The organism is Halorhabdus sp. SVX81 (assembly GCF_029207715.1).
Taxonomy (GTDB): Archaea; Halobacteriota; Halobacteria; order Halobacteriales; family Haloarculaceae; genus Halorhabdus.
The window spans coordinates 57,672-114,317 of the sequence record NZ_CP104322.1; the positions used below are offsets into that span (position 1 = coordinate 57,672).

The 56,646-nt window shown below is 64.2% G+C and carries 54 protein-coding genes and 1 pseudogene (2 of these 55 running past the window's edge); 25 read left to right on the forward strand and 30 right to left on the reverse strand.

Annotation, left to right across the window (positions count from 1 at the left end; all coding sequences use genetic code 11):
* On the forward strand, nt 1–548 hold the 3' portion of the coding sequence (locus SVXhr_RS00230; protein WP_275738394.1) for a hypothetical protein. The gene continues 169 nt to the left of window position 1, outside the view; the window shows 548 of its 717 coding nt (coding positions 170–717); its start codon lies off the left edge, out of view; the stop codon is at nt 546–548.
* Between the two features lie 108 nt (nt 549–656).
* Here the strand turns inward: SVXhr_RS00230 and SVXhr_RS00235 are convergent, their stop codons facing one another.
* Nucleotides 657–1,580, reverse strand: a complete 924-nt coding sequence (locus SVXhr_RS00235) for a sulfite exporter TauE/SafE family protein (protein WP_275738395.1) — start codon at nt 1,578–1,580, stop codon at nt 657–659.
* A gap of 248 nt (nt 1,581–1,828) precedes the next feature.
* Here SVXhr_RS00235 and SVXhr_RS00240 point away from each other — a divergent pair, with 248 nt between their 5' ends.
* Nucleotides 1,829–2,032 (forward strand): hypothetical protein, encoded by a 204-nt coding sequence (locus tag SVXhr_RS00240; protein ID WP_049941240.1) that lies wholly within the window; start codon nt 1,829–1,831, stop codon nt 2,030–2,032.
* Here SVXhr_RS00240 and nadC read toward each other — a convergent pair.
* The 4 genes from nadC to SVXhr_RS00260 all read right to left on the reverse strand — a co-directional run bounded on the left by nadC (nt 2,029) and on the right by SVXhr_RS00260 (nt 6,789).
* Nucleotides 2,029–2,856 carry a carboxylating nicotinate-nucleotide diphosphorylase gene (gene nadC / locus SVXhr_RS00245; RefSeq protein WP_275738397.1) on the reverse strand — a complete coding sequence of 276 codons (828 nt, stop codon included), beginning with the start codon at nt 2,854–2,856 and terminating at the stop codon, nt 2,029–2,031. The genes SVXhr_RS00240 and nadC overlap by 4 nt on opposite strands.
* On the reverse strand, nt 2,853–4,379 hold the full coding sequence (locus SVXhr_RS00250; protein WP_275738399.1) for an FAD-dependent oxidoreductase: 1,527 nt from the start codon (nt 4,377–4,379) through the stop codon (nt 2,853–2,855). The genes nadC and SVXhr_RS00250 overlap by 4 nt, the downstream gene beginning before the upstream one ends.
* Before the next feature lie 2 nt (nt 4,380–4,381).
* Entirely contained in the window at nt 4,382–5,500 is a 1,119-nt protein-coding gene (nadA, locus tag SVXhr_RS00255; protein ID WP_275738401.1) for a quinolinate synthase NadA, read from the reverse strand.
* A 155-nt stretch (nt 5,501–5,655) separates the two neighbouring features.
* A complete protein-coding gene (locus tag SVXhr_RS00260) occupies nt 5,656–6,789 on the reverse strand; it encodes an inorganic phosphate transporter (RefSeq protein ID WP_275740967.1) in 1,134 nt (377 codons plus the stop codon).
* Nucleotides 6,790–7,047: 258 nt separating this feature from the next.
* Between SVXhr_RS00260 and SVXhr_RS00265 the strand changes: the two genes are divergently transcribed.
* Both SVXhr_RS00265 and SVXhr_RS00270 read left to right on the forward strand, forming a co-directional pair.
* Nucleotides 7,048–8,487 (forward strand): APC family permease, encoded by a 1,440-nt coding sequence (locus SVXhr_RS00265; RefSeq protein WP_275738403.1) that lies wholly within the window; start codon nt 7,048–7,050, stop codon nt 8,485–8,487.
* A 1-nt stretch (nt 8,488) separates the two neighbouring features.
* On the forward strand, nt 8,489–9,208 hold the full coding sequence (locus tag SVXhr_RS00270; protein ID WP_275738405.1) for a universal stress protein: 720 nt from the start codon (nt 8,489–8,491) through the stop codon (nt 9,206–9,208).
* A 288-nt stretch (nt 9,209–9,496) separates the two neighbouring features.
* On the opposite strand, the gene SVXhr_RS00275 is transcribed toward SVXhr_RS00270, so the two are convergent.
* The 6 genes from SVXhr_RS00275 to SVXhr_RS00300 all read right to left on the reverse strand — a co-directional run bounded on the left by SVXhr_RS00275 (nt 9,497) and on the right by SVXhr_RS00300 (nt 16,904).
* Nucleotides 9,497–9,694: a hypothetical protein gene (locus SVXhr_RS00275; protein WP_275738407.1), complete on the reverse strand. Its 198-nt coding sequence runs from the start codon at nt 9,692–9,694 to the stop codon at nt 9,497–9,499.
* 236 nt (nt 9,695–9,930) lie between these two features.
* Complete coding sequence (locus SVXhr_RS00280; RefSeq protein ID WP_275738409.1) at nt 9,931–12,555, reverse strand: PAS domain S-box protein; 2,625 nt, start codon at nt 12,553–12,555, stop codon at nt 9,931–9,933.
* Nucleotides 12,556–12,697: 142 nt separating this feature from the next.
* Nucleotides 12,698–13,849, reverse strand: a complete 1,152-nt coding sequence (locus SVXhr_RS00285) for a GAF domain-containing sensor histidine kinase (protein WP_275738411.1) — start codon at nt 13,847–13,849, stop codon at nt 12,698–12,700.
* A 95-nt stretch (nt 13,850–13,944) separates the two neighbouring features.
* Nucleotides 13,945–15,372 carry a glycosyltransferase family 2 protein gene (locus SVXhr_RS00290; protein WP_275738413.1) on the reverse strand — a complete coding sequence of 476 codons (1,428 nt, stop codon included), beginning with the start codon at nt 15,370–15,372 and terminating at the stop codon, nt 13,945–13,947.
* Between the two features lies 1 nt (nt 15,373).
* Complete coding sequence (locus SVXhr_RS00295) at nt 15,374–16,498, reverse strand: HEAT repeat domain-containing protein (protein WP_275738415.1); 1,125 nt, start codon at nt 16,496–16,498, stop codon at nt 15,374–15,376.
* A gap of 31 nt (nt 16,499–16,529) precedes the next feature.
* Nucleotides 16,530–16,904 (reverse strand): response regulator transcription factor, encoded by a 375-nt coding sequence (locus SVXhr_RS00300; protein WP_015789316.1) that lies wholly within the window; start codon nt 16,902–16,904, stop codon nt 16,530–16,532.
* Between the two features lie 100 nt (nt 16,905–17,004).
* On the opposite strand from SVXhr_RS00300, the gene SVXhr_RS00305 reads away from it, so the two are divergent.
* The 3 genes from SVXhr_RS00305 to SVXhr_RS00315 all read left to right on the forward strand — a co-directional run bounded on the left by SVXhr_RS00305 (nt 17,005) and on the right by SVXhr_RS00315 (nt 24,035).
* Nucleotides 17,005–19,167, forward strand: coding sequence for a hypothetical protein (locus SVXhr_RS00305; protein WP_275738417.1), 2,163 nt, complete (start codon nt 17,005–17,007; stop codon nt 19,165–19,167).
* A gap of 194 nt (nt 19,168–19,361) precedes the next feature.
* Nucleotides 19,362–21,527: a hypothetical protein gene (locus tag SVXhr_RS00310; protein ID WP_275738419.1), complete on the forward strand. Its 2,166-nt coding sequence runs from the start codon at nt 19,362–19,364 to the stop codon at nt 21,525–21,527.
* A 360-nt stretch (nt 21,528–21,887) separates the two neighbouring features.
* Entirely contained in the window at nt 21,888–24,035 is a 2,148-nt protein-coding gene (locus tag SVXhr_RS00315) for a hypothetical protein (RefSeq protein ID WP_275738421.1), read from the forward strand.
* A gap of 1 nt (nt 24,036) precedes the next feature.
* Here the strand turns inward: SVXhr_RS00315 and SVXhr_RS00320 are convergent, their stop codons facing one another.
* Both SVXhr_RS00320 and SVXhr_RS00325 read right to left on the reverse strand, forming a co-directional pair.
* The gene (locus tag SVXhr_RS00320; protein WP_275738424.1) at nt 24,037–24,663 is read right to left on the reverse strand and encodes a class I SAM-dependent methyltransferase; all 627 of its coding nucleotides are present in this window, start codon (nt 24,661–24,663) and stop codon (nt 24,037–24,039) included.
* A gap of 120 nt (nt 24,664–24,783) precedes the next feature.
* A complete protein-coding gene (locus tag SVXhr_RS00325) occupies nt 24,784–27,336 on the reverse strand; it encodes a glycoside hydrolase family 2 protein (RefSeq protein ID WP_275738426.1) in 2,553 nt (850 codons plus the stop codon).
* A 138-nt stretch (nt 27,337–27,474) separates the two neighbouring features.
* On the opposite strand from SVXhr_RS00325, the gene SVXhr_RS00330 reads away from it, so the two are divergent.
* Complete coding sequence (locus SVXhr_RS00330; protein WP_275738427.1) at nt 27,475–27,684, forward strand: hypothetical protein; 210 nt, start codon at nt 27,475–27,477, stop codon at nt 27,682–27,684.
* Between the two features lie 29 nt (nt 27,685–27,713).
* On the opposite strand, the gene SVXhr_RS00335 is transcribed toward SVXhr_RS00330, so the two are convergent.
* From SVXhr_RS00335 to SVXhr_RS00350, 4 genes are all read right to left on the reverse strand, one after another.
* Nucleotides 27,714–28,778, reverse strand: a complete 1,065-nt coding sequence (locus tag SVXhr_RS00335) for a hypothetical protein (protein ID WP_275738429.1) — start codon at nt 28,776–28,778, stop codon at nt 27,714–27,716.
* A 96-nt stretch (nt 28,779–28,874) separates the two neighbouring features.
* Nucleotides 28,875–30,155 (reverse strand): twin-arginine translocation signal domain-containing protein, encoded by a 1,281-nt coding sequence (locus tag SVXhr_RS00340; protein WP_275738431.1) that lies wholly within the window; start codon nt 30,153–30,155, stop codon nt 28,875–28,877.
* Nucleotides 30,156–30,251: 96 nt separating this feature from the next.
* A complete protein-coding gene (locus SVXhr_RS00345; protein ID WP_275738433.1) occupies nt 30,252–31,325 on the reverse strand; it encodes a hypothetical protein in 1,074 nt (357 codons plus the stop codon).
* Nucleotides 31,326–31,376: 51 nt separating this feature from the next.
* Nucleotides 31,377–31,748 (reverse strand): hypothetical protein, encoded by a 372-nt coding sequence (locus tag SVXhr_RS00350; protein ID WP_275738435.1) that lies wholly within the window; start codon nt 31,746–31,748, stop codon nt 31,377–31,379.
* A 405-nt stretch (nt 31,749–32,153) separates the two neighbouring features.
* On the opposite strand from SVXhr_RS00350, the gene SVXhr_RS00355 reads away from it, so the two are divergent.
* Both SVXhr_RS00355 and SVXhr_RS00360 read left to right on the forward strand, forming a co-directional pair.
* Nucleotides 32,154–32,765 (forward strand): YigZ family protein, encoded by a 612-nt coding sequence (locus SVXhr_RS00355; RefSeq protein WP_275738437.1) that lies wholly within the window; start codon nt 32,154–32,156, stop codon nt 32,763–32,765.
* A 224-nt stretch (nt 32,766–32,989) separates the two neighbouring features.
* Nucleotides 32,990–33,157, forward strand: a complete 168-nt coding sequence (locus tag SVXhr_RS00360) for a hypothetical protein (protein WP_275738439.1) — start codon at nt 32,990–32,992, stop codon at nt 33,155–33,157.
* 126 nt (nt 33,158–33,283) lie between these two features.
* Here SVXhr_RS00360 and SVXhr_RS00365 read toward each other — a convergent pair whose 3' ends face one another.
* Entirely contained in the window at nt 33,284–33,913 is a 630-nt protein-coding gene (locus tag SVXhr_RS00365) for a PH domain-containing protein (RefSeq protein WP_275738441.1), read from the reverse strand.
* 189 nt (nt 33,914–34,102) lie between these two features.
* On the opposite strand from SVXhr_RS00365, the gene SVXhr_RS00370 reads away from it, so the two are divergent.
* The 4 genes from SVXhr_RS00370 (at nt 34,103) to SVXhr_RS00385 (ending at nt 36,387) form a co-directional block, all read left to right on the forward strand.
* Nucleotides 34,103–34,846, forward strand: coding sequence for a zinc ribbon domain-containing protein (locus tag SVXhr_RS00370; protein ID WP_275738443.1), 744 nt, complete (start codon nt 34,103–34,105; stop codon nt 34,844–34,846).
* Between the two features lie 77 nt (nt 34,847–34,923).
* Complete coding sequence (locus tag SVXhr_RS00375) at nt 34,924–35,478, forward strand: YigZ family protein (RefSeq protein WP_275740969.1); 555 nt, start codon at nt 34,924–34,926, stop codon at nt 35,476–35,478.
* Between the two features lie 103 nt (nt 35,479–35,581).
* Nucleotides 35,582–35,935, forward strand: coding sequence for a helix-turn-helix domain-containing protein (locus SVXhr_RS00380; RefSeq protein ID WP_275738445.1), 354 nt, complete (start codon nt 35,582–35,584; stop codon nt 35,933–35,935).
* The gene (locus SVXhr_RS00385; RefSeq protein WP_275738447.1) at nt 35,932–36,387 is read left to right on the forward strand and encodes a PIN domain-containing protein; all 456 of its coding nucleotides are present in this window, start codon (nt 35,932–35,934) and stop codon (nt 36,385–36,387) included. The genes SVXhr_RS00380 and SVXhr_RS00385 overlap by 4 nt, the downstream gene beginning before the upstream one ends.
* 128 nt (nt 36,388–36,515) lie before the next feature.
* Here SVXhr_RS00385 and upp read toward each other — a convergent pair whose 3' ends face one another.
* Nucleotides 36,516–37,190: a uracil phosphoribosyltransferase gene (gene upp, locus SVXhr_RS00390; RefSeq protein ID WP_275738449.1), complete on the reverse strand. Its 675-nt coding sequence runs from the start codon at nt 37,188–37,190 to the stop codon at nt 36,516–36,518.
* A 175-nt stretch (nt 37,191–37,365) separates the two neighbouring features.
* On the opposite strand from upp, the gene SVXhr_RS00395 reads away from it, so the two are divergent.
* Together SVXhr_RS00395 and SVXhr_RS00400 are read left to right on the forward strand one after the other, a co-directional pair.
* Nucleotides 37,366–38,055, forward strand: coding sequence for a DUF5828 family protein (locus tag SVXhr_RS00395; RefSeq protein WP_275738451.1), 690 nt, complete (start codon nt 37,366–37,368; stop codon nt 38,053–38,055).
* 78 nt (nt 38,056–38,133) lie between these two features.
* Nucleotides 38,134–39,318 (forward strand): inorganic phosphate transporter, encoded by a 1,185-nt coding sequence (locus tag SVXhr_RS00400; protein ID WP_275738453.1) that lies wholly within the window; start codon nt 38,134–38,136, stop codon nt 39,316–39,318.
* Between the two features lie 20 nt (nt 39,319–39,338).
* Here SVXhr_RS00400 and SVXhr_RS00405 read toward each other — a convergent pair whose 3' ends face one another.
* Nucleotides 39,339–40,745, reverse strand: a complete 1,407-nt coding sequence (locus SVXhr_RS00405) for a hemolysin family protein (protein WP_275738455.1) — start codon at nt 40,743–40,745, stop codon at nt 39,339–39,341.
* A gap of 183 nt (nt 40,746–40,928) precedes the next feature.
* Here SVXhr_RS00405 and SVXhr_RS00410 point away from each other — a divergent pair, with 183 nt between their 5' ends.
* On the forward strand, nt 40,929–41,525 hold the full coding sequence (locus tag SVXhr_RS00410) for an L-threonylcarbamoyladenylate synthase (protein WP_275738457.1): 597 nt from the start codon (nt 40,929–40,931) through the stop codon (nt 41,523–41,525).
* 16 nt (nt 41,526–41,541) lie between these two features.
* On the opposite strand, the gene SVXhr_RS00415 is transcribed toward SVXhr_RS00410, so the two are convergent.
* From SVXhr_RS00415 to SVXhr_RS00435, 5 genes are all read right to left on the reverse strand, one after another.
* On the reverse strand, nt 41,542–42,192 hold the full coding sequence (locus tag SVXhr_RS00415) for a hypothetical protein (protein WP_275738459.1): 651 nt from the start codon (nt 42,190–42,192) through the stop codon (nt 41,542–41,544).
* A 54-nt stretch (nt 42,193–42,246) separates the two neighbouring features.
* A complete protein-coding gene (locus tag SVXhr_RS00420; RefSeq protein WP_275738461.1) occupies nt 42,247–42,849 on the reverse strand; it encodes a hypothetical protein in 603 nt (200 codons plus the stop codon).
* 74 nt (nt 42,850–42,923) lie between these two features.
* On the reverse strand, nt 42,924–43,763 hold the full coding sequence (gene prs, locus SVXhr_RS00425) for a ribose-phosphate diphosphokinase (RefSeq protein ID WP_275738463.1): 840 nt from the start codon (nt 43,761–43,763) through the stop codon (nt 42,924–42,926).
* A 54-nt stretch (nt 43,764–43,817) separates the two neighbouring features.
* Nucleotides 43,818–44,624 (reverse strand): hypothetical protein, encoded by an 807-nt coding sequence (locus tag SVXhr_RS00430; protein WP_275738465.1) that lies wholly within the window; start codon nt 44,622–44,624, stop codon nt 43,818–43,820.
* Between the two features lie 75 nt (nt 44,625–44,699).
* Entirely contained in the window at nt 44,700–45,257 is a 558-nt protein-coding gene (locus SVXhr_RS00435; RefSeq protein WP_275738467.1) for a pyruvate kinase alpha/beta domain-containing protein, read from the reverse strand.
* Between the two features lie 745 nt (nt 45,258–46,002).
* On the opposite strand from SVXhr_RS00435, the gene SVXhr_RS00440 reads away from it, so the two are divergent.
* Together SVXhr_RS00440 and SVXhr_RS00445 are read left to right on the forward strand one after the other, a co-directional pair.
* A complete protein-coding gene (locus SVXhr_RS00440; RefSeq protein ID WP_275738469.1) occupies nt 46,003–46,146 on the forward strand; it encodes a rubrerythrin-like domain-containing protein in 144 nt (47 codons plus the stop codon).
* A gap of 492 nt (nt 46,147–46,638) precedes the next feature.
* Nucleotides 46,639–47,307 (forward strand): TrkA family potassium uptake protein, encoded by a 669-nt coding sequence (locus tag SVXhr_RS00445; protein ID WP_275738471.1) that lies wholly within the window; start codon nt 46,639–46,641, stop codon nt 47,305–47,307.
* Nucleotides 47,308–47,503: 196 nt separating this feature from the next.
* On the opposite strand, the gene lrp is transcribed toward SVXhr_RS00445, so the two are convergent.
* Complete coding sequence (gene lrp / locus SVXhr_RS00450; RefSeq protein ID WP_275738473.1) at nt 47,504–47,962, reverse strand: HTH-type transcriptional regulator Lrp; 459 nt, start codon at nt 47,960–47,962, stop codon at nt 47,504–47,506.
* Between the two features lie 126 nt (nt 47,963–48,088).
* Here lrp and glnA point away from each other — a divergent pair, with 126 nt between their 5' ends.
* Complete coding sequence (gene glnA / locus SVXhr_RS00455; RefSeq protein ID WP_275738475.1) at nt 48,089–49,459, forward strand: type I glutamate--ammonia ligase; 1,371 nt, start codon at nt 48,089–48,091, stop codon at nt 49,457–49,459.
* Between the two features lie 22 nt (nt 49,460–49,481).
* Here the strand turns inward: glnA and SVXhr_RS00460 are convergent, their stop codons facing one another.
* On the reverse strand, nt 49,482–50,330 hold the full coding sequence (locus SVXhr_RS00460) for a phosphatase PAP2 family protein (RefSeq protein ID WP_275738477.1): 849 nt from the start codon (nt 50,328–50,330) through the stop codon (nt 49,482–49,484).
* 2 nt (nt 50,331–50,332) lie between these two features.
* On the reverse strand, nt 50,333–51,670 hold the full coding sequence (locus tag SVXhr_RS00465) for a YhjD/YihY/BrkB family envelope integrity protein (protein WP_275738479.1): 1,338 nt from the start codon (nt 51,668–51,670) through the stop codon (nt 50,333–50,335).
* Nucleotides 51,671–51,799: 129 nt separating this feature from the next.
* On the opposite strand from SVXhr_RS00465, the gene SVXhr_RS00470 reads away from it, so the two are divergent.
* The 5 genes and pseudogenes from SVXhr_RS00470 to SVXhr_RS00490 all read left to right on the forward strand — a co-directional run bounded on the left by SVXhr_RS00470 (nt 51,800) and on the right by SVXhr_RS00490 (nt 54,938).
* Nucleotides 51,800–52,177, forward strand: a complete 378-nt coding sequence (locus SVXhr_RS00470; RefSeq protein ID WP_275738481.1) for a hypothetical protein — start codon at nt 51,800–51,802, stop codon at nt 52,175–52,177.
* A 184-nt stretch (nt 52,178–52,361) separates the two neighbouring features.
* Entirely contained in the window at nt 52,362–52,757 is a 396-nt protein-coding gene (locus tag SVXhr_RS00475) for a hypothetical protein (protein ID WP_275738483.1), read from the forward strand.
* Nucleotides 52,750–54,219: a molybdopterin-dependent oxidoreductase gene (locus SVXhr_RS00480; RefSeq protein ID WP_275738485.1), complete on the forward strand. Its 1,470-nt coding sequence runs from the start codon at nt 52,750–52,752 to the stop codon at nt 54,217–54,219. Before SVXhr_RS00475 ends, SVXhr_RS00480 begins: the two co-directional genes overlap by 8 nt.
* Nucleotides 54,220–54,291: 72 nt before the next feature.
* Nucleotides 54,292–54,552 (forward strand): annotated as a pseudogene (locus SVXhr_RS00485) (winged helix-turn-helix domain-containing protein); the annotation flags it as partial.
* 86 nt (nt 54,553–54,638) lie between these two features.
* Nucleotides 54,639–54,938, forward strand: a complete 300-nt coding sequence (locus SVXhr_RS00490; protein ID WP_015789279.1) for a hypothetical protein — start codon at nt 54,639–54,641, stop codon at nt 54,936–54,938.
* Between the two features lie 44 nt (nt 54,939–54,982).
* Here SVXhr_RS00490 and SVXhr_RS00495 read toward each other — a convergent pair whose 3' ends face one another.
* Both SVXhr_RS00495 and SVXhr_RS00500 read right to left on the reverse strand, forming a co-directional pair.
* Nucleotides 54,983–56,107: a tRNA (guanine(26)-N(2))-dimethyltransferase gene (locus tag SVXhr_RS00495; protein WP_275738489.1), complete on the reverse strand. Its 1,125-nt coding sequence runs from the start codon at nt 56,105–56,107 to the stop codon at nt 54,983–54,985.
* A 291-nt stretch (nt 56,108–56,398) separates the two neighbouring features.
* Nucleotides 56,399–56,646, reverse strand: the 3' portion of a protein-coding gene (locus SVXhr_RS00500; protein ID WP_275738491.1) for a hypothetical protein. 118 nt of this gene lie beyond the right edge of the window; 248 of the gene's 366 nt are visible here — the last part of the coding sequence; its start codon lies off the right edge, out of view; it ends in the stop codon at nt 56,399–56,401.

Genomic DNA, 56,646 nt, shown 5'->3' on the forward strand with positions numbered 1-56,646 from the left:
ATCATCGTCACGAGAGATACCAGACGACCCAGGCTATTGATTATCTTCTGGAGAATAGAGAAGGGTCGATAACGCTATTTGTGGCGGACACATCGTTCACCATCACTGTGAATGATGCGTTTTCTGACATACTGCCCGTGGAAGTTGGCGGCGTCAAACTAACTTGGGAGCGGGCGAACTTCCGTGATATTCTGTTGGAAGAAACTGACGAAAAATATAAAGTAGAAGGAGTAATCAATACAGTCCGGAGGTTCTACGAGCACGTTCAGCCGCCGTTTGCGTTCTCCCAACTTCCCTATGAGTGGGAATACGAGGTCAAAGTCACGCAGCAACACCTCGATACGCCGGAACTTCCCGACATCTACTGGCTGGTGTTTCTGTCGCCAGAACTCTGCGAGGACATTGGGCGGTCTAGAGTGCGCTCAGCGCCGGTTTGGAAAGTCGAAGACTTGGCTGATGGTGGACTTGGATTGGTAGCGACCAATAATCTCCGCTATTCCAGGGAGCACAAACAACGACTACGTGCATATCTCGGTATTTCACCGTAACACCGCCAGAAAGCGATACTGTCACGAATCAGCAACTGAAGAACGCCCTCAACAGATCGAGCAATCCCCCTCACGGCGAAAAGCGCCCTTCGTCCCGAGGAACCATGCCTAGAGAAATAGCGCCGGGATCGTCTGCCGGAAGATGTTCAGCGAGATCACAAACAGCAGCGCGATCACGAACCAGTTGAACCGCCGCTCGTCGATCTCCAGCCGCCGGAGGTAGGTTCCGACGAACAACCCGACGAGCGTCACGACGGCGATGACCGACCCCAGCCACAGTCTGTAGGGTGTCATCAGGTCCGTGAACAGGGCCATCTGGACGATCCGGACGGTGAAGATCGCCCCCAGCACCATCGAGAGCCCGCCGATGTAGCGCTCCGTGTCGCGCTCGAAGGTGTGGAAGTAGGCAGGCAGCAGCGGCCCGAGGTTCGCCACCGCCAGCAGGAACCCTTCCAGCGCGCCGGCGACGCTCATCGCCACGGGATGGTGGGCCTTCTCGACGGTCACGAAGCCCTGGCCGAGCTGGAAGAGCACGTACCCGAAGACGACGAGGCCGATCAGGAACGGCACGAGCGGGCCGGTCTCGACCGCGTCGAGGACGGCCACGCCGACGACTGCACCGATGATTGCCAGCACGAGCAGGACCCACTCCTCGCGGATGAAGGTCATGCCAGTGTCAGTCTCGCCGACCTGGAACATGTTGAGCATCCACGGCGGGATCGCCAGCACGACGACCGCGAGCGTCGGGTCGATCACCGACGCGAAGATGGGCGTCGCGATCAGCGCGTAGCCGAAGCCGATCATGCCCTTGATCGCGCCGGCGAGGATCGCGACGCCGACGAAGAGGGCCAGGATCTCCGCCGAAACGTCGGACTGCAGCCCGCTGGTCATCCCCTCGACGCCGGGGAAGAAGACGACCGACCCGGCGATGACCGACAGCGTCGCCAGTGCCATCGTCACCTCCCGGTACCGGAAGGCCCGGAGATGTTCGAGAAACGCTACCGGATCGACGTGCGACTCGTTCGTCCCCATCGGTCAGTACTTCGATTACTGCCGGCGGCCGGATGGGGCTTGAGACGACGGAAAGGCCGACACCAGAGACCGGTCACCCGGATTTGCGGGAATCCGGGGTGATTGCCCCTCTCCGGCCCGTATACAACTAATTGCTCGATCAACCCCGATCATAGAAACAGGAGAAATATGCCGAAAACGGCCGGGGGTGGACGGTCCTGCCAGCCGGATGCGGGGGCGTTTTGGTGGTGGCCGTCGAAGTCTCCGGTATGTCCGACGACGAGCCTGCTGTCCCGATCGTCTGTGACGAGTGTGAGACCACCGCCGAGATCCCGCTGTCGGATCTCGCCGACCAACTCGACGCACACAACGAACGGATGCACGACGGCGAGTCAGTCGCGGAGGTCGATCCCGACGTGGCCGACCAGCTCGCGGACCTGATCGCCGACGAACTCGGCCTGCTTGAGGGCTAGTCAGTCGTTGCCGTCCGAAACGACAGATCCAGTGCGTCGGCGGAGTGCGTCAGCGATCCCATCGAGATCACGTCGACACCAGTCTTCGCGTATGCGGGCACCGTCTCGATCGTGATGCCGCCGCTGGCCTCCGTGAGCACGTCGTCGTGGCCGTTCGTGGCGAGTAGCTCGACAGCCTGCTCGCAGTCACCGGGCGACATATTGTCCAGCAGGACGATGTCGGCCCCGGCGTCGGCGGCCCGCGGGGCGTCTTCCGGCATCTCGACTTCGACTTCCACCTGCGTCGCGAAGGAGGTCCGTTCCGCGACGTGTTCGACTGCGCCTTCCAGCCCCATCTCGGCGACGTGGTTGTCCTTGACCATCGCCATGTGCGAGAGGTCCAGCCGGTGAGTGTCACCGCCACCGGCGACGACCGCACGCTTCTCGACCCCCCGCAGGCCGGGCGTCGTCTTCCGGGTCCCGGCGATGGCCACGTCGTCGCTCACTTCTCGGGCAACGTCGACTGCCTTGCGGGTCTTGGTCGCGATCCCCGCGGCGTGGGCGGCGACGTTGACCGCCGGTCGCTCGCCGCGGAGGACATCCCGGGTCGGCCCGGCGACGGAAAGCAGCACGTCACCCGATTCTATCGGCGTTCCGTCGTCGACGGCCGATTCGACCGCACAGTCCAGATACGCGAAGACGGCGGTCGCGGCGTCGATTCCGGCCGCGATACCCCTTTCTTTCGCGACGAGTCGGCCCCCGGTATCGCCGGGCAGGTGGTTGGTCACGTCGTGGTGGCCGACGTCCTCGCGAAGCCACTGCTCGACCTGTCCGTCGGTGATCATGGCGTCTCGACGGTCGCCTCGTCGTCGGTTGTCGTCTCGTCGTCGGAGACGAGATTGTGCGTGCCGACGCTCTCGTCGTTTGCGGCGGCAGCGCGGGCGATCAGCAGCGCGACGACACTCGCGTTCCGGAGTTCGTACAGCGACCGGGACGTCCGCGTTCGGACGTAGGCGTCGACCTCGCCCTTGAGTCGCCGGAGGACTCCGAGCGCTCGCTCCAATTCGTCGGGATCGCGCTCGATGCCGACGTACTCGCCCATCACGCGCCGGAGTCGCGTGAACTTCTCGCGGGCGAAGGAGTCGGGGAGCGCCGGATCGCGGTCGTCCAGGTCGGGGACGTCCATCGGCGCAGGGTCGCGACCGGGCGCATCCTCACCGGCCCGGAGTCCCCAGACCAGCCCTTCGAGCAGGCTGGTGCTCGCCAGACGGTTGGCCCCGTGGACGCCAGTGTGGGCACACTCGCCGACGGCGTAGAGCCGGTCCAGCGAGGTCCGGCCCCACTCGTCGACAGAGACTCCACCACAGAGGAAGTGCTGGGCGGGCCTGACGGGGATCCCCGATTCCCAGTCGATCCCACGCTGCTCGCACTGCTCGACGAGGTCCGGGAACCGCTCTTCGAAGTCGATGTCCGAAACGTCGAGGAACACCTCGCCGCTGACTTCGCGTTCGTTTTTCACCGCCCGCGCGACGACGTCCCGCGGCGCGAGTTCGGCCTCGTCGTCGTAGGCGGGCATGAACCGTTCGCCGTAGGCGTTCCGGAGGGTTGCGCCCTCGCCGCGGACGGCCTCGCTGATGAGCAGCGTCCCGCTGTCGTCGACGTGGGCCGTCGGGTGGAACTGGACGAACTCCATGTCGTCGATGTCTGCGCCGGCCAGTGCTGCCATCGCGATCCCGTCGCCGGTCGATCCCGCGGGATTGGTCGAGTCGGGATAGAGGTCGCCGACGCCGCCGGTCGCCAGCACGGTCGCGCCGGCGAAGGTGGGCCACACCTCGCCGCCGGATTCGAGGTACGCACCGCGGACCTCGCCCTCGTGGGTGATGAGGTCCAGCGCGGCGGTGTCGTCGAGTACCTGGATGTCCGGGTGGTCGTCGACGAACGAGAGGAACCGTTCGAGGACGTACGAACCGGTCGAGGCGTCGACGTGGAGGATGCGGTCCTCCTCGTGGGCCGCCTCTTTCCCGAAATCGAAGTCCTCACCGTCACTGTCGGCCACGTCGAATGGGACCGACAGCGTCTCGACGAGGACATCCCGGACGGCCTCGTTGGCGTTCTCGACCAGGACGTCCGCTGCCTCAGGATCGGCGGTGCCGGCGGATGCGTCGACGATGTCCTGTTTGAACTGCGCGGGGTCGTCCCGCGAGATGGCGATGCCGCCCTGGGCCCACCACGTCGAGGCGTCCTCGGGCCGGCGGGCCTTCGTCGCGAGCGTCACTTCGGCGTCTTCCCGAACTGCTGCTAGTGCGGCCGCACAGCCCGCGATGCCACCGCCGACTATAAGGGTCTCCGTGGATTCTGCTTCCGTCATGGTTAGAGTTCGAGCATCCGGTCGAGTGCGGTTGCCGCGCGATCCGCCGTCGCCGGGTCCACGTTGATGACGTTCTGCTCGCGACCCTCCACGAGTTCTTCGAGCACCCACAGCAGGTAGTTGGGGTCGATCTGGCGCATCGCGTTGCAGTCCATGCACGCGTCGCCACACAACGGGACGACCTCGACATCGGGATGCCACCGATCGAGGTGGTTGGCGAGGTGGATCTCGGTCCCGATTGCCCAGGTCTCACCGGGATCCGCGTTCTCGACTGCCTGTGTGATGTCGGCCGTCGAGCCGACGCAATCCGCGGCTTCGACGACGTCGCGGCGACACTCGGGGTGGACGATCACGTTCGCGTCTGGATGGTCCTCTCGAACCTCCTCGACGTGGTCGGCCCGGAAGCGCTCGTGGACCTGGCAGTACCCCTCCCAGAGGATGACGTCGTTGTCCCGGATCGCCTCGGGGTCGGTGTCGTCGGCCCAGGGGTCCCAGACGAGCGTGTCGTCTTCCATTCCGAGGTCGTGGGCGGTGTTGGTCCCGAGGTGTTTGTCGGGCAGGAACAGCACCTTGTCACCGCGCTCGAAGGCCCACTCGAAGGCGTCGGCGGCGTTCGAGGAGGTGCAGACCAGCCCGCCGTGTTCGGCACAGAAGGCCTTGAGGTCCGCATACGAGTTCATATAGCAGATCGGGATCACGTCGTCGTCGGTCGCCGCCGTGAGCTTTGCCCACGCCGAATCGACCTGGAGCGCCTCCGCCATCCCGGCCATCGGACACGAAGCCTCCATGCTCGGGAGGATGACCTGCTGGTCGTCGTCGGTGATGATATCGGCCGACTCGGCCATGAACGTCACGCCGCCGAAGATGACGTACTCGGCGTCGGAGTTGGCGGCCTCCTTGCTTAGCTGGTAAGAGTCGCCGATGAAGTCGGCGTGTTCGACGATCTCCCGCCGCTGGTAGTTGTGGCCCAGAATGACGACGTCGTCGCCGAGTTCCGCCAGCGCCGTGTCGATCCGTTGCTCCCGCTTCCCGGCGTCGAGATCCCGATAGGCCGGGGGCAACTGTGACAGATTGTCGTATTTGAACAGGCTGAGATCCGTGTCCAGATCAGCCGTTTGCATGTCGGGCACAGTGGGTCACCGTGTATTTCGTCCCTTCAGTACCGCATATTGAAAAACATTTGTATTCAAAAGTCGGATAGGATCGAGATATTATGCAGTAATTGCCGGAACAGGGACGAACGATGTATCGGACGGCCCGACGGGCTGTCGCTGGGTCACTCCATGCCAAGCGTTGTCGAGAACACCCAATAGAGGCCGTAGCCGACGCCGACCGAACTCGCGAGCGTGAGCAGCCAGAAGGTCACGGTGACGCCGATCTTCCGTCGGGAGACGCCCGCCGAGCCCGCAGCAAGCCCGCCGCCGATCACCCCCGAGATGACGATATTGTTGAACGAGATGGGGATACCGAGTGCGATCGCCACCTGGGCGATGATGAATCCAGGGACCAGAGCGGCGATCGACCGGCGCGCGCCGAGCTGGGCGTACTCTCTGGAGGTGGCTTGCAGGAGCCGCGGGGCACCCATCCACGCACCGGCCAGGATCCCGACCGCGCCGATTCCCAGCAGAACGAGCGTCGGCAGTTCAAGCCTGGTGACGAACAGCGTCTCCAGCGGCCCGGTCGCGAGACCGACCTGGCTGCCGCCGGAGGAAAAGGCGACCACGCTACCGAGCGCCACGAGGAACGTGCGAATCCCTTGCTCGGCCGAGGCCTGTGTCCGCCGTCGGATCGCCAGGAACCCGAGCGCAGCCAAGGCAACGGTGACCGCCGCCCGGACCAGCGGGTCTGGCAAGCCGACGGTCGACGACGCAAACCCGGCCAGCGAGTTCTGGGCGGCCTCGCCCGGGATGATCCCCAATTCGATGTTCGCGATGATGCCGGAGACGACGGCCGCGAGCAGCGGGACACCGACCGTTTCGGGGATGTCGTCCCGCCGGAGGATCGTCGCGGTCCCGTAGGCGAGTCCACCTGAAACGGGGGGCACGAGTACCCAGAACAGCCCGAGTTGCTGGTACTTCGCGATGGCGGGGTCGCCACCTAGCGAGAGCCCCACGCCGACCATCGCCCCGGTGGTGGCGAAGGCAGCCGGGACTGGATATCCGGAGTAGACGCCGAAGGCCATGAACGCCGCCGCGGTGAGGAGCCCCGCCGTCGCCGCCAGCGGCGTGATCTGGGTGTTCAGGATGAGATCTCGGCCGACGGTCTCCGAGATCGAGCCGCCCTGTAAAAGTGCACCGAGGGCTGCGAGGATGCCGACCAGGAAGGCGGCCCGCATCGTCGAGATGGCACCGGCTCCGATGGCCGGCGCAAAGGGCGGCGAGTTCGAGTTGGCCCCCAGCGCCCAGGCCATCACGAGACAGGTTAGCGTCGCCAGGATCGCGAGCAGCCAGAACGTCACCGCCACGGATGGACCACCTCGCGCCCGGGACCTCCCGGTTCACATATTGTTTTCATGTTGACATCGGATATCGAAAGTTCGACACACGAACGGGTAAGCATTGTGCCGCCCACCGGGAACGGCCGGGCTATCAGTGACTCACTGTCCTTTTCACCGGACGGGCCACCCCCGTCCGGTACTGTTTTGACATGTGTGGACGAATACCGTCCCATGGACGAGCGCGAGGTCGACGTCTCGACGGCCGGCGAGAACATCGAGGGCCAGCGGCCCGAACCCGAACCCGAGTCGGTCACCGACGAGACGACGACCCACGAAGAGGGCGTCGAACTCGAGCGGACGATCGGGCTGGTCGGCGGGCTGGCGATCGGTATCGGGACGATGATCGGCGCGGGGATCTTCGTCTTCCCCGGGCTCGCGGCGAAGGAGGCCGGCCCGGCAGCCGCACTCTCCTTTGGGATCGGCGGCGTCATCGCGTTGCTGGTCGCGTTGCCGGCCTCGGAACTCGCGACGGCGATGCCCCGCAGCGGCGGCGGCTATTACTTCATCTCCCGCTCGCTAGGCACGGCCGGCGGGGCGATCGTCGGGCTTGGCCTGTGGCTGGGACTGGTCTTCGCCGCCGCGTTCTACCTCGTCGGCCTCGGCCACTACGTCGTCGCCGTCCTCGCGGAGGTCGGAATCGTTCTCTCGCTCGGTCCGGCCCCGCCACACGTCGTCCTGGGATTGGTCTTCGGGGCCGCACTCACCGCGCTCAGCGTCGGCGGCACCGAACGCACGGCGGCCCTGCAGAACATCATCGTGGTCGTCCTGCTCGTCATCCTGACGGGCGTACTCACGTTCGGCATCCTTGACGCGATGGGTATCTTCGGCCGCCAGTCCGTCCCTGACACGTTCTTCTCGAAGGGGTACTCCCCGGTACTCAGGACCGCTGCGCTTGTGTTCACGTCGTATCTCGGGTTCGCCCAGGTCGCGACGGTCGCCGGCGAGATCAAGCGCCCCAGTCGGAACTTGCCCCTGGCGATGGTCGGCTCGGTGATCATCGTGACCGTCTTCTACGCCGTGACGATCTTCGTCGCGACGAGCACGTTCGGCGCGGATCGCCTCGGCACCTTCGGCGAGACGGCGATGGTCAACGTGGGGCGAGATCTGCTGGGACTGCCCGGTGCAGTGTTGATCCTCGTCGCCGGCTTGCTTGCGACCTTCTCCAGCGCCAACGCCTCGATCCTGAGCGCGTCCCGATCGATCTACGCGCTGAGCCGCGACGCCTTGCTCCCGAAGAAGGCCAGCGAGATCAACCTCAAATACGGCACGCCACACGTCGCGCTGGCGATGGCCGGCGGCCCGATCCTGGTGCTCGTGGCGACCGACAGCGTCGAGATCCTGGCGGAGGTGGCGTCGTTTCTGCACCTGGTGATGTATGCGCTGATCTGCGTCGCGCTACTCGTCTTGCGACGACGCGATCCGGACTGGTACGACCCGGACTTCCGGATGCCGGGCGCGCCAGTCCTGCCGGCGATCGGCGCGGTCGCCAGCGTCGCGCTGATCGCGTTCATGAACGGCGCATCGATCGCCATCGGCGTCGTGATCATGGTACTGTCCTACGGGTGGTACCGCTACTACGCCGACGACGTGCGACTCAAAGGTGACATCTGACATGACCCGACCATCAGTACTCGTCCCGATCCGCGTGCTCGAAGGTGAATCGCTCCCGGAGGGGGTGCCCGACCTCCTTTCGAACGCCCACGTCGTCCTGCTGGGGTATCACGTCATCCCCGGGCAGACGGCCCCCGGCCAGGCTCGCATGCAGTTCGAAGATCGCGCTCTGGACCGTCTCGAGGACTTCGAACAGGCACTGTCCGACGCTGGCGCAACCGTCGACCACCGACTGGTGTTCACCCACGACGCCCAGCAGACGATCGACCGCCAGATCGCCGAAAACGACTGCCTGGCCGCGCTCGTCCCCCGCGCCCTTGCGGACCTCGAAGACATCCTCGTGGCCGTCCGGGGCACCGTCGGCATCGACCGACTGGCTCAGGTAGTCGCCGGCCTCTTCGCCGACCGGGACATCGACGTCACGCTCTATCACGTGACGGGCGAGGACGAAACCGACGAAGACGTCGACGTCCTGCTCGACGGACTCACCGACCGCCTGGCCGACGAGGACGTCGATCCCGCCCGGATCAAGACGCGGGTCGACCGGGACGTGAAACCGGTCGATGCCATCGCCGAACTCGCCGAGGACTACGACTGCGTGGTCATGGGCGAGTCCGACCCGACGCTGTCGACGTTCGTTTTCGGGATGCCCGCCGACCAGGTCGCCGATCGGTTCCTCGGCCCTGTCCTGGTCGTCCAGCGGGAATCGAGCGAGGCGTAATTGTCGCGCTCTCTTCGGTGTGACTGAATTCGATTCTTCATTTCCGCCGTTTCCAGAACGGGGACTGAAACTGCCTTCTCTTCGCGCTCGTCTTGGACGCCTCACCCGCGTTCGATATATCGATATGCAATTTATCCAGCTCGCCCGGACAGCGTGACCATCAGCGGCCCAACCAGCAGCGTCAGCGGGACGACGATCCCACCTGGCCGGCCAGAACGTTGTACTGGGCGATGGTTTCACTCGGCGGCGTCCCTTCGAGGAACCCGACGAGAAACTCGAAGCCGACGGTCAGGACAGCCCAGCCCGTGCCGACGGCCAGCAACTCTGCTTGCGTATAATCGGAGTGGTTCCGCAGTAGGCGGCCGCCACGACGATGATCGCGACCACCAGCATCGCGGTCGAAAGGACGTGGTCGGGGTACTCGCCGACCCGGTCGATGAGGGCCGTCTCGTGGAACACGCCGTTGGCGACGGCGACCGCTGCCATCACGACCCACAGGGCCAGCGGATGGACGAAAACGGACGCCCCGATTCAGTGCTCAACGCCATGTCGCTCGCTACGACTGGCGAGAATATAGCCGCATCGCGCGTGATGCTTGGCGCGTCTCGATGGTGCGCCGTGGGGGGGATTCCCGGCGGAGTCATTGATCGAGATGCGACCCACGCGACAGGCCATAAATCAAATACGACGATACCGAAGTTGGGTCTTGGCAGGCTGGATGCTTACCGGGATGTATCGAAATCAAATCGTGCACCGCCCTCGCCCGACTCACCGACGGAGACGGTCCAGCCGTGTGCCTTCGCGATGTCCTCGACGATCGAGAGGCCAAAGCCCGTTCCGCCCTCGTTCGTGGTGACGCCGTGGTCGAACACTGACTCCCGATTTTCCAGCGGAATCCCTTCGCCATCGTCCGCGACGTAGAAGCCACCGTCCGCTCGCTTGCCAACCGTGATCGTCACGTCCTTGCCGCCGTGCTCCACGGCGTTTCGGAAGAGGTTCTCGAACAGTTGACTCAACCGCCCGGCGTCACCGGCGACGACTGGCACGCCCTCGGCGACCTCCATCGTCGCCTCGCTCGTGTCGACGTAGCCCCACGCTTCCCGTGCAACTGCGCCGAGGTCGATCTGTTCTCTGTCCTCGATCGTCGTCTCCCCACGGGCGAGCGTCAGGAGGTCTTCGATGAGACGTTCGATCCGGTCGTGAGCGGTTTCGACCTTCTCGAAGTGGTCCGGGTCGCCCGTCTCGGCAGCCACTTCGAGAAAGCCCATCGCGACGGTGAGCGGGTTCCGGAGATCGTGGGCCACGACGCTCGCGAACTGATCGAGACGTTCGTTCTGCCGCTTTAGCTCAGCTTCCCGGCTGGCCCGTGCCAGCGCTGCCTCGACAGTCGCGCCGAGGATTCTGAACAGGTCGACGTCCGTCTCGGAGAACTCTCGGGTCGTTGGCGAGCCAGTCGAGATGAGGCCATAGTCGCCCAGCGGCACCTGGATCTCGCTTCTGATCCTCGTGTCCTCGTTATACCGCTCGTCAACCTCTCTGACGTCGTCGAACACCTGGAGTTCGCCGGTGTCGAAGGCCTTCCAGGCGAGACTGTTACCCGGATCGAATCGCGGTGACTCGCCGACGAGCTCGCGCGCCTCGGCTGTCTCAGTGATCGGGATGAGTGCGTGTTCCCGCTCGTCGTACTCCCAGATCCCGGTGATCTCGAACCCGAGGATTTCGACGGCAGCGTCGACGGCGATATTGGCGATCTCTTCGGTGGACTGTGCGGCGCTGAGTTGCTGTGCGGTTCGCTGTAGCGATCGAAGGCGGTTCTCCAGGTGTTTCTGTTCGGTTATGTCTTCGAGGACGGCGAGAATGCTGGTCACCTCGCCGTTCGAGTCCTCGATCGGGGCGACCGACAGCAGGAGATCTAGTCGTCGCCCCTCCTTGGTCTCTCGTTGAATCTCCTTGCCACGGATCGGTTTCCCGTTGAGTGCTGCCCGGCGATGGGCATCGAACTGTGTCTGCTGGTCCTCAGGGATTATCGGGTTAAATTCGCCCAGAACCTCCTCGCGCGACCATCCGAACATCTCCTCTGCACCCTCGTTCCAGCGGATGACCTCACCGTCGGCGTCGATTTCCATGATCGTCAGCGGCGTCGCCTCGATGAGTCCCTCCAGTCGCTGGTTCGTCTGTTCGAGTTTGCGCTCGCGCTGTACTTGTTCGGTGACGTTCCGAGCGATACCGACGATCCGGACGATCTCGTCGTCGACGATGACCGGTGCGAGCGATGTCTCCCAGAAGCGGGCGTCCGGGGCGACCGACAACTCCTCGCGGTAGGCGATCGGCTCGCGCTGCTCGACGCACTCGGCGTAGTTCGCCGCAAGCTCTGCACCGCGTTCCTCGCCGAAGACGTCCCGCGGTGTCCTGTCCTTGACCTCGTCCGTCGAAAGCCCGGTCTGGGTCTCGTACCCAGGACTCAGCTGTGCAAACGTGAACTCCGGATCCTGTCCTGACATGTCGACGTCGAGGACGAAGATCGCGTCACCGGACGTATCCAGCAGCGCGTCGTACTCCTCGGCGAGTTCCTGATATTCGCGTTGCTGTTGCTTTCGGTCGGTGATCTCCTGGGAGAAGACGGTCAGGCCGTCCTCGTCCGGGAACACACGAACGTCGACCCAGTACTCGAAGGGCTCGCCGACGTATTGCTCGAAGGAGACCGACTCGCCGGTTTCCATCGCGGTCCGGTAGCGGTCTTCGAGTTCCGTGTCAACGACCGACGGGAACTCCTCCCAGAGCACGTTGCCGACGACCTCCTCCGGGTCCCGGTCGACTCGCTTGCCCATCTTCTCGTTCATGTATTCGATCCGCCAGTCGGTGTCGACGGCGTAGATCGCGTCGGTCGCCCGTTCGAGCGTCCGTCGGAACCGATCAGTCATCCGGTCGGCGGCGGCTCGCTTGCGCGCGGCGTCGACCAGCGTTTCGATCCGCCGGGCCAGCAGCTCGAAGCTCTCCTGGTTCGGTCGGATCGGAATGTAATCGGAGACGTCGGCCCGGGTTGCGCGACTCGCCACTTCTTCGCTCCCGCGACCGGTGAACAGGACGGTCGGGAGGTCGTCGTGTTCCGCCTGGATCTGTTCGAGGAGGTCGATCCCCGTTCCGTCGGGCAGCGCGTAGGAGGTCACCACGCAGTCGAATTCGGTCGTCGCAAGCTTCTCCATCGCCCTCTCCGCAGCAGTCGCCGTTTCCACGTCGATCTCGCCACACCGTGACAGCTTCGTCCGGACCAGGTCCGCGAACGAACGGTCGTCGTTCACGTACAGGACCGTTATCGGTCCGGTCTTCCCGTCGTCAAAACGAGTCATCTTGTCTTGATTAGACTGTCTCGACATATGAACTGTCGGGAGCCGTTCTCGATTTTGAAAGATCGCGCCATCGACTCCTGGTGAGACGCCACAGCACAATCGCACTGTCACTCGACATCGGCCTTTCGACCGCCCACCACCGTCACTGAATCGAGGCCGATGGTGGTTCAGTGACCATCCCAACGCCAGTGAATTCGAAGCGTGTGCCGTCTTCGTCCGTTTCGACCGTCCCGTCCCACCCATGGCCGGAGACGACCCGTTCGACGACGAGCAGGCCAAGGCCGCGGCGGTTGCTACCGAAGGACCCGCCGAACAGCGAATCGGCGATCGCCGGCGGGAGGCCGGGACCGTCGTCGCTGACGGCGAACCCCGTATCGGTCCCCTCGACGGTCACTCGGGTCCCTGGCGGGCAGTGTTCCATCACGTTCCGAAAAAGGTTCTCGAACAACTGCTGGAGTCTGGAGGCGTCGGCACGGATCGTTCGATCGCTCTCGACGGCGAGCACTGCGGTGTCCGGTTGCACGGTGTTCCAGGCCCGCTCAGCGACCGCGGCCAGCGAAACCGGTTCGCGCTCGCCGACATCGGCCCCCTCCCTGGCCAGCGAGAGGGTGTCTGTGATGAGTTGCTCCATGCGGTCTAAGGACTCGAGGACCGTCTGGAGGTGGCTTGCTTCGGGATCGGCGACGGATTCGGCAACGAGTTCGGTGTAGCCGCGGGCCCCGGTCAGGGGATTCCGCAGGTCGTGGGCGAGGACGCCCGCGAACTCCGTCAGGCGTTCGTTCTGTGCGTCTAAGGCCCGGTAGTGTTGTTCGCGCTCGATCTCGTAGCTGATCCACTGGGTGAGCAACTGGACGAACCGCTCGTCGTCCTCGGTGAATTCCCGCTCCAGTGGATCTTCCCCCGAGTAACAGAGCGTGCCGTAGACCTCGCCGTCGACGAGGACAGCCGCACCGATATAACACTGAAGTCCGGTTGCCTCACGGGCGACGTCGTCGCGATAAGGCGAGTTTGCCGCGTCGGCGACGACGAGCATCTCGCGGTCGGACACGACGTGGCGACACCACGTTTCCCCGAGTTCGTGTGTCGTCCCCGCCTCGTAGGCCCCGCTTTCGATCGTCGAGTCGACGATCTCGTACTCGCCGGCACCCGTATACGACAGGACGCCGTAGTCGACGCCCAGTCGATCCCGTCCGAGCGTGATTGCTCGCTCGATTTTCTGCTCGAGCGGGGCGGACCGATCGGTACCGACTTCGAACAGATCGCGAAAGTAGTTCCTGCGCTCCGGAGTGTCCATGTTGATTGGTACCGTCGATCGTGGGAAAAGGTTTGCTCGTCTCGACGCGCTCGCGGTGGGGGATCAGTCAGTCGGCCGACCGCTGATAGCTCCTATCACTCCTCCTCACCGGCGAAGCCGCTGCGTTCCATCACGCCCCAGGTCTCGACGCCACGGAGATACTCGACGAGGCCGCGCCAGGCGACGATCGTCTTCCACTGTCTGTACCCGAAGTTCTCCAGAACGCCGTACCACAGCAGGCGCAACACCTGCCAGGGGCTGTCGTAGCGGTTGAAACTCCAGACCTCGCTGAAGACGCCGAACCACGACAGGAAGACGCCGTAGCCGGTCGTCAGGAGGAAGAACATGAGCACGAACGTCACGTCCAGCGCTCCGAAGTACCACGCCACCGGGAGCACGACGTATCCAAGCCCTTCGATGAGCGGGCCGAGTGCTTCCGCCGCGACGAAAAACGGCATCACCAGGGTTCCGACGCGACCGTACGCGCGATTGAACAACATTTTGCGGTTGGTCACGACGGTCTCCATCATCCCCCGGTACCAGCGTCTTCGCTGCCGGCTGAGTACCCGGCGGCTGCTCGGAACCTCCGTCCAGGCGACCGGTTCCGGGACGAAATCGACCGTGTACTCCCGGTCCTGCTCGGTCAGGTGTTTGTGGAGGCGCACGACGATGTCGAAGTCCTCCGTGATCGTGTCGTGTCTGTAGCCACCGATCTCGCGGACGGCTTCCGTCTGGAAGAGCCCGAAGGCTCCCGAGATGAGGATGAGTCCGTTGATCCGGTTGAGACCGAGTCGACCCGAGTAGAAGGCACGGAGGTACTCCATCACCTGGAGTCCGGGAAGCCCTGTTTTGGGCAGGGAGACATCGGTGACGATGCCGTCCTCGACCGTACAGCCGTTGGCGACTCGAATGACGCCGCCGGCGGCGACGGCGGTCGTCGGCTCCTTCAGGAACGGTGTCACGAGTTGCAACAATGCGTCCCGATCGATGATCGTATCCGCGTCGACGGCACAGAACAGCGGCATGTCGGTCAGCCAGATCCCCGCATTGAGGGCGTCGCTCTTGCCGCCGTTTTCCTTGTCGACGACGAGCAACTTCTCGTCGGTCGTCGACCGGTAGACGCCGTGGATCTCTTCGGCGGGGACGTCGAACGGAATCTCCGCGTCGATGGCTTCGAGATCGAACTGCTCGCGGAGTCGATCCAGTGTCGCGTCGGTCGAGCCGTCGTTGACGACGACGACCTCGGTCTCCGGGTAGTTCAACGAGAGCATCGAGCGGACGCTCTCGACGATGGTGGCCTCCTCGTTGTACGCCGGCACGACGATCCCGATGCCGGGATAGAACGGGGAGCTGAACTTCCGGAACGGCGGGTCCCATCGCGACTCCTTGACGTCCTCGCGGAGTTCAAACAGCGCCAGGACGTGCAAAAACAGGTAGCCGACGCTGATCAATGCGTAATACCCCACGACAAAGACGCCGAACCCGGCCAGTCCCATCAGGACGGCGTGTGTGATCGTGTGCATCTCAACTATACACCCGCTTGGAGCCGTGCCGGGCCATATCGTCGTACTCGGCGTGTTCGACACTCCAGTCCCAGGCCGGGCCTAACACCGCCGGCGTGTCGGGATCGATGCGGTCACGGCGGTCGACGAGCGCCGCTGTCCCCCGTTCTACGGCTCGCGGATGGGTTTCGCTCACCAGGGCGTACAGGAGGACACTCAGTGCTGGCTGGTCCCCCCATGCCCCGAGCATCTCGTAGACGGCACCCCGAACCCGTGGTGACGGATCGCCGACTGCCCGTTCCAGAAACGCCCGGTCACGGACGGTTTCCCGCCAGCCAAAACTCCCGAGCGCCCGCGCCGCGGCGGCCCGGATCGCTTCGTTTTCGGTCTCCAGGGCCGCGGTCAGCCACGAGAGGTCCTGGTCGCCGACGCTGGTCTCCAGGTTGGCACAGACCGCAAGCACTTGCGCGAGCAGGGGTTCGCTCCAGCTTCGATACTCCCTGCGTGCGGTCTCCAACAGCGGTGTCGGGTCCGATCGTGAGATGCGATGCAGCGTGTCCTGGCCGAAGACTGTGAACTGGCCGTCAATGTCGTCGAGCAGTATCGAAACGCCCTGTTGGGCGTCCGCGAGACTGTCGGTCTCGGACAGCAGCGTCACCGTCGCCGCCCGCTCCCGTGGCGTCTTCGGCTCGAACGCAGACTCCAGATACGGGTCGGGATCGTCGAGCAACGTCAGCCAGGTCAGTGCATCGAGGTGCTCGAACTCGCCGCGGCCGTCGAGTTGGTTGCGCGCGCGGTCGGGAATCCCAAGGGCGACGCCGAGCCCCTGCAGCTGTGCCTTGTCCCCGCCATCGAGCTCACGGAGAAACTCGTCGAGCAGCGACTCGGTGACTCGCCGCTCGGTTCCGGAGAGCGTCTCGACCCACTCCTCCCAGCCGGGATCCTCGGCAAAGAGGCGCTCGAGCAGCGCTTCCCGAAGGTCGTCCCTGACGCGATCACGCCGCTCGTCGACGACCGAGCGGTACACTGACCAGCCGATGGTGATGTAAAACGAGACGGTCAGTAGCAGTCCGATCACGAGCGCGACCACGGCCAGGATCACGATCAGCGGGACTTCGTACCCGAACGCGCCGACGGCCCCCGCCATCACACCCTCACCTCGAAGGGGACGACTCGCGTCATGGGAGGTGTCGCCGGACGCGGGCCAGTAGCTCCGCGCTCCGGAACGGCTTCGAGACGTAGTCGTCGACGCCGGCGTCGAAGCCTTCGAGAACGTGTTCCTCCCGGCCGCGGGAGGTGAGCATCACCACCGGCAGGTCAGTTCGGACCGCCAGCTCCCCGTTTCTGAGCATCCGAACCAGCCGCGTCCCGTTGAGACGGGGCATCATGACGTCGACGACGAGGGCGTCGGGCTCGAACCCCGTCGACAAGAGGTCGGCAGCTTCCTGGCCGTCTTCGCAGACACGAACCTCGAACCCGGCCGCTTCGAAGCGGTGGCGAAGTAACTGCCGGATCGTGGTGTCGTCGTCGACGACGAGGATCGATTCCGCCATTTGTCAGATAATGCGGTGGCAGTCACAAATAATCACCTCATGAGGCGAAGCCAATTGACGTCGTCGACAATCTCATGACGTTGTGGTCCCTGACTCATCTGTGAATCGTCGTCGATTCGTCGCTACCGTCGGTGCCGCCGGCCTCGCCGGCCTCTCGGGATGTCAATCGACGGACCGGTCATCGCCACCGGCGTACCGGATCGGCGCTGACGGATTCGAACGCCGATCAGAGGGTACCGTCACGGAACTCACGGTCAGGGGAGTGAACCTCGGAATGGCGAAACCGGGGTACTTCCCGGGCTCGGCCGCCATCGAACGTGCTGAGTACGATCGATGGCTGGAGCATATCGGCGAGATCGCCAACGTCGTCCGGACCTACACGATCCACCCGCCTGCCTTCTATCGCGCCCTCCGGGCGTACAACGACGATGCCGCGGAGCCGCTGTTGTTGCTCCAGGGTACCTGGGTTCCGACTGCCGAGTTGATCGACGCCGGGGACGCCACCGCCCTCTCATCGACGGTCGATCGGGAACTCCGACGGACCGTCGAGGCCGTCCACGGCGACACGACGCTCCCCGAACGCCCCGGATACGCGAGCGGCCCCTTCGACGCCGACGTCAGTGACGTCACGCTGGGGTACCTATTCGGCATCGAGTGGCCGCCGGAGGTAGTCGAGGCGACCAACGAAGCCGATGCTGACGGCGACTTCGAGGGGTCGTTCGTTCGGACGCAAGGCGGCTCCCGGTTCGAACAGTGGCTCGCGGGCCGACTCGACACCCTCGCGACCCACGAGAGCGACCGTTACGACGTCCAGCGGCCGCTGTCGTTCGTCAACTGGGTGACGACCGACCCGCTCGACCATCCATACGAACCGTATCACGACGAGGATCTGGTCAGCGTCGACCCCGATGCCATCGTGGCGACCGAGGACTTCGATGCTGGCACATTCGCGTCCTATCACGCCTACCCGTACTATCCCGATCTGCTGAACGAGACGCCGGAGTACGTCGATTACGTCGATCATCGCGGGGAACCGAACAGCTACGCGGGCTATCTGCACGATCTGGTTGGGGCGACCGACCAGCCGGTGGTGATCGCCGAGTTCGGCGTCCCAAGTTCCCGCGGGATTGCCCACCGCGATGTCCACGGGCGCGACCAGGGTGGCCACACCGAGCGTGAACAGGGCGAGATCGTGGCGGCGATGTATCAGGATATCCTCGCCGCGGATACGGCGGGGGGCATCGCGTTTTCCTGGCAGGACGAGTGGTTCAAACGGACCTGGAACCTCGACGCGCGCTCGGTCCCCGGGCGACGCCCCCACTGGTCGAACATCGAGACGCCGGAACAGCGCTTTGGCCTCCTGGCGTTCCAGTCGCCCGACGCGATCACACTCGATGGGTCGCCCGGGGACTGGGACGACGCGACGGTAGTTCGACCCGCGGAACCAACCGACGCTCCCGACGAACGGACGCTGACTGGGATGCAGATCTCCCACGATCTCGCGGGGCTTGCGATCCGTCTGGAGTTTGCGACCCTTCCGAACCCGATGCGATGGGACCGGACCGGGGCGTTCGTGACGGTCGGACTGACGGGTCGCGAGCGGACACTCCCGATCGCTTCCCAGACGGCGACGGCTGATTTCGTCGCCGACCTGGGTGGTCCCGGCAATTCCAGACTGCTGGTCGAGTCATCCTACGATGCGTTCGCGCGTGAATTTGGCGAAATTGCCGGGCTCGATCTCGACACCTATCGCGATGGACGTGCCGGATTCGTCCCCGTCCGCGAACCGATCAATCTTGGATACACCGTGCCGCCGACTGGTGAATCGGTCCCCTTCGAGGCTGTCGAGACCGGGCGACTCCGGTACGGGAACGGCAACCCCGACGCCGCGAACTTCGACTCGCTGACTGACGTCCACGTCGACCCCGCAAACGACGTCGTCGAACTCCGCCTCCCGTGGCTCCTGGTGAACGTCGCTGATCCATCCACGAAACAGCGCATCGTGACCGACTGGGACGGTGGTCTCGACGTGACCGATTTCGAGTCGATCCAGGTCGGTGCCGCGACCTACGACCCCAGTGGAGCCGGGACGGCCGATTCAGCTTCGACGGGCTTGATCGACCATGCGGTTCCCGGAACCGCCGCCGGCACACTCGAAACGACGACGTATACGTGGTCGACGTGGGACCGACCCGCCTACGAGGAGCGGTTGAAGGAGTCCTATCACGTCCTCGACCGGACGAACTGGGACAGGACGGGCTGATACGGCCGCTGTCCGGCCGGCCAGCCACGCTGTACCGGGGCGAGCCAAAGCGGTGTCGGCGTGACTGCTAGGGCGGCCTGCCGGCGGCGGGAAGGGACTCCCTGCGGTAGTACCGGCCACCACACGCCATATTCTCAGCACTGATATTATGTTTCACCAACACATTCATCACTCTTCCCGGACGAGACGTGGCTATGAATCGCCGACGATTCATTGCCAGTGTCGGTGGGGCGGGGATCGCTGGCGTGGCCGGGTGCCAGTCGACCGGCGGGCCGGATCAACCGCTGTATCGGGTTACAGAGGACGGATTCGAACGCCGGGGCGGCCAGGGTGTCGAGGAGATCACGGTCACGGGTGTGAATCTCGGGATGGCGAAGCCGGGGTATTTCCCCGGCTCGGCCGCCATCGAACGCGCCGAATACGACCGGTGGCTGGAGCATATCGGGGCGATCGCCAACGTCGTCCGGACCTACACGATCCACCCGCCCGCATTCTACCGTGCGCTTCGAGACTACAACGACCACGCCACGGAGCCGCTGTTGTTGCTCCAGGGCACGTGGGTCCCGACCGAGGACTTACACGAAGCGGGGGACGCCACCGACGTCACGTCGACGGTCGATCCCGAAATCCGCCACACTGTCGATGTCGTCCACGGGGAGGCGACGCTGTCCGAACAAGATGCGTTCACGGCCGGGACTTTCGACGCTGACGTCAGCGACGTCACGCTGGGGTATCTGTTCGGTATCGAGTGGCCACCGGAAGTCGTCGTCGGGACGAATCAGGTATCGACCGACGGCGAGTTCGAGGGGCCCTATATTCGGACGAGGGGCGGTTCCCGGTTCGAGCAGTGGCTCGCCGGCCGACTCGATACGTTCGCGACCCACGAGACCGAGACCTACGGCGTCCAGCGGCCGCTGTCGTTCATCAACTGGGTGACGACCGATCCGCTCGACCATCCATACGAACCGTATCACGACGAGGATCTGGTCAGCGTCGACCCCGATGCCGTCGTGGCGACCGACGATTTCGACGCCGGGACCTTCGCGTCCTATCACGCCTACCCGTACTATCCGGGGATGCTGAACGAGACGCCCTCATACGTCGGTTACACCGACCACCGCGGGGAATCGAACAGCTATGCGGGATACTTGACGCACTTGATCAACTCGACTGACCAGCCGGTGGTGATCGCCGAGTTCGGCGTCCCGAGTTCCCGCGGGGTCACTTATCGGCACGTCCATGGCCGAGATCTGGGTGGCCATACCGAGCGCGAGCAGGGTGAGATGGTGGCGGCGATGTATCAGGACATCCTCGCATCGGGCGCGGTCGGTGGCGTCGCCTTTTCGTGGCAAAACGAGTGGTTCAAACGCGCCTGGAACCTCGACGCGCGCTCGGTCCCCGGGCGACGCCCCCACTGGTCGAACATCGAGACGCCGGAACAGCGCTTTGGCCTTCTGGCGTTCCAATCGCCCGACTCGATCACGCTCGATGGGTCACCCGGGGACTGGGACGACGCGACGGTGGTTCGACCCGAGGGATCGACCGACTCACCGGACGCCCGCACCCTCACCGCACTCCGGGTCACCCACGATCTCGAAGGGCTTGCCGTTCGGCTGGCGTTCGAGTCACTCCCGGACCCGATGCGATGGGACCGGTTGAACGCGGTCGTGACGGTCGGGTTGACCGGCCGTGAGCGGACGCTTCCGATCGGCTCCGACCTCACGGCGACGGCGGACTTCGTCGCAGATCTGGGTGGTCCCGGCAATTCCAGACTGCTAGTCGAATCGTCCTACGACGCGTTCGCTCGTGAGTACGGCGAGGATGCGGGACTCGATCTCGACGCGTATCGTGACGGGAGTGCCGGGTTCGTGCCCGTGCGTGAGCCGGTCAACCTCGGGTATACGGTGCCACTAACCGACGAGGTGGTCCCGTTCGAAGCCGTCGAAACCGGCCGACTCAGGTACGGGAACGGCAACCCCGATGCCGAGAACTACGATTCGTTGACTGACGTCCACGTCGACTCCGCAAACGACGTGATCGAACTTCGCCTCCCGTGGCTCCTGCTGAACGTCGCCGATCCCTCCTCGAAACAGCGGCTCGTGACCGAGTGGGATGGCGGGCTTGCGGCTACCGACTTCGAGTCCGTCCGCGTCGGCGCAGCGACTTACGATCCCGGTGGCGAGGGGACGGACAGTTCCAATTCGACAGGACTGATCGACCACGCGATTCCCGGGATGACCGGGAGCACTCTCGACACGACGACGTATACATGGTCGACGTGGGACCGACCCGATTACGAGGAGCGGCTGAAGGAATCCTATCACGTCCTCGAGCGGACCAACTGGGGCGAGAACGGCTGACGTACCATCGACCTGTCGATACATTCGATGCCAACTGTTACCTGCTGTCCGCTCACTTCCGAGTATCAGTATTGTTAATACGCCCTCCCTGAAGCGCCGCCAATTTCGCACTCACGTCGGTGTCGCTGAGAGTGCTTCTGGAGGGTCCTACCGGTCAGCGGCTCAGACAGGTCACCCACGGTATCGGTGCTGAACGTGATTGATTCGGCCGCCTGACCGATCTGGGGCTTCGAGAGGCTCGCTGTCTGGGGCGTCACTCTCGGGGTGGCGCTGCCGGGGTATTTCACCGATCTTGTGCCATCTGTTACTCGCTCTGTGTGTCCCCGAAAACCTCATTATTGATAATGATATAATGCTGGTGTGAACCGCCGCCAATTTGTCACGCACGTCGGTGCCGCTGGGATTGCTGGCGTCGTCGACTATCAGTCGGCGGCCCAGACAGACCAACCGCAGTATCGGGTAGACAGTGACGGGTTCGAGCGGCTGACCGATCAGGGCGCTGAAGCACTCACGGTCAGGGGAGTCAATCTTGGGATGGCAAAGCCGGGATATTTTCCCGGTCATGCTGCTATCGACCGGGCGGAGTACGATCGCTGGCTTTCCGCTATCGGGCAGATTGCCAACGTTGTCCGGACGTTTAGCATTCATCCACCTGAATTCTACCGCGCGCTTCGGGCGTACAACGACGCTGCCGACGAACCGCTGTTGTTGCTCCAGGGCACGTGGGTTCCGACTGCGGACTTACACGAATCGGGGGACGCCACTGCAGTCACGTCGACGGTGGATCCGAAACTCCGCCACACTGTTGACGTTATCCATGGGGACACGACGATCCCTGAACGATCTGGGCTTCCGAGTGGCACCTTCGACGCCGACGTAAGCGACGTCACGCTGGGGTATCTGTTCGGTATCGAGTGGCCGCCGGCGGTCGTTGCCGGAACGAATCAGGCGGCTACTGACGGCGAGTTCAACGGATCGTACGTCCAGACCACGGGTGGATCGCGGTTCGAACAGTGGCTCGCCGGCCGGCTTGACGTGCTCGCTTCCTACGAGGGCGACACCTATGGCGTCCAGCGCCCGCTGTCGTTCGTTAACTGGGTTCTCACCGATTCGCTCGAACACCCATACGGGCCGTATCGGACTGCAGATGCGGATGGTGTCGACCCCGACGCGATCGTTTCGACCGAGGACTTCGATCCGGGAATCTTCGCCTCCTATCACGTCTATCCGTACTATCCGGATCTGTTGAACGAGACGCCGTCGTACCTCAACCACACCGACCACCGGGAAGAGGCAAACAGTTACGCGGGATATCTGGCTGACCTGGTCGCGGAGACCGACCAGCCGGTGTTGATCGGCGAGTTCGGCGTCCCGAGTTCACGCGGGATCGCCCATCGTCACGTCCATGGGCGGGACATGGGTCGCCATACCGAGCGTGAGCAGGGTGAGATCGTCGCCGCGATGTACCAGGACATCCTCGCGTCGGGGGCGGTGGGTGGCGTCGCCTTTTCCTGGCAAGACGAGTGGTTCAAGCACACGTGGAATCTCGACGCACGATCGGTCCCCGGGCGACGCCCTCATTGGTCGAATATCGAAACGCCGGAACAGCGCTTTGGGCTCATGGCATTCGAATCGCCGGAGACGATCACACTCGATGGGTCATCCGAAGACTGGGAGGATGCAACGGTACATCGACCCGACGATCGGACGCTCACTGGGCTCGCCGTCACCCACGATCTCGAAGGACTCGCGGTTCGGCTGGCGTTCGACTCGCTCCCGGACCCGATGCGATGGGACCAGTTGAGCGAGATCGTGACGATCGGGCTCACGGGGCGCGAGCAGCCCCTCCCGATTGGCTCTGGACTCACGTCGACGGCGGATTTCGTCGTCGAACTGGGCGGGCCTGGCGATTCCAGACTGCTAGTCGAATCGTCCTACGACGTGTTCGCTCGTGAGTACGGCGAGGATGCGGGACTCGATCTCGACGCCTATCGTGACGGCAGTGCCGGGTTCGTTCCCGTCCGCGAACCCATCAACCTCGGGTACTCGGTCCCAGTGACTGACGAGGAGGTTCCGTTCGAGGCTGTCGAAACCGGCCAACTCCGGTACGGGAACGGGAATCCCGACGCTGGGGACTACGATTCCCTGACTGACGTACACGTCGATACCGAACAGGACGTGATCGAACTCCGTCTCCCATGGGTTCTGCTAAACGTTGCTGATCCGTCCTCGAAACAACGAATCGTGACCGAGTGGGATGGGGGTCTCGACACCACCGATTTCGAGGGGATTCACGTCGCCGCAGCGACCTACGACGCCAGCGGTGATGGGTCGACGAACACTGCGAGCGGAGTCGATCCGATCGAACAGGCCATTCCCGGGGTGACCGAGGCCCACCTCGAAACGACGACGTACACCTGGGAGTCATGGTACCGGCCCGATTACGAGGAGCGGCTGAAGGAGTCCTATCACGTCCTCGATCGGACCAACTGGGGCGAGAGTAACTGACTTACTGTCGCTTCCGGAGTCGCCCACGCACGAACGGCCGGACCGGCGTGACGCCGAGTTCGAACCGGTCCATTTCGACAACGTCGAACGCCGACTCGCTCGCGAACCGTGAGGCTGTGCGTCGCGTGAGGTGACACCCGCCCGCGAGTCGTTTCCAGACGGGCGAGACGGCCGTCTGGACCGTCTCGCGCCAGCCGTCGTCGGCGACGTGTTCGAGAAAGCGGAACTCCCCGCCCGGTCGCAGCACCCGGCGAACCTCCGCGATCGACGCCGGAACGTCCTCGACCGTACAGAACACCATCGACGAGACGACCGCGTCGAAGTGATCGTCCGGGAACGGCAGGTCGGCCGCACCGGCGTCGTGAAGCTCGATCCCAGCAGTGGCGTCTGCGGTCCGATCGCGCGCTCGCCGACGCATGTGCGGATCGGGTTCGATGGCGTGAACCGTCGCGCCCTCGAAGTAGGGGAACATCGCGCCGGTGCCCGCACCGAGATCCAGCACGACGCCGTCGAGGCCGTCGGCGAGGTATTCCCGATGCGGGTCGAGGATTGTCCGCTCGGCGTGGGCCATCGCCGGGTCGTAGATCGCCGCAAACAGCGGGTGGGCGGGGGCAGTGTCCTGGCTCATTGCAGGTGGTTGGATCGCTGGATTCCTGACTCTTGGTTTTCCGGCCGTTCTTGACTCCGCCGGATCCCGGGATGGGGTAACACCGGTGAACACAGGCCCGGATCCACGACGGTATCAGCGTCAGTACGTCTCCCGCAGGTGACGGACCGAGAGGTCGTTCCGCAACCGGGCCCCGACGAGTCCGTCACGGAGATCGTCGTACGAATCGAAGGTGATCGTCCGGTGTTCGCCGGGTGCGAGGTGGATGTAGTTATCCGAGAACGACCCACGGAGGTCGCCCACGTCGAGTTCGACGAACAGCGCGGCGCGTTCGCTCGTCAGTGTCACGGCAGTACCGTCGATCTCCCACGTAACGTCCGTCTCGGGTAGGTCCAGTGCCTTGTAGTCCTCGAAAAAGGCCTCGGCGGGGAAGGTGTCGCCTGGAACGTCGTGTTCGGTGGACAACGAGTCACCCGAGCCGTCGAACTCGGCCCGGACCATGACCGCCGACGGATCGACGCCAGCCGGGAGCTCGTCGCGGTCGATAGTCTCTATGGCCGTACTTTCCTGGGACGCAATATCGACGTCGATGGTCCGTTCTTCGATGACGTCGCCGTCGAAGGTGACGATCGTGAGGTCGATCGTTCCCGAAAGCGGGCGGGGCTTGTCGCTGGTGAGCCACAGCGTCTGGGCGGTGATCTCGCCCCACTCCTCCCGGTCGCTGTCGGCCTGTGCGTTGTCGCCGCCGGTGTCGGCATCGAACTCGGGGTGAAAGGAGAGCAACACCGGGGCGTACTGGCGTCGGGCCGCGTACTGCTGGGCCTTCCACTTGCCGTCGTACTCGATCGAGGCCCAGGAGGCCACCGGCCAGAGGTCGTTGAGTTGCCAGTACAGCGTCCCCATCGTCGTGGGTTTGCGCCGCCGCCAGTACTCGATGGCGGTGGTCATGGCCTCGGCCTGGAGGAGTTGGCTGAGATAGACGAAGTCCGCGAAGTCGAAGGGGATCCGGAAGTACGAGGCAAGCCGCGTGAGGATGGTCGCGTTCCCGCCGGGGTTGCGCTGGTGGTGCTCCATCATCGGCGCGGTCGGGTTGAAATCTCCTGGGTCGAGGACCGTCTCCAAGGACTCTATCGAGGGAAACGACTGGTAGCCGAACTCCGAGACGAACCGTGGCTCGGTCGTATAGTAGTTCTCGAAGGGCTGGCGATCGTGCCAGACCGCCCAGTAGTGGATATCGCCTTTCTCGAAGGTATAGGGGTCTTCGGCGTCGGGGCCGCTTGAGGGCGAGCCCGGCCAGTACGTCCGTGACGGGTCCTCCTTGCGAACAGTCGCGCCGATGGTCTCCGTATAGAGGGCTTCGTAGTCCGTGACGTGTTCGGCGTGGGCGTCGTGATCGGCGAACCAGTTGTGGAGTGCCTCCTCGTTCTCGTTGTTCCCACACCACAGCGCGATCGACGGGTGGGTGGCGAGCCGACGCACCTGATAGCGGACCTCGTCTTCGACGCTTGCCAAGAACGCCTCGGTGGCGGGGTACAGCGAACACGCGAACATGAAGTCCTGCCAGACGAGGATACCCTCTTCGTCACAGCGGTCGTAGAAATCCTCACTCTCGTAGTAGCCGCCGCCCCAGACCCGGAGCATGTTCATGTTCGCGTCGGCGGCCGAGCGGAGCAGGTGTTCGTATCGATCGGGGGTTACGTCGCCGTACATCGGCGCGACCGGGATGGTGTTTGCCCCCTTCGCGTAGATCGGCGTGTCGTTGACCTCGAAATAAAACGCGGTACCGTCCTCGTCGGGGTCGACGACGAGATCCAGGTCCCGGAAACCGACGCGATCCGTGACTGTCTGCTCCGTTTCGCCGTCCCTGACCGTTACGGCGAGCTCATACAGCGGTTGGTCGCCGTAGCCGTTGGGCCACCACAACTCGACGTCCTCGACGGAGAGCGTGAGCGGGACTTCCTGCTGGCCCGCTTCCAGGACGACCGTTTCGGTCACGCTTCCGTCGGCGACCGACGCTGCGAGTTCGTACTCGCCCGCCGCGGGGGCGTCGATCCCGGCCCGGACGGTGACGTCGATCCCCGAACCCGTGTGATCCTGCGCGGTCTTGGTGTAGGTGAGCCGCGGGCTGGAGTAGGCAATCAGCGAGATGTCGCGGTAGATCCCCATGGTCGGCAGGACCGGCCCCCAGTCCCAGCCGTAGTGACACTGGGCCTTCCGCACGAACGGCCGACCGGGTTGCTCGACCGGATAATGGGTGTGTGGGATCTCGTAAGGGTGGGCCGCCATCTGCTCGATGCCGTACTCGACCGGCGAGCGGAACTGGACGGTGATCTCGTTGGTTCCGGGTTCCAGCGCCTCGGCCACGTCGAACTCGTGGCCGACGTGCATGTTGCTCGACTCGCCGACGACCTCGCCGTTGACCAGCACAGTCGCGACAGTATCCAGCCCCTCACACTGCAAGCGCACACGGTCCTCATCGAGGAATTCCGGGTCGACGTCGACCGTGCGGCGGTACTCCCAGTCGGTTTTACCCACCCACTGGACGTCGAGTTCGTTGTCCGCGTAGAACGGATCGTCGATCTCACCGTTTTCGAGCAGATCCGTGTAGACGCCACCCGGAACCGTCCCGTCGAGCCAGGCGTCATCGTCCTGCGCCCGGAACTGCCAGCGGCCGTTGAGGGGGATTTTTTGCATGTCCTCCCTTGCGCCGGGTGTCCATTAGGCGTTGCCGTCGGCTGGCGGGTGATACAGGACTGTTCCGACAGTCCCAGTCTTCGGTGGGCGGATAGCGTGAACCGGGTGCTTTACCATCTGGGAGATACAGACACGGATATGAACGGATTCACGGATCGATTCAGCGACCGACTCGAACCGCTTGGCATTGTGACGGGTGCCTTCCTCATCGTGATGTGTCTTGCGACGGTCGTCGGGATGCCCTGGAACACGAACGGGAGCGCACTGGTTTCGATCATGCAACTGCTCGGGATCGTGGGCACGGCTGCCATCGGCGCAGGACTTATCTGGCTCGCCCGGACGGAATAACGGCCCGCTCCCCTCCGGTTTCGCGACGACTAGCCTTTTCTCGGCAGGTACGCCATCCCGAGCAACATCGCGGCGGCGAGTCCGCTGAAGATCGTCACGCCCCAGAGGCCGTTTTTCCGCTCGGTGAAATACGCCTGGTCGTCGAGTTGCTGTTGATACGTGTCGTAGGCGTCCCCTCGGGGCAGGATCTGGACCTGTGAGGAGCCACTGAAGTGCGTGAAGTAGGGCTGGTCGGCGAGCGTGATGTTCGCCCCTTCGGAGAAGCGAACTGTCTCCGTGCGGACACCGTCCCACGCGAGCGTGACGCCGTCGGCTGTGACGCGTTCGATTGTCGTTTCGTTGCCCGCATAGTGGATCGCTTCTCCTTCTTCAAAGCTCGTGGTGTCGGCCGCGGGCAGGTACGTCTCGAGTGGCGTCGTCGCGTTGTCGGGTCGACTGACCACCGACTTGACATCCTCGACGGTCACGGTCTCGTTGTATACAGTGCTATCGCGGGCAAGTCGCCCCTCGACGTCGAACTGTTGGACGAACGTGACTGCGGAGGGATCCGTGGCGTTCTCGACGGCTACCAGGTACGGCTCAGCCCAGGTAAGCTCCAGGCCATCGGCGTTGATGGCCGTGATCGTCGTCTCGTTGTTCCGGTAGGCGAGCGTGTCGCCGACGGCCACGCTCTCGTTCATCGAGGCGTTCTCGACGTGGGTGAGCGTCGCCGTTGGCGGGTCGGCCGAGGTGTTGACCCCGACTCGGTAGGTCCCGTTCTCGTAGGCGAACGTCGAGCCGTCGGCGAGCGTGCTCGACCACCGTGCCCGCTGGCCATCCCATTGGACTTCCAGCGGCGAGACGGTGGTATCGTTCTCGAACGTCACAGTGAACGTCGCGGATTCGTTCGTCCAGGAGAGCGCTCCGGAATCGCCGTCAGCGTCGACGTTCTCGACCGTGTAGGTCCGATCGCCGACGTCGAGTGTCGCTCCGGCTGCGTACTCGTCGCCAGCCAGTGACACTGTCGGCTGCTCCGCGATGCCGATGAAAGCGTACGCTGAGACCCCGACGAGAATGAAAAACGCGGCATAGATCGCGCCAGCGCGTCGTTGCATACCTTCTCGGTCGGCGTGTCCGCCCAATAATCGTTTTGGCACCGGCCAATTGGGTCGATTCCTTCGGGCGGACGCTTCCGGGATAGAACGGCTGTCCTACGCAGGCCGGGGCCGAGGAAGCACTCGATGCCGGCGCGGCGGCACCAGGAAGTTCCCGCGATGCGTGGTGAAGATGTACTCCAGGATGCCGTTGTTGACCCGCTGGCGGATCGCCGGCTCGTCGGTCAGGTCGGCCCCGTTCATCGCCTCCCGGACGTCCTCGAAGGCCGTGATCCCACGTTGCAGCGACGGGAAATGAAGTGCGGCGACGTCGCCATCCGTCGACTCGACGTGGCGTCGCAGGAGTCGGACGTTACCGTCCTCGTCGCGGTTCGCCCGGGCGGCCTTCTGGGCGTGGCCGACTCGCCCGTGTTCGCGTGCGTGTTCGCGGACGTTCTCGATCATCCCCGGTGTGAGCCCGCTCGAACTGCCCAGGTTCTCGCCGACGCCCTCGACGAGTCCGTCTTCGGCGTGGACGGGGCTGAACAGTTCCGCGACGCGCTGCTCGAAATCCTGTTCGCCGTACCAGTCTTCGAGGCGCTGGCGGAGCCGCGAGACGTGTTTGGTCGTCCCGCCGGCGAAGGGCCCCGACTCGATCGTGACGTGGTCCTCCGTGGCCTGATTGCCACGGAACCCGGCCTCGAAACCCATGAACAGCGGCGACGCCTCCGGGACGGGCTTCGAATCCGGAATCCCCGCGACGTCCTGGCGGTCGGCCGGTAGCCCGGGCCCGACGAACCCCGACCGGCGGTCGGCGACGGTCATGGCGTCCGTGATCGGGGCGTCGACGGTGACGCCGTTGACTTCGTCGCGCTCGCCCGTCAACGCCGCTTCGGCTTCGAGAATCACGTCCGCACGGTCGCTGGCGAGGTGAAGCAGGGCGTCCTGGGTGTCGAATTCGGGCTCCTCGAACGGCGAGAGGCGTCGCGGCGACGGTAGGTCGATCCCGTCGGGAAGCGACGCGTCGAAGCGCTCGAAGTACGCCGGCGAGTAAGCGATCGAGTAGATCAGCCCGTCGTTCGAGCGTTCGTAGGCTCGATCGAGCGTCCGAAGGGCGTCCCGAACCACCGTGCGGTCGGTGTCGGTCGGCGGTTCGTCCCCGTCGAGATTCACATACAGCAGCGACTGGTGGCGCGGAAGCGCCACGTTGCCGTGGTCGTCGGTTCGAACGCGGTCGTTCCAGGCGTGCTGGCGCTCGGGCAGCGTCGCGGGATCGTCGACGCCCGTCGGCACGGGCTCGTCAGTGATGTCGAGACACGCACTCAGTGCGGCCACGCCCCCGGTGGCGACGGCAGCTTTCAGGAACTGACGCCGGTCGAAATCCGATCGCGCTTCCATCGAGGTCCCTTGACGGCCCGGGGGCAAAACCGCGTCGGCCGCGGCGAGCGCTGCGGTGGCCGCGGCCCACCGCCAGCGGTGCAGTCCTGGCTCACTTCACAGCGACAGCGTCACCGTCGGGACGTCGAAAAATGCCGTCTCGTAGCCCTCGTGTCGGGCGACCTGTGGCGGTGTCTCGACCGAGATCGACACCTCGCCGCCGTCGTGGCTCGTGGTTTCCCGCTGGTCGCCCTCGCGTGGCAGCGTCGTCCCGTAGTGATATCCCAGGTCGGGGTCGATCGTCCGGGTCAACTCCGCTTTAGCTCCCTTTTGCCCGTCGCGTTCCGGGGCCACGGCCAGTCCCATCCGCGAGAGTGCATAGCCGTTGTATCGCGTCCGTGGTGAGGCCGCGAGGTACGCCCCCTCGCCGTCGACGCCCGCGGGCGGGTCGACGATCGTCGCCACGTAGCGCACGTCCGCAGCCATAGCTGTCACCGTCTCTCCCGGCAACTCCTCAGCAGTGGGGGCAATGCCGGTCGGGACGCGTTCCATCGCCATCGGATCGAGCGCGTCGCGCTCCCCGCCCCGATCGAGTCGGTCGAAGCGAATTTCCCGCATGGCACTCTCCTCGAACGTGAACTCGAACGTCGCCGTCGCTGGCTCGTCGAACCGTCCCGCGAACGCGCCCGTCGGGCGACTCGCCGTCGCGCCGACGCGGACTGCCACTTCGTAGTTCTCCCCGTCCTCGAGCCCCGCGAAGTTCGCGCCGTGGTGGACACCCATCGGTTGGGAGAGCATCGCATAGACCGTCTCCTCGGAGACGAGCGAGCCATCCCGGGTGATTTCGACGGCGACGCCGACGTCCGGGAGGACCATCCCCGTCTCGGGATCCCAGACGGTCGCCATCAGGTGGACCGAGTCCGTCTCGTCGATGGACGTGCGCTCGGCGTCGGTGCCGGTGATCGTCCAGAATCGGTGTGGGTAGCTATACGAGAGCGCCACGGCGTAGTCGCCGCTCGTCTGTATGCCGATCACGTCCATCCCTTCGACGTGGCCCGGCACGTAGATCGCCTCGGGGCGGTCGTCGAGGACCGACGGGACCTCGATGGCCCGTGACTCCAGGGAGCCACACCCGGCGAGGGCGGTGGCGCTGACCGCCGATCCAGTCGCGAGAAACTCCCGTCTGAACACGGTTGTAGTATAGCGCTCGGTCGCCAAAACGGGTTGGGTTCCCGGCGGTCGCTACCGCGAGGCGGGCGAGCCGGCTGCCCCGAGTTCGCGCCGCCGCGTCCGGGCGACGTACAGTGTCGCGACCGTCAGCCCGATCATCGCGGCGTCGAGGACGTGTTCGAGTCCGTGGAACGGACCGGTCTGGAGGCCGGCGACCGCCAGCCCGATCCGACCGGCCATCGTCAGGAGCACCGCTCCGAGAAACAGCCGGATCCAGTCCTGTTTGGGACGCCGGGCGACCGCCACCCGGGCGAGCGCCAGGCCCGCGAGCGCACCGCCGACGACGACAGCGACGGCGAGCCCGCTGTCGATTGTCCCGGCCGCACGGGCATGGAGGTACCAGGACGTGACCAGCAACATACTGGCTCCGACGTCGGCCGCCATACAAACAATTTCGGTTTGCTTGGATTCGTGATAGGTATCCTACCGTTTCGGCGTGGGGGGCTGTCAGTCCGATCGGTCGGGTCGAACGACGTCTCGGCAGTCCGGGCAGGTCGCGTACATCGCCTCGCCGCCGGCGCGTTCATACCGGATGAGGACGCGACCGGGTGTGATTACTCCTCCACACTGGGGGCATATACCGACTGGACGGGTGTCTGCGTGCATTGTACTGAAAGGGGAAGGTTGGAGCGTGTGCGGCGTGTGACCGGCGGCGCTCCACTCTCACCTGGTTCCCGAGAGGGTAAATATGCGATCCCCCCGGAGTGAAAGTGAAACTGCTGGACTGTGACCGTCTGCGTCGAGAAACGTCGCGAAACTGGTTTTACCCTCGCCGGCGAAACGCCGACAGTGACTGACGAACGCTACCGGACGGTCGCCGGCCCCGGCGAGGCGCGGTTTACGATCTCAGGTTCGGAGTTCATCGGCCACGCCCGACCGGCCGAGACTGTTGACGCCGCCGAGACGTTCGTCGATTCGATCCGGACGGAATACGACGATGCAACCCACAATGTCCCGGCTTACCGGGTGCGGGCTGACCCCCTTCGGGAGTGGGCCAGCGACGACGGCGAGCCCTCGGGGTCGGCGGGCAAACCAGCCCTGAACGTCCTCAACGGCCAGGAGCTACAGAACGTGGTCGTCGTCGTGACGCGGTACTTCGGTGGGACGGAACTGGGTGTCGGCGGCCTGGTGAGCGCCTACTCGCGGGCAGTGAAGGAGGCGATCGAGGACGCCGGCGTCCGGGAAGAGCGGCCACACGAACGCTTCGCGATCGAGGTCGCATACGACGATTCCGGGACGGTGCGATCGATTCTGGAGAGCGAAGGGGCCGACTTCGAGGCCAGTTACGAGGAGCGTGTCCGGTTCGTCGTGCGGGTGCCGACCGCCGACTCGGCGGCGCTCCGGGATCGGATCGCGAGCGCGACGAGTGGCCGGGCGACGGTCGAAACAGCTGAGGAATGAACGCAACCCAGCGGCAAGGCACGTCGTCGATGGTCGTTGGGCACACAGGTTCGGACCCTTTATCGATGAAAATTACGCTATTTGATGTAATATGGAGTCAAATAAATATATAGAAATACGAGACGGAAGTTACATTTAACTGGCGCCCAGTTACCCACCCGATGGGTATCGTCCAACTTATCATCGACTTCGTGCTTGGTCCCATTACTCTCTTTGACGTACTGATGAACTTGGGTTACCTCGGTCAGGAACTCGAGTACACCGTCGAATTGGTCTTGCACGGCCAACTCGTCCCCGTGCTTGAGGCGTTTGCGCTGGGTAATATGCTGTTAAGTAAAGCCGTTGCCGGCTTTTTCGGGACGCTGATGTGGCTCGGCATCCTTAGCTCGTGAGGGTACCGTCGCTGCCGTCTTGGAGGGCAGTTCAATCAATCCCGGAGACGGGGACAGGACCGTACGGCCGGGTTGGTCGCTTCTGTGTCGGTGGCGTTGCAGTTCACTGACGAGCCAGTGGCCTGTTCAGTCGTCCCGAACGGACTTCAGTGCCGACTGGCGTTTTCGGATGACGTTGGCGACGCGAACCGGGTTGCTGATTCCTGCGAAGGTCAGCCCGCGGCCGGTATTGAAGATCGGCAGCGCCGAGAGAAACGGTAGCGCGCCCAACGCATTCAGCGAATTTCGAGTGAGTGTCGAGTCTGAGAGGATGATCGTCCCGTGGCCCAGCAGGCGTTCGAAAAACGTCGACCCGGTCTGCATCGAACGGGCGTCTCTGAGCCATATCTCGGTCGTCTTTTTCGAGGAGATGCCGGTGACGATCATCGCCCGCCGGTCGGTGATGACGTAGCGAATCCGTTTTCGCCGGTACCAGATCCAGCCGAAAATAAACAGCGAGAGCAGGATCGGAATCACGACTACCACACCACTTCCCGCCTGCCCGCCGACGAGAAGCCCGGCCAACAGAATCAGTACAGCACCGACGAGCTGGCCGAACCAGACTGTCCACGACGGCCGCGTCTCGACGATGATCGTTTCATCGTCCAGTACGTGTGGCCGCTCAGTCCCGCCGCCTTGTTGGTCATTGCGCTTTTGCTGTCCCCCTCGCTGCCCGCGTCCTTGCTGTGGTTGTGATTGCTGTGGCGAATCGGACATACGACAGATTATTTATATGGAAGATCCCATGTAAAAGATTTGTATTCACAGATAACATATTATACAAAATGATTGTAAATACTGTGGAACCAGCGGAAAAAGACGACGAAACAAAAATCTAAATATGTTAAAGTATAACTAAAATATACTGACAGAATTATTTAATAACTGCTATTTCGATTACGGAACATGGCGGTCTGTTCGAACTGTGGCGCAGAACTTCAGGACGGCGTCAATTACTGCAGCGGCTGTGGTGAACCAGTGGCCGACCGGGGCGTACCGGGGGAGCGCTCCCGATCCAGCGGGCAACAGCGACCGAGTTGGGACGGGAACGATCCGCCCGCTGAAGGGCAATCTCAGCAGGCACACGCTGGGCCCGGGCAAGACCGCCGGGCCGCAGGTCAGCCACGACAGGGGGAATCGGATGGCTATGGAGATCGACGCCAGCCAGGCAACCGCCAGCCGACGGCGACGGGGGCCGGACACGCATCACCGGGGGCCGGCCAGGGGTACCGGGACGCCAGAATCGGGAGGGCACCGACGGGGATCAGGGTGCTCTGTGCAGTGTTCGGTCTCCTCGGTGTGTTCTCGCTGTTCACCGGGGCCATTGCTGGGGACGCGAGTCAGGCCGCGACGGCCCTCGGCGCGAGGGGGACTGGATCGACACTCGGCGGACTGGGATTTCTCCTCGTGTTGATTGGTATCGGTGACTTCGCGGCCGTCTACGGGCTGTGGAACCTGGACTGGTGGGGCTGGCTGCTTGCGGTTGCACTCGTCGCTTTCAGTCTGCTCGTGAACGTCGCCCAACTCGCTGGTACAGGTGGGGGCATCGTTCTCATCAGTATCGTGGTGCATCTCGCTATCGCGGGGTACCTCTACAGGGAGCGTGCTCTCTTCGACGTCGAAGCGTTTCTGCCGGTAGCGATGCAGTGAGCGATCTCCCCGAGGGTTTCCGTCGCTCAAGCCGTTCGGAACACACGAGTGCCGGCGTCGCTGAGGGGCGGTTCACCATCTCGGGTTCGGAGTTCATCGGCCACGCGCGCCCGGCCGGGACCGTTGACGCGGCCGAGGCGTTCGTCGGTTCGATCCGTGCGGAGTACGACGATGCGACCCACAACGTCCCGGCCTACCGGGTGCGTGCCGATCCGCTCCGGGCGTGGGCGAGTGACGATGACGAACCATCGGGATCGGCAGGCAAACCCGCGTTGAACGTCCTCGACGGCCAGGAACTTGAGAATGTCGCGGTCGTCGTAACGCGGTACTTCGGCGGGACGGAGCTGGGCGTCGGCGGGCTGGTGAGTGCCTACTCTCGGGCTGTCAAGGAAGCGGTCGACGACGCCGACGTTCGTGAGGTGCGCCCACACGAACGCGTTGCGATCGAGGTCGAGTACGACGATTCCGGGACGGTCAGATCGATTTTAGAGAGCGAAGGCGTGGAGTTCGAGGCCAGTTACGAGGAGCGCGTTGCGTTCGTCGTGCGGGTCCCGACCGCCGAGTTGGCGGCGCTCCGGGATCGGGTCGGGAGCGCGACAAGTGGGCGGGCGACGGTCGAGACATCCGAGTGATCCGGGACTGCGGCAACAATGCCATGCACTATCTCGTGTTCATCCCCCACAACCGGCACATCTATTAGTGTTCAGAAATGACACCCCGTAATAGAGAACAGCCATGTCCGGAAATACGGACCGCGATGATCGCGGGCAATTCGAGACCGATTTCGACGACCGGGACATCATCCGGTACTTCGCTGTGGGACGGCCGTTCCACACTGCTGGGGAGGTCGCCGATCGCTTCGACATCGACCGATCGACCGCTTACCGGCGGCTCCGTACGTTGGCGGAGGCGGGTCGACTGGAGAAGGTCTCGCTCGGCAGTCGAACCGTCGTATGGTGGTACACGGACGACAGCGAGGACACCGAGGGCAACGCCGATCCCCTGTTCGACGCGCCGGCGTTTTCCGTCGACGATCCGGTCGCTGACGACGAGATCGACGATGTCCTTTACGGGTCAGTCGAGCGATGAGCGGGGCCGGCGCGACGCCGCTGTTCATCGATACGGGCGCGTTTTTCGCGTCCTTCGTTTCGAACGCGCCACGTCACGATCAGGCACGAGCAGTCATGGATGCGATCGGGGACGATAGACTGCACTTTCGACCGCTGTACACGACGAATTACGCCCTGAGCGAACTGGCGACACTGATGTTGCGAAAGGCGGGCCACGAGCGGGCGAGTGCGACGCTATCGTGGATCCGGGACTCGGACGCGGTGACGATCCTGCATCCGGACGCGACGACGTTCGGTGCTATCTGTGCGGAGTTCGACCGGTACGACGACCAGCAGATCTCCTTTGTCGATCACGCGACGGCGACGCTCGCACGCGAGCATGATGTCGAACACGTCTTCGCGTTCGATGACGATTTCCGGACGCTGGGGCTGTCACTCGTTCCTGCCGACATCGATATGCCGGACGTGTAGTCTCATTCACACTCTTCACACCACGGGCGGGAAAACAGCCGGCAAGCGCGAGGAAAACGTGTCGCTTCGGAGCCGTTCGATCGAAATGGCGAACGACCGAACAACGGAATTCCGTCGATAAACGACGCTCACGTCGTCCGGAACGCCCGGTCGCCGGCATCGCCCAATCCGGGGACGATGTAGCCGTCGTCGTCGAGATGATCGTCGACAGCTACCGTCAGCAGTTCGACGTCGGGGAACTCCGCCCGGAGCCGATCCAAGCCTTCGGGGGCGCTGACCGCCGAGAGGACGATCACGCGTTCGGGGTCCGCGCCGTCGAGCACTTCCTCGATGACGGCACACATCGTCGAGCCGGTCGCCAGCATCGGGTCGGCAAGGATGAGGGTGTCCTCGTCGTGGATCTCCGGCATTTTGACGTACTCGATGGAAATGTCGAAGCGCCCCTCGGTGTCCATGCCGCCTTCCTCGTCTCGGCCGGCGGAGATGACTCCTTGCTTTGCCCGGGGAAATGCCTTGAGCAGCCCCTCGACGAACGGTGTCGCCGCCCGGAGGACGTTGACGATCACGACGTCGTCCATCTCTCCGACGCGTTCGCCCTCGGTGGTGGTCAGCGGCGTCTCGACGGTGACAGTCTCGCTTTCGAGCAGGCCATCGACGATCTCGTAGCCACAGATCCGGCCGAGTTTCACGAGCCCCTTCCGGAAGGCGACCTGCTCGGTCTCGACGTCACGGAGTCGTGTGAGCGTGTCCCTGGCCAATGCGTGAGAGACGACCTTCGCGCGTTCGTGGTCTTCAATAGTCATCGTTGATACTGTCGCCAGCCCGCCTCAAAGGCGTTGATATTTGCCGGCGGGATGACCGCTGTGCGCCGGCATTTGGCAGGGGAGAGACTCACACGCTCCGATAAGGCTTATACATATCGACACCTACGAATGCTATCACTGGGAGCGACGTCTCATCTCTCGCTCCCGAGATATCATGGACGAAAGCGTCTCCGGATTCAAAGTTCACGGCGGTTGGGTCGACGTGGTCGAGCACGGTGAGCGTATCACGCGCGCCCTTCGGGAACTCGCCGACGAATACGACATTGATGCGGACGCACTCGAAGAGTTCGACGAGTGGCGGCCCAAAAGTCACGAGCGCCTCGACGAGGATGTGAACGAAAAGACCGCCCAGCAGGCACGTCTCAACGAGGGCGCGGGCGAGAAAAAAGGCAAGGGCCCCGACGAGGACCTCCGGACGGCCGGCGAGAAACTCGCCGACTCCTACGAGAACTTAGACGAACCCGACGAGGCCGTCGATTCGTGGGGTGAGTCGATCGATTATGTCGCCCGCGCTGCGGACTCGGCCGGCCGGAAGGCCATCCGTACCGTCGAGGACAAGGTCTATCGGAACGTCATGACACGGGTCGCCCCGTATTACTTCGACAACGACCTGGTCAGTGCGAATCTCCGGCGGATCGACGGCGAGGACCCCGAATACGTCTTCGAGGTCAACGTCAACGACGACGACCTCAAGATCCGCGTCTCGAACAAACTCGCCGATCTCGACCAGGAGGTCGATCGCTGGCACATCGACGCGCCGAAGGAGACCGACGCGACCGCGGCCGCCGAGGGCGTTGAGGTGCCGGACGAGGACCGCGACTGGACCGACTCGACGACGACGTGACGCCCCCGTCCGGACTGACTCACTGAGTGACGGCGTGGTTCCATAGATTATTACCTCGCCGAGACTGAACGCTCTCCAATGGGAGTACTCGTGACGGTCGCCACGCTCGTCGTCGCCGCGCTGGCGAGTCTGTTCATGGCGTGGGCGATCGGTGCGGGATCGTCAGGTTCGACCCCCTTTGCGCCCGCCGTCGGAGCTAACGCCATCTCGGTGATGCGGGCGGCGTTCGTGGTCGGGTTGCTCGGCCTGGCAGGGGCCGTCCTCCAGGGCGCGAACGTCTCCGAAACGGTCGGGTCCGGGCTCGTTCTGTTTCCCGACGGCGGCGGGTTGACTCCAGCCGCGTCGATCCTCCTCCTTCTCATCGCGGGGGGGCTGGTCGCCGTCGGCGTCTTCACGGGGTACCCGATCGCGACGGCCTTTACCGTGACCGGCGCGGTCGTCGGCGTGGGGCTGGCGCTTGGCGGCCAGCCGGCCTGGGCTACCTACCAGGAGATCGTCGCGCTGTGGGTCGCGACGCCGTTTCTGGGCGGCGGGATCGCCTACGGGACTGCCCGGTGGCTCCAGAGCGGGATCGGCGGCGAGGATCGGATCGTCGCCGCCCTCGCTGCATTGATCGGCGTCATCCTCGCGAACGTCGAGTTCAGCGTCCTCGGCGGGGCCGGCGAGGGGGCCTCGATCGCGGTCGCGGTCTCGCGTGCGCTCGGTGAGCCCCCGTTTGGCCCCGTGCTGGTGACGGTGGCCCTGGCTGTGCTTTCCGCCGGGACACTCTATCGGTTTCTCCGGATCGACCGGGCGGCCGCCCAGCGGCAGTTCCTGCTCGTGCTCGGCGGGCTTGTGGCCTTTTCGGCGGGCGGGAGTCAGGTCGGCCTCGCCGTGGGCCCGGTGTTGCCGGTCGTCGACCCCTACGACGTCCCGCTGTTCGCGGTGCTGTTCGGCGGTGGCGTCGGTCTCCTGGTGGGCTCTTGGACCGGTGCGCCCCGGATGATCAAGGCGTTGAGCCAGGACTACTCTTCGCTGTCCCCGCGACGGTCGATCGCGGCGCTGATTCCCGCGTTCGCGATCGCCCAGACGGCTGTCTTCTTCGGGATTCCGGTCTCGTTCAACGAGATCATGGTGAGTGCCATCGTCGGCAGTGGCTTTGCCGCCGGTGAGGCCGGTATCAGTCGAGCCAAAATGGGCTACACCGTCCTGGCGTGGATCGGCTCGCTCGCGCTCGCGCTGGCTGCCGGCTACGTGGGCTATACCCTGCTGGCGATGGTGTGAACGATTTCCTAGCGGCCGACTCAGTCTTCGCCCTCGTCGTCGGTCGGTTCGGTATCGTCCTCCCCGTCTGTCCCTTCCAGCGGGTTCGCCTCTTCCGGGCGCGTGATGCGGGCCCTCATGATCCGGGTGTTCTCGACTTGCTCGACACGGATCTGAACCCCCTCGTACTCGATGGATTCGCCTTCCTCGACGAGCCGACCCGCTCGGTTGAAGATGAACCCGGCGATGGTCTCGAACTCCTCGCCCTCCGGGAGGTCGATCGACAGCGCTTCGTTGACTTCCTCGATGTTGACTTCCCCTTTGACCGTCACGGTGTCGTCGTTGACGAATTCGATCGGGTGTTCCTCTTCGCCTTCGAGGATCTCGCCGACGATCTCCTCGGTGAGGTCCTCCATGGTGACGAGTCCCTCTGTGGTGCCGAACTCGTCGATGACGATCACCATGTGGAGGCGTTCGCTTCGCATTTCCGTCAGGAGATCGTCGACGTTCTTGCTTTCGGGGACGTGCAGCGTCGGCTCGATGAGGTCTTGCAGCTCGACATCGTCTCTCCCGCCGTACTGGGCGTCACGGACGAGATCACGGATGTTGACGACCCCGATGACGTTGTCGAGACCGCCCTCGTAGACCGGCAGCCGGGTGTGGCCGCTGTGGACACACTCCGCGATCGCCTCTTCGACCGACGAGTCGGCCGAGATGGCGTCCATGTCCAGGCGCGGCGTCATGACCTCCTTGGCGATCGTCCGGTTGAATCGGAGGGTCCGATGGAGCATCTCGCGTTCCTCCTCGTCTAAGACCCCCTCGCGTTCGCCGGTCTGGATCATCTCCCGGATTTCCGAGCGGGACAGATACGACGACTCGATGGCGGGGCCGCCACCGGTGAGCTGATTGATGAACTGGGTCACGTAGTGGAACAGGGTGATCAGCGGCCACAGCAACTTCCCGACGATCTGTAGCAGCGGCGCGACGCGGCGAGCGTGCAATTCGGTGTTCTCGACGGCGTAGGATTTGGGTGCGGTCTCGCCGAATATCAGCACTAGCGACGTGATCCCGAACGACGAGACCAGCACTGCCGTCCCCGGATCGAAGTAGAACCCCACGAGCGTCGTCGAGATCGAGGACATCGTGATGTTGACCATGTTGTTCCCGACGAGGATCGTCACGAGCAACCGGTGGGGGTCGTCTTTGAGAGACTTGATCGCCTTCGCCCCACGGAGCCCCTTCTCGACCATCGGGTCGATCCGGTGGGCCGGCAGCGAGAACATCGCGATCTCGGAGGACGAAAAGAACCCCGACCCCATGATCAAAAAGAGAATCATGAGGACGCCAATTGCCGTGACACCGGTCTTGGACAGTTCAATGCCAACGATCGGCACGGTGTACAGTTGTATACCGGCCTCTGCCACTGCTGTAAGCACAGATATCCCCATCACTCCACCTTGGTGTCTGCCGGGAAATTAACTCTTTGGTGGCGCTCCACAATGGCGTGGATCCCCGGCCGCTCCCGACAGACTTAGTCGGATCCGCTCCCAACGACGGGTCATGTCGCCCATCGATCATTCGAGGACACGTTCTCCCGGGCGCGCTCGGAAACCCGATCAGGTCGGACCGCTATGACGCCGGACGTGAATCTTACCACGGCGGCCGAGGTCGTCGAGTCCGGCGGGCTGGTCGTCTATCCGACCGAAACGGTCTACGGGCTCGGCGCGGACGCGCTCGACCCGGCTGCGATCGAATCCGTCTTCGCAGCCAAGCGTCGGGATCGCGACAACCCGCTTTCGCTGGGCGTCGCGTCCGTCGAGGCCGCTCTCGACTACGTCAGCCCGTCGCCGACCGAGCAGCGGTTCATGGAGAACTTCCTGCCCGGCCCGGTGACGGTCGTCGTCGGGGGGCGCGACCCCGTCCCGGACGCACTCACCGGCGGCCGCGAGCGGGTCGGCGTTCGCATTCCGGACCACGACCTCGCACGCGAACTCCTCGAACGCACCGGCCCACTGACGGCGACCAGTGCGAACGTCAGTGGTCGGCCGAGCGTCACCGATCCCGCTGATCTGGATGCCGAGATCCGGACCGCTGCCGGCGCGATCCTCGACGGCGGGGAGGCGCCCGGGATGGCGAGCACCGTCGTCGATGTCGGTCGCGGGGTCGTTCATCGTCGCGGTGCGAACGCCGACGCGGTCGAGGACTGGCTCGAAAATCGTTCGGCGTGACTGGCTTGCGACCCATTCAGAGTAGCGACCGCAGCGACCGCGTCTTGACACCACACTCGTCGCGATACTCGCAGGGTTCGCACTTGCTGGGATTGGCCGTTCGCGGAGGTGGCCCGTCGAGGGTTTCGACGGTCCGGAGCGTCGAGCGATAGGTCGCCCGGCGGTGGGCCGATAACGGGACGCGTCGCACGATTCCATGGGCGGGATACTCGGCGAAGGCGACGGGTACTTGCTGTTGTCGCTCGTAGGCCAGCGCGAGCGCGGCGGCGACCAGTCGCACGGATTGGGGCTCCCAGACGCCGTTTTCGGGTGGCGCGCCGGTGAACACCAGCGACGGGGCCACCGGCTCGGCCAGGATTTTGTGGGCGATCCCACGGCAGTCTCGCCCCTCCAGGAACGCGTTCCGGTCGGCCGGCTCGACCAGGCTGTCCCAGGCGTCGAGGCCGGCTTTCACCCGACCCAACCGTGAGCGGAACTGTGTCGGCGTGACGGCGATGGGTTCTTCGGTGAGGTCGGCTTCCAGGAGTCGGGGATACGCGAACGCAAGCTCCCGCCTGGCCTCGACTGCCGACGGAACCTCGAACTCGCCCGCATCCCGCCGCCGGTAATAACACTTGCGCGGGCAGTACGCCGCAGTCGACAGTTCGCGGAAGGTGGGCACGCCCACCGCTGGCTGCGGATTCCTATATAAACGCGCGCCGAGGGTGTCCACCGCGTGTTCTCAAAAGGAAACGTCCGTCTCGATGTCCGCGGCGGCCTCGTCGAGACCGTCTTCGGTGACGTCGTCGAGCAGCGGTTCGGCCAGGTCGGCGTCGGGGATCGCATCCCGGTAGGCGCTCCGGAAGCGATGGCTTACGTTTCTGGCCTCGTCCCGGGCATCGGCGACTGCCCGATACCGGCCGACAGCTTCGGGGTCGAGATCGAGCGCTGCCGCCACTTCCTCGTCGTCCTCACTCTCCCGCAGGTAGCGACGACATTCGTCCCACGGGATGGGCGTGTCGGTGTCGGACTCCCGAAAGAGATGCAGTTCCAGTCTCGCGACGATGACTGTCTCCGTGTCGACATCGAGGGCAGCGGCGAGGTCGTCGTCGCTTTCCCCGCGATAGAATCCGCGGATCAGCCTCACGCGCGCATCGTCGGCGAGGGTCGTCTCGAAGGGAAAGGCCCCGCGTAGCTGTTCGACGATCTCCCGGAGCCGCCGATCGACGCGCTCCTCGTCGATCTCCGAAAGCGTGCCCCGCCCGTCCTCCTGGCTTTCCGTGACGGTGTCCGTCCCGGCCACCTCCTCGAAGAGTTCGCGGAGTTCGTCGGTCTTCTCGTCCATTCGCGAGCGATTTGAACGTCACAACCAATGTAGGTGTCGATCAGCCCACCGCCTTCGCTGGGGGTCGGCCCCACTCACAGCGCGTCGGCGATCGCCGGCGCGACGCTCACGTCGCTGATGACGCGTTCGAGCGTGTCGGTGCCGTAAATCAATTCGGCACCGACCCGGGCGATCTTGCTCAAGGCACCGGTTGCAAACACCGGATGGACACAGGTAGCGAAGATCCGATCGGCCTCGGCGTCCGCGACCACGGCGACCGACCCTGACATCGTCGAGCCGGTGCCGACGATATCGTCGACGACGACGACGTCACGTCCCGCGAGTGACTCCTCCGTGGGTGCCGGCCGTTCGCCGTCCGTCGCGTCGATCAGGTGGTCACAATCCCCGGCCCCGTAGGCGTCCCGGACGCTTTCGGCGAGCGGGGCGGCTGCGGCGTCGGTCGAGAGAAAGAGTGGATCGGTGAGAGCAGCGGGCAGCGGGTCGGCCAGTCGGGGCGCGCCGTCGATGACCGTCGTCGGCACGTCGAAAAACGACGCGACGTTCTTCTCGTGGGGCGTGACCGTCAGGACCCGATCGGTACCGGTCGAGATCGCACGGGCAGCGGCGCGCGTCGAGATGATCTCGCCGGGCTCGAACGTCTGGTCCTGGCGGGCATACCCCATGTACGGCAGGACCGTGACGACCTCCTCGGCCCCCGCCTGGCGAGCGGCGTCCTGGAGCTGGAGGAGTTCGATATGAGCGTCACTCGAAACGGTGGAGGCGACGATGATCGCTCGCTCGTCGATGGGTTCGGTGACGGTGACGTGTAACTCGTCGTCGGGAAACCGCTTGGTCGTGGTCGCGCCGAGTGATTCGTCGAGTTCGTCCGCGAGTCTCGCAGCGAGGGTCTGTGAGGCCGACCCGCTGAGGATCATATCTATCCCCAGGCGACGGGTCCTAAACCCGTTTTCGATCTTTCACCCACGCCGTCACTGATCGGCAACGGCAAGCCCCGAGACGTCTTCGAGTCCGAGCGACCGGGTTCGCCACCCTTCCGCGCCGTCTTTCGATGCCGCCGGATCGACCAGGATGGTCCCGGCGTCGGTGACCGCGACGATCCCGCCTGCGTAGCCCACGTCGACGATGGGTTCGTCAATCGGCGGCTCGCGACGGCCCCAGGTGCCGTCGTACTCGTAGAGGCCGTCCGGTCCGACGGCGTGGGCACGCTCGCCGTCGCTTGCGACCGCGTGGACATCCACGGGTCGCTCGCAGGCCCACTCGCCGTCTGCGTACCGGTGGATCCCGTCGGCGTTTGCGGCCAGGACTGCCCCGCCCGCCGCGACGTCACGGGCCGTCTGGAGTCCGGCGTGCTCGAGACGACCGTCCCCGATTCGGTGGACGCCGTCGTTGGCAGCCAGCCACTCGTCGTCGATCGCGCGCGCGCCGTCGACGCTGCCGAGCCGTCGCCACTCGTTCGCGACGAACCGGGAAACGTCGCCGTCCGGGCCGGCGGCGATCACCTCACCGTCGAACCCGACCGCGACGGCCGGGCCGAACCCGGTCGCTTCGAAGGATTCACCGCCGTCAGTGCTTCGATAGACGTCCTCGTCGGTCGCGATCAGGACGACGCCGTCGCCGGTCGCGACGTCCCGAATCGCCCCGCGCCGGAGGAGCCTGAACCGGCCGACGCGGTCGTCGGAGACGGCCACGAGCGTCAGCCCCAGCGGCGAGCCCACGTAGACGTCGGTCTTCTCCCGGCGGTCGGCGTAGATCCGGTCTTCTGCCATCTCGCCCATACCAGGGGGACCGACCGGCGGCGTCAAACGTGTGTCGACTCGCCGGTGGCGCGCCCAGCGATGCTGTCTGGGCCACTACCAGTAGATGAGGTTCTCCGCGTCGCCCGGCTTGGCGATCACGTCGAGGACGCGCGCATCGAAGAGATCCCTCGTGTTGGCCGCCTCGACCAACAAGGCGGTGTCGGCACCGCTGCCGGTCCCGCCGATCGAGAGGACGCGTGAGCCACTGTCGACCAACCCGGCGTCACACGCCATCAGCGGACACTCGACGGCGACTTTCGTGCCCTGGCCGAACAGCCGGAGGACGTCAGCGATGACTTCGTGTGTCGCGTAGCCGTCGCGCTCGGCGATTGCCGAGCCGACGTTACTGAACGCCATCGGTCCCACGAAGACGTCGCCGCCGGCCGCCTCGATCGCCTCTACGTGGTCGGCGTCGAGTTCCTGTTCGTTTGTCTCGTCGAACCCGTAGGAGTGGCCGACGACGACGAGCTCGTCGCCGAAGTACTCGACGGCTGCCGCCCCCGTTTCGCCGGACGTCGAAGCGACACAGACGGCGTCAACGTCGTGATCGTCGGCGTAGGCTGCCGCTCGGTCGAGTAGCGCTCCCGTGTCCATGTCGTCCGTACGGATCATGGTCTACCCGTCTCGCGCCTCCACGGAGTGCGTTTCGGCTTGCCCTAGCGGATCCGATGGTCCGCTTCGAGTGGATCCACTGGAACAGCTACTTCGAGTGCACCCGCGCTGGACGGGCGCGCCTGATTCAGCCGGCGGATTCCCGGAAGCGCGTCGGTACTGGGCGTGTCTGTCCCTGCTGACAATGGCGACGTTAGTATGTGACACGATATCTATAGCCGTTCGACTTGAAGCTGGGGGGTTCCGACCGATCGCGTCGCTGACGGGTGTCAGACGCGTGGCTGACGAGTGCGCACGGCTACGGGCCTCTCGGAGTCGAACGGTTGAGACACATAGTGGCCGACGGTCGGTTCACAATGGGGCGTGGTGATCAACTCCGTCGAGTGATCCGGGCGTTTCCTGCGGGACTTGCCCGGCTAGGGCTGGTCGAGCGTCGGCAGGCAACGGGCACCCTGGACGGGCCGCACCAATCGTATTTATGGGATCCTGCCATAGCAGTTCCCATGAGCACTGCAACGAAGATCGTTCTCGGCACGGTCGCCCTGTCCGCCCTGGCCGCACTCACCCTCGTCGTGAACACCGCGCTGGCGGGCTAGGGTGTCGACCGACTCCAGGGCCGGTGTCCAACGTGCGTGCAGTTTTCGCTGTGGAAACTGGGTTTGTGTGGGTAAACTGCCGAGTTCGTATATATTATTGAATACATATTAGGGATACGCTTAGGGGGGTGAACACCCGGCTTTGGGGCATGGTCCGTTCAGATCCGTACACGCCATCGACGTATCGGCTCGAATGTCGGTCGTGTCTTACCGTCCTGAGTGCTGAAGACCGTCTCAGTCGGTGTCCAGACTGCGGCGGGCGACTCCGAAACCTGGCAATCCCGCGCGAGTGACTACCGATTCGATCTCCCAAAACGGTCGAATCATTCACTCTTCCCCGCAAATACACAATAAATAGCTGGTAAATAGACATAAATAACAGCACACGTGCTGTTATGTCCCGTCGAATTTCGCACCAGCGGAAAGATTTATATTGTGCCGGGTGTGAACAGTTAACACACAGAGGTGAGCCACCTACACACGACCCATCCCACGCCATTGGATAGTGCAGGAAACTTCTGCGCTCACTCCAGTACCCGAGCCTCCTGTGCCCGTGCCCGTTCGCCAATCACCAACAATACTGCCACCTGAACACGAACATCCGAGACCTGTCCCGGTACGCTGGAGCGGGCTGGCGCCGGCCTCGAGTCGGTGTCCCCTATCTCCGGCGTCTTCATCTTTGATCGTCCGTTGAAACACGTCCGACAGCCATCCACTCGTGATAGCGATGTGTGTGGCTTGCAGCGAGGGGAGCGTTTTTAGGTGTGGTGGCACATCACACAGGTATGGACTTCGTCATCGTGGGGTTCGGTCGCGTGGGAATGCGGACAGCCCACGTGTTGATAGAGGAGGGCCATGACGTGACGATCGTCGAGATCGACTCCCAGAAGGCCGAACGAGCGCGCGAGGAAGGCTTCGAGACTGTACTGGGCGATTGCAACGACGAGGACGTCCTGGCGGCGGCCGGGATCGCCACTGCCGACGCCATCGCGGGGTTGACCGGCGATCTCAACGCCAACTTCTCGGCGTGTATGATCGGCAAGCACCACGGCGCGCGGACGGTGTTGCGCATCGACGAGGACTACCGCCAGGAACTCTACGAAAAGTACGCAAGCGACGTCGACGAGGTGATCTACCCCGAACGGCTGGGTGCGGCCGGCGCAAAGACGGCGATGCTCGGCGGTGACTTCAACGTTCTCGCCGATCTGACCGAACACCTCACGGTCGCGTCGATCCGTATTCCCGAGGAATCGCCCGTGATCGGGACGCGCGTGGTCAGGCTTGATCTGCCCGGCGACGCACAGGTGTACGCCCATGGTCGCGACGACGAACCGATGTCGATCCCGCTGCCACGGACGACGATTCAGGCCGGCGACCGGATCGCGATCACGTCCCCGCCCGAGGCCATCGACGATGTCCGTGCCAGCCTTGATGCCGAACAGTCGGCCGCGTGACTATTCACTCGTCGGGTTCGTTCACCGTCCGTCGAAAGATGGGTGCCCGGGCGCGCTGTGGGAGGATGGGAAAGACCAACGTGGCCGTCGATGCGCGCCCAGATAGCCGATTATCGTCTCCGAACTTAAAACCGCGTCAGACGAATGCACGACGGCACGGCTGTTGGAGGGCGAAATCGCCCGTCCCCGCTCGGCGTCACTCCTCGACGTCGAGTCCGAACTGTTCGTGTTCGACAGCGGCGTTGAGCACGACGCTGGTGTTTGATTCGAGGATCTCCGGGTCGGTGAGCAGGCTCTTGATCTGGGCGTTCATGTCGTCGGTGTCGGCGAACTTCCCGACGGCGATGATGTCGTAATCGCCGGTCACTTCGTAGACACTCACCATCTGTTCGTGTTCCTCGAGACTGTCGGTGACCTCCGGCAGCGCACTCCCCTCGACTTTGAGCTGGAGGATCGCCGTGACGTCGTAGCCGATCTTGTCGTAGTCGACTTTGGGCGTATAGCCCTCGATGATCCCCTCCTCTTCGAGCGTCGAGAGGTGATTCGAGACTGTCGTCACCGAGACGTCGAGGTCGTCGGCGAGACTTCGGAGACTTGCACGGCCGTCGTCGAGGAGTTCGTTGATGAGCTTGCGGTCGAGATTTTCGTACGTCATTGGACTGAATCATGTGTCCCACCCATTAGAATTTTACGAACATCCAATTCCTGACCGGGAGCGGAAGATTTGCGCAGATCGGTAGGGCTTTTATACCGGGCGCGTTCCTCCTATGTGACGAGAAAGATGACAAACGAACAGGTCACCGACGGCGGGCTCTCCGCCGAGGCACAGGCGGTACTCGAGGAGATCGACGAACAGAACGTTGACTTCCTGCGGTTGCAGTTTACGGACATTCTCGGGACGGTCAAGAACGTCTCGATCACGGCCGATCAGGCCGAGAAGGCATTCACCGAGGGTATCTATTTCGACGGCTCTTCGATCGACGGGTTCGTCCGGATCCAGGAGTCGGACATGCGTCTCGACCCCGATCCCTCAACGTTCTCGCTGCTCCCATGGCGAACCAGCGAGGACAGTGCCGCGGCGCGGCTCATCTGTGACGTTATCAACACCTCGACCGGCGAACCGTTCGAGGGCGATCCGCGTGGCATTTTGAAGAACGCCATCGATCGCGCCAACGAGATGGGCTACGAGGTCAACATGGCCCCCGAGCCCGAGTTCTTCCTGTTCGAGGAGGACGAGGACGGCTACGCCACCACGAAGACCGGCGACCACGGTGGCTACTTCGACCTCGCGCCGAAGGACCTCGCCAGCGACGTTCGTCGAGACATCATCTTCGGCCTGGAGGACATGGGCTTCGAGATCGAGGCCTCCCACCACGAGGTTGCCCGCGGGCAACACGAGATCAACTTCACCTACGACGACGCCCTGTCGACGGCGGACAACGTCGCCACCTTCCGGTCGGTCGTCCGCGCGATCGCGGCCGAACACGACCTTCACGCTACCTTCATGCCCAAGCCGATCCCGAAGATCAACGGCTCAGGCATGCACACCCACATGTCGCTGTTCACCGAGGACGGCGAGAACGCCTTCCACGACGGCGACGACGAGTTCAACCTCAGCGAGACGGCAAAACAGTATCTCGCGGGCATCCTCGAGCACGCCCCCGCGATCACCGCCGTCACCAACCCGACCGTCAACAGCTACAAACGGCTGGTGCCCGGCTACGAGGCACCGGTCTACGTCGCCTGGTCGGATCGCAACCGCTCGGCGCTGATCCGCAAGCCCGCGGCCCGCGTGCCCGCCGCCAGCCGGATCGAGGCCCGGTTCCCCGATCCGTCGTGTAACCCGTATCTCGGCTTCGCGGCGCTCATCCACGCCGGGCTGGACGGCATCGAGAAGGGACTCGACTGCCCCGATCCCGTCCGGGAGAACATCTACGAGTTCGACGAGGCAAAACGCGAGGAGTACGGCATCGACACGCTGCCGGAGAACCTCGGCGAGGCGGTCGACGCCCTCGAAGACGACGAGGTCATTCTTGACGCGCTTGGCCCCCACACGGGCGAGAAATTCATCCAGGCGAAACAGCAGGAACACATGGAGTACCTCGTCGACGTCTCGGAGTGGGAACTCGATCGCTACCTCGAAACGTTCTGAAGCCACGCGGACCCGATCGCTTTCACTCGCTTTCGATTTTTTGGATCACACGCTGGCCAGCCACGATTGTCGCCCCGCCACCGACGCCAGCGAGTGCCAGCCCCGTCTCGTACGCGCCCGAGCGGACGAACGTAGCCCCGGCCAGCACGACGGCCCCGAGCACCGTCGCCAGAATTGGGACGGTCATCGCCATACGGTCCTGCTCAGCACACTCCCGGCCGATTACCGTCCCGAGTGCGACGCCGGCGATCAGCAGGCTGTCCCCGGTCAACCCGACGACGACGGGACCGGCTACGCCGATCATACCGGCGAGCGCGAACGCGCGCCGGGGTCGTCCGAGTACGTCGAACGTGCTGGCCAGGAGGACAACTCCGACACCGACTCCGGCGAGCACTTCGTGCGGTCGGTGGACGCCCAACGCGACGCGCGAGGCTGCGATCGCGGCGACCAGGCCGCCGGCGAGGACGAGCGCCCGGGTGCGATGCTTCCCCCGATACGCCCACGCCACTCCGAGCCAGCCGACCGTCGCCGCGGTGGCGTGACCGCTCGGGAAGGCGTGGCCGCCCGGGCCGACGATCCAGGTGTAGATCGGGACGACGACGTCGGGTATGCCGGCGACGCCGGGCAGGTCGGCCGCACCCGGCGGGCGCTCCATAGCGAATCCCGTCTTGAGTGCGGACGAGAGTGCGAGGCCGCCGACGATCGCCGTGAACAGCAGCGCTCGACGCTCCGGATCGAGACGGTCGCCGATCCCCGGTGGCCAACCGCTGAACCAGTAGAGTGTGACGCCCAGCCCGGTGATCACCAGCGGGTCACCGAGGAACGTCACCAGCGAGACGCCGAACCAGACCGCCCCGTCGGGTGTTGGCACAGTCAGGAGCGCCAGTCACGGACACGGTCGATCAGCCGGCCCGGTGCGCCCACGATCTTGAACGTCACGCCGACTAGTAGCATTAGCGCGTACAGTCCGAGCGTCGACAGCCAGATCACGAGCATGGCGAGGATGGCCCAGCCACCGCCGAGGAAGTGAAACGCCCCCAGCGTCATCACTGTGCCATAGAGCAATACCAGATAGGGCCCCCAGCCGCGAGCGTGTCCGCGACGAACACGACGCCGGACGTATCGCCGGAGATCACTTTCGACGTGATCGCGGTGAACTGTCCGGTCGTCGATCTCGTCTTCCAGCCGGTCGATCTCTTCACGGAGTTCCTCGATTTCTGCCGCCGTCTCGGCGGTCCGGGCGCTGCCATGCTGGCGCCCCGTCAAACTGTCCGCGTCAGTCTTTCGGCCGTCCGAGCCCGTCGTGGCGTCCGGGGCGTCCGGTCGTTCGGTGTCGTCTCCGTCGTCCGGCCCGTTCCCGGCCGTGCCGTCCGTCCCGGTCATTGTCAGTGGTTGACTTTCCCTGGGAACCCCCTCAAGTTGTAGTTGCCGGTCTCGACTCCCCCCGAGGACCGCGTTGACGACCGCCCCGAGCAGGAGGATCTGTGCGCCGAAGTACAGCCAGGTTACAAATAGCAGGGCGCCCGCGACGACGCCGTAGACTGAGACGGCGGCGTGGGCGGCATAGAGTCCGAACAGCACACTTAGTGCCGTCCATCCGACTGCAGCGGTGAACGCTCCAGGGAGGGCTGTTCGAACAGCAACAGGCGTGTCGGGGAAGACGGCGTACAGCGGCAACAGCGACAGGGTGAGCGCGATGACGAGGACGAGCGTGTCGGGGACGCCCGCAAGCGGGAGTCCGATCCGCGCGAGCAGGACGTGGCTGGCGACGACGGCGAGGACGCCCACCCCGAGCGCGACGAGCGCGACCACCGCATCTCGGAGTTGTCCCGGCAGTCCGTGGTCCTCGACGGTGTCATAGACCGTCGCGAAGGCCTGATCCAGCCCGCGGAAGACCCGAAGCCCACTCCAGAGGAGTCCAACGGTCCCGATCGTGGTCGCTTCGCCACGGCTGCCGGCGCCGGTAATCGCCGCTTCGAGCAGTGCCTGGCCGCTCGGCGAGAGCACGCCGCTGACACTGGCGACAACCTGATCGGCGAGCGCCTCGCCCCCGGCGAGCGAGCCGATGGCCACGACGAGCAACGTGAGCGGAAAGATCGAGACGAACGCATAGTAGGCCGTGCTTGCCGCGACGAAGGACAGTCGCGTCTCCCGGGCCACGCTGACGATGGCGCGTCCCGTCCCGACAGCAGTCCGGTCTGCGGTTGTCATATCCGTCTCTGGGGGTGGCACGGACAAAACCGCTCCCCCGTCAGCGTGGCTGTCGTCGTCAGTGGCCCCTGTCGTGTCGAAGCGTCCGGAACGGAAACTGTTACTTGCGGGCCCCCCGTCGCCCTGGATATGAACCAGCGACTGGCCCGACGCGTCCGACAACTTACCGGTGTGGCCTTTCTCGCCGGCGTCCTGTTGATCGGGCTCGGAGTCGCGGGGCAGTCGGGTTCGATGGCGGTCGGTTTCGGACTCCTGGCGGTCGGCGCGCTCGCGCTGTCCTTTCACCACCACTTTACCGGGCTGTTTGCTCACCCCGCCGCAGATGCGTATCTCGCGTCGGTACCCGCCGCACCCGTCGTCGCGGGCGCGGTCGTCCTCTGGTTTGCGGGCGCGTCGCCGGGTGAACTCCAGACGCTCGGCGGCCTGCTCGGCCTCCTCTCGCTCGTGAATCACCTGCTTCGCCCCGTCTACGGCCTCGGGTACCGACTAATCGCGCGCGTGGTCTGATTTTTCGTTGTCGATTACGCAGACGTGGGAGTCATCAACGCGTATCTTCCCACCTTCAACCAGCTCAGGGCGTACCCAACGCGGAAATTTGCATAGAGTTTGAGCCCATGTTGTAAAGACGTGAATAAAATTCGTATCAATTTTGAAAAATGTATTTTCCGTTCCCTTGTCTGCGACGGTATGTATGCTCGAAACCGACACGACGCGACGACGATTCGTGGGTGCCATCGGCGGCACGATAGCCATCTCCCTTGCTGGTTGCTCGACAGATTCAGATGCAACGGATGACGAAGGGGGCGACGACTCGACGGATGAAGAAACAACATCCGACGAGACGATGGATGACGGGTCGATGGAGAACGAGACGATGGACGATGGGTCGATGGGGAACGAGACGATGGACGATGGGTCGATGGAGAACGAGACGATGGACGACGGATCGATGGAGAACGAGACGATGGACGACGGATCGATGGAGAACGAGACGATGGACGACGGATCGATGGAGAACGAGACGATGGACGACGGATCGATGGAGAACGAGACGATGACGAACGAAACCATGGCGGATGATGGATAAACGCGTTCAGGTTTTCGCGCTCGCCGGTATCAGTGGCGTCGCTGGCTCGTACGCACTCGCGGGATACACACGGCAGTTCATTGCCGCGCCGATCGACGCCGTCGTCGTCCGATCGACACCGGGGCCGATCGTGGCCTGGATGATAACGAACGTCGGCGACGCAGGCCATCTGCTCCATATCGCGCTCTCGATGGGCATCGCTGGCGTGTTGCTCGGGACGACCGCCGTTTTGGGGCAGTTCGTCGGCGCGAAACTGGATCGGTGGTTCCTCGCTCCGGGAGTGGCCGGCGTCCTCGCGTGGGCGCTCACGGTTGCGATCACGACCGAACCGGTACGTAGCCTCGGTGCCGCGCTGCCGGTGGCCCTGTTTACCGTCATTGGATCCGGGTCGCTGTCTACTGCTGACCACGACCCATCTCGGCGTCGCGCGCTCGGTTCGATCCAGAGTGCGATCGGCTTTGTCGTCGTCGCTGGCGGCGCTGGCTGGATCAAAACCAACAGCGATACCGAGACCGCCGACGAGGAGCCAGCCAGTGACCCATCGTCGCCGGTCACTCGCCGGCTCGAAGAAGCAAATACGCAGTCTCTGGATCTGGCAGCCGACAACGTTCCGGGACTCGTCAGCTCAATCGGGGAGTTTTACAACGTCGACATCGCGGAATTTGATCCCGAAATCGCCGATGACGACTGGTCGATGGGACTCACCGGCGAGGTCGAAACCGAGTTCTCGGTCACGTTCGAGGAACTGACCGACAGGCCGACCGAACACCGGTACGTTACCCTCCGCTGTGTCGGTGAGAGTCTCAACGGGCGCAAACTCGACACCGCCGTCTGGACGGGCACCCCGATCAAGCCCCTGCTTGAGGAAGCCGATCCCGAAGGCGACTGTGACTGTGCGATGCTCCGGGCGGAAGACGGCTATTTCGTGCAGTTCCCGGTCGAAGCCCTCGAGGACGCGTTTCTGGCCTGGGAGATGAACGGCCGGCCGCTCCCGAAGTCCCACGGCCATCCGGTGCGCGTGCTCGTGCCGGGCCACTGGGGAGAGACCAACGTCAAGTGGCTCACCGAGATCGAACTCCTCGACGAAGCGATGGACGGCTACTGGGAGCAGCGCGGCTGGCACGGCACTGGCCCCGTCAATACCGTCGCAAAGCTCTGGGACGACACCCGATTGGACGACGGCCGCATCGAGGTGGCCGGGCACGCATACGCAGGAACACGCGGGATCGAGCGCGTCGAAGTCTCGACCGACGGCGGAGCTTCTTGGACCGATGCCACTCTCTCTGCGCCGCTCCCCGGCGAGGATGTCTGGCGGCAGTGGCGTCACGTGTATGAGCCAACGGGCGACCACGAGGTGGTCGTCAGAGCGATCGACGGCGAGGGAGATCGACAGCCCCGTGATCAGTCCGATTCGTTCCCCAGCGGAGCGACGGGCTGGGTGTCGAAAGCGATCAGCGCATGAGGCTCTGTCTCACTATCGCTACCGCCATCGGGAATACTATATCCGATCCACTAAACGCATACACACATCGCGATGGAAAAGGCACTGTGGTACCTCCTGTCGGGAACGCGTGGCGGCGCCAACCGGGCGCGCATCATCAGCCTGCTCGACGAGCGACCACGGAACGCCAACCGACTCGCGGAGGCACTCGACGTCGACTACAACACCGTCCGCCACCACCTCGATATGCTGGTTGATCACGACGTCGTCGAGGCCGGCGGGGAGGATTACGGCGAACTGTACTTCCTCTCTGACCGGTTCGAAGCCAACCGTGACGCCTTCGAACGCATCATCAACCAGGCCGACCTCGCGGTGGCCGGCGCGAAGTCAAGCCGAGACGAGGACCCGACGGACACCGAAACGGAGACACCAAACTAACGATGGCTAGCATGAACACACTGCTGACCGCGGCGAGCGTTCTCTCGGGGCTGAACATCCTGTTGCTGCTGGTCCTGGGGGGCATCTGGGCACAGAACTACCGGGAATTTCGGACGCCGCTCACGCTCGGATTGCTCGGGTTCGCCGCGGTGCTTATCATCGAGAATCTGGTGGCACTGTCGTTTTTCTTCAGCATGGGTATGCTCTACGCGGGCTCGGAATCGGCCCAGCTGGCCGTCCTTGCGATGCGGGGACTGCAGTTCGTCGCCGTGTCATTCCTGACGGTCATCTCTCTCCGGTGACCCGTCGGTCTCGGTTTCGGCAATCGCCATCTTCCCGGCATCCGCTACTCGTCCCCGGCGGTCGCCGCCCGGATCTCGCTCACGTCGGCGGTCGTCTTGAACGTCGTCCCGCCGTAGTGGGTCCGGGACGCCTCGTGACCTGCCTCCCGGAGCGTTTCGAGGAACTCGTCCATCGCCACGGCACTTTCACCCCACCGCTTCGTGAGTCGGTGCTGGTCGTAGTGGGTGGGCACGTCGAGTTCGTCGGCGAGCGTCTCCAGCAGCTCCCGACCTTCCTCGGCGGTTCCCATCCCGTCGTCGATCTGTCCCCGGACGCGCTCGAGGAAGTCCGTTTCGTGAGTCGCGCCGAGCCACAGCGGGCCGGCGGTCTGGAGGTGCTGGCCACACTTCGGACACGCTTCGGGGGGATGGGCGATCAGTCCATTCTCAGCTTCGCGGTAGAGACACTGCTGGCAGTGATGGACGTACCCGAGTTCCCCGATCGCGTCGTCTGCCGCCCGCGCGCCGCGCTCGATATCGAGGTACGTCCGGACGTAGTGGTCGGTGGCGTGGGTGAGCGCGGGGCGGGCGGCGATGTCGTAGCGCGCGGCGGTCCGAACGAGGGACCCCAGCAGGATCCGGGCACCCATCTCCGAGTGGTACTCGGTGTTTCGCGGGACTGCGCTGTAGGAGCGGACGCCGCTCTCGAAGTGGGCCCCACACAGCGGCGCGAGGTCGGTCGCCGTTACCGCGAGCATCCGTCCGGCGCTCTGGAGAGCCGCGTCGACGAACGGGATTGGCGTGCCGAAGGGGTCCAGATCCACGATATCGAATTGGCGTTCGTGCATGACGGCGTTGGCGTCCCGGTGGAGCACTTCGCCGTCGAGGTCGTTACCCGCGAGGTTCTCACGGCAGCGTTCGACCGCATCTTCATCGACGTCACACAGCGTCGCGTCGAAGCCGTTCGCCGCGGCCCGGACGCCGCGGATCCCAGTCGCCGCGGTCGCGTCGAGGTACGTCTCGACCGGGTGGCCGTCCCGCTCTTCGACGCGCTCGCGGACGGCCCGTATCGCGGCCACCGTCAGATCGCGGTTGAGTTCCTGGACGGGATTGAAAAACACTGACTCGCCGACCCCCTCCTCGGCCTGCTCGGGGACCGTGACGGTGACCCGCCCTTCGCGTTCGCGCATACCTCCGCTGGGCCGGCCGTGAGGAAAAGCGCCTCGTTCTCAGCCAGAACGCGTCGGCCACGGCCGAGCCAGTCCATCGACGTGGCGCGACCTGACGTATCGCCAGTCGGGAAAATACGGCCTTGTTGATACTCTTAATAAATGATGGATTCCAGCAGTCGTGCTGAATAAAGGGAGCGTATCTCATACGCCGCTTCGGTCAGAACAAGTCAGTAGAATCGGTCAGGACGGTGAACCATGTACCAACCATCAAGTTGACTGGGCATCTCAAGGCATCCGCAGGTAGCCGGTTCACTCGTTAGCATCGGATTCGTTGGTAGCCACCGATTCGATCGGGAAGAACTGTGTGTCAGGTGCGTTGAGTGGACTGTCCAGGCCGGTGAGCCACGCGGTGAGGTAGACGACACAGGCTGCGATGACAGCAATGGGAAGTTGGAGAGTGAACGCACCGTAAATTAGTGTGACGATGATCGTTGCCCGAGTGAACGTCTTCCGGTTGGGATCGCCGTAGTGGGCGAATATTGCGATGACGAAGGATG

Bases quoted from the DNA above. Each gene is read 5' to 3' on its own strand.
- SVXhr_RS00495 (WP_275738489.1), bottom strand. From the start codon at position 56,107: ATGCGCGAACGCGAAGGGCGGGTCACCGTCACGGTCCCCGAGCAGGCC.
- SVXhr_RS00350 (WP_275738435.1), bottom strand. From the start codon at position 31,748: ATGGCGGCCGACGTCGGAGCCAGTATGTTGCTGGTCACGTCCTGGTAC.
- SVXhr_RS00490 (WP_015789279.1), top strand. From the start codon at position 54,639: ATGGCTAGCATGAACACACTGCTGACCGCGGCGAGCGTTCTCTCGGGG.
- lrp (WP_275738473.1), bottom strand. From the start codon at position 47,962: ATGACGTACGAAAATCTCGACCGCAAGCTCATCAACGAACTCCTCGAC.
- SVXhr_RS00300 (WP_015789316.1), bottom strand. From the start codon at position 16,904: ATGGCGGAATCGATCCTCGTCGTCGACGACGACACCACGATCCGGCAG.
- SVXhr_RS00365 (WP_275738441.1), bottom strand. From the start codon at position 33,913: ATGTCCGATTCGCCACAGCAATCACAACCACAGCAAGGACGCGGGCAG.
- SVXhr_RS00465 (WP_275738479.1), bottom strand. From the start codon at position 51,670: ATGACAACCGCAGACCGGACTGCTGTCGGGACGGGACGCGCCATCGTC.
- SVXhr_RS00265 (WP_275738403.1), top strand. From the start codon at position 7,048: ATGGACGAGCGCGAGGTCGACGTCTCGACGGCCGGCGAGAACATCGAG.
- SVXhr_RS00335 (WP_275738429.1), bottom strand. From the start codon at position 28,778: ATGCAACGACGCGCTGGCGCGATCTATGCCGCGTTTTTCATTCTCGTC.
- SVXhr_RS00420 (WP_275738461.1), bottom strand. From the start codon at position 42,849: ATGGACGAGAAGACCGACGAACTCCGCGAACTCTTCGAGGAGGTGGCC.
- upp (WP_275738449.1), bottom strand. From the start codon at position 37,190: ATGACTATTGAAGACCACGAACGCGCGAAGGTCGTCTCTCACGCATTG.
- nadA (WP_275738401.1), bottom strand. From the start codon at position 5,500: ATGCAAACGGCTGATCTGGACACGGATCTCAGCCTGTTCAAATACGAC.
- SVXhr_RS00470 (WP_275738481.1), top strand. From the start codon at position 51,800: ATGAACCAGCGACTGGCCCGACGCGTCCGACAACTTACCGGTGTGGCC.
- SVXhr_RS00370 (WP_275738443.1), top strand. From the start codon at position 34,103: ATGGCGGTCTGTTCGAACTGTGGCGCAGAACTTCAGGACGGCGTCAAT.
- nadC (WP_275738397.1), bottom strand. From the start codon at position 2,856: ATGATCACCGACGGACAGGTCGAGCAGTGGCTTCGCGAGGACGTCGGC.
- SVXhr_RS00400 (WP_275738453.1), top strand. From the start codon at position 38,134: ATGGGAGTACTCGTGACGGTCGCCACGCTCGTCGTCGCCGCGCTGGCG.
- SVXhr_RS00435 (WP_275738467.1), bottom strand. From the start codon at position 45,257: ATGATCCGTACGGACGACATGGACACGGGAGCGCTACTCGACCGAGCG.
- SVXhr_RS00430 (WP_275738465.1), bottom strand. From the start codon at position 44,624: ATGGGCGAGATGGCAGAAGACCGGATCTACGCCGACCGCCGGGAGAAG.
- SVXhr_RS00235 (WP_275738395.1), bottom strand. From the start codon at position 1,580: ATGGGGACGAACGAGTCGCACGTCGATCCGGTAGCGTTTCTCGAACAT.
- SVXhr_RS00275 (WP_275738407.1), bottom strand. From the start codon at position 9,694: ATGGCAGCGGTCGCCGTCGCCAACGGCGTGTTCCACGAGACGGCCCTC.
- SVXhr_RS00380 (WP_275738445.1), top strand. From the start codon at position 35,582: ATGTCCGGAAATACGGACCGCGATGATCGCGGGCAATTCGAGACCGAT.
- SVXhr_RS00250 (WP_275738399.1), bottom strand. From the start codon at position 4,379: ATGACGGAAGCAGAATCCACGGAGACCCTTATAGTCGGCGGTGGCATC.
- SVXhr_RS00280 (WP_275738409.1), bottom strand. From the start codon at position 12,555: ATGACTCGTTTTGACGACGGGAAGACCGGACCGATAACGGTCCTGTAC.
- SVXhr_RS00480 (WP_275738485.1), top strand. From the start codon at position 52,750: ATGGATAAACGCGTTCAGGTTTTCGCGCTCGCCGGTATCAGTGGCGTC.
- SVXhr_RS00340 (WP_275738431.1), bottom strand. From the start codon at position 30,155: ATGGAAGCGCGATCGGATTTCGACCGGCGTCAGTTCCTGAAAGCTGCC.
- SVXhr_RS00330 (WP_275738427.1), top strand. From the start codon at position 27,475: ATGAACGGATTCACGGATCGATTCAGCGACCGACTCGAACCGCTTGGC.
- SVXhr_RS00270 (WP_275738405.1), top strand. From the start codon at position 8,489: ATGACCCGACCATCAGTACTCGTCCCGATCCGCGTGCTCGAAGGTGAA.
- SVXhr_RS00320 (WP_275738424.1), bottom strand. From the start codon at position 24,663: ATGAGCCAGGACACTGCCCCCGCCCACCCGCTGTTTGCGGCGATCTAC.
- SVXhr_RS00285 (WP_275738411.1), bottom strand. From the start codon at position 13,849: ATGGACACTCCGGAGCGCAGGAACTACTTTCGCGATCTGTTCGAAGTC.
- SVXhr_RS00360 (WP_275738439.1), top strand. From the start codon at position 32,990: ATGAACTTGGGTTACCTCGGTCAGGAACTCGAGTACACCGTCGAATTG.
- SVXhr_RS00405 (WP_275738455.1), bottom strand. From the start codon at position 40,745: ATGGGGATATCTGTGCTTACAGCAGTGGCAGAGGCCGGTATACAACTG.
- SVXhr_RS00295 (WP_275738415.1), bottom strand. From the start codon at position 16,498: ATGGCGGGGGCCGTCGGCGCGTTCGGGTACGAAGTCCCGCTGATCGTG.
- glnA (WP_275738475.1), top strand. From the start codon at position 48,089: ATGACAAACGAACAGGTCACCGACGGCGGGCTCTCCGCCGAGGCACAG.
- SVXhr_RS00440 (WP_275738469.1), top strand. From the start codon at position 46,003: ATGGTCCGTTCAGATCCGTACACGCCATCGACGTATCGGCTCGAATGT.
- SVXhr_RS00290 (WP_275738413.1), bottom strand. From the start codon at position 15,372: ATGCACACGATCACACACGCCGTCCTGATGGGACTGGCCGGGTTCGGC.
- SVXhr_RS00475 (WP_275738483.1), top strand. From the start codon at position 52,362: ATGCTCGAAACCGACACGACGCGACGACGATTCGTGGGTGCCATCGGC.
- SVXhr_RS00240 (WP_049941240.1), top strand. From the start codon at position 1,829: ATGTCCGACGACGAGCCTGCTGTCCCGATCGTCTGTGACGAGTGTGAG.
- SVXhr_RS00260 (WP_275740967.1), bottom strand. From the start codon at position 6,789: ATGGCCTGGGCGCTGGGGGCCAACTCGAACTCGCCGCCCTTTGCGCCG.
- SVXhr_RS00395 (WP_275738451.1), top strand. From the start codon at position 37,366: ATGGACGAAAGCGTCTCCGGATTCAAAGTTCACGGCGGTTGGGTCGAC.
- SVXhr_RS00385 (WP_275738447.1), top strand. From the start codon at position 35,932: ATGAGCGGGGCCGGCGCGACGCCGCTGTTCATCGATACGGGCGCGTTT.
- SVXhr_RS00310 (WP_275738419.1), top strand. From the start codon at position 19,362: ATGAATCGCCGACGATTCATTGCCAGTGTCGGTGGGGCGGGGATCGCT.
- prs (WP_275738463.1), bottom strand. From the start codon at position 43,763: ATGATCCTCAGCGGGTCGGCCTCACAGACCCTCGCTGCGAGACTCGCG.
- SVXhr_RS00445 (WP_275738471.1), top strand. From the start codon at position 46,639: ATGGACTTCGTCATCGTGGGGTTCGGTCGCGTGGGAATGCGGACAGCC.
- SVXhr_RS00410 (WP_275738457.1), top strand. From the start codon at position 40,929: ATGACGCCGGACGTGAATCTTACCACGGCGGCCGAGGTCGTCGAGTCC.
- SVXhr_RS00325 (WP_275738426.1), bottom strand. From the start codon at position 27,336: ATGCAAAAAATCCCCCTCAACGGCCGCTGGCAGTTCCGGGCGCAGGAC.